The following is a 57,671-nucleotide window of genomic DNA, read 5'->3' as shown; positions in this document are numbered from 1 at the left end:
GGCGTCGACACGGAGAAGCCGTCCGCGGCCCGGATCTACGACTGGTACCTCGGCGGTACCCAGAACTGGGCCGTGGACCGCGAGTTCGGGCGGCGCGTCGAACAGCAGTGGCCGCTCGTGCGCCCCGGCTCCAAGCAGAACCGCGAGTTCATGAACCGCGCCGTGCGCGCGGCGCTCAAGGCCGGGATCCGCCAGTTCGTCGACCTCGGCTCCGGTGTCCCGACGGCCGGCAACGTCCACGAGGTCGTCGAGGCCGAGCTGCCGGACGAGCACGACGCGACGGTCGTCTACGTCGACTACGAGCCGGTCGCCGTCGCCCACGCGACGCTCATCCTCGAGGAGGAGGCGGCGACCGACTGGGCCGGCATCGTCCAGGCCGACATGCGCGACGCCAAGGCCGTGCTGCGCGCGGAAGAGACGAAGCGGCTCATCGACTTCTCGAAGCCGGTCTGCGTGATGATGATGGCGGTGCTGCACTTCGTCGGCCCGGACGACGACCCGCACGGCCTGCTCAAGGCGTACCGCGACGCGCTCGCGCCGGGCAGCTGGCTGGCGATCTCGCAGATGAGCGAGGGTGACGGCGAAGGCGAGTCGCTGGCCGGGCTGAGGTGGTTCGTCGAGCAGTACCGGAAGACGAGCAACCCGGTGTGGCTGCGCACCCGCGAGGAGATCGAGCCGCTGTTCGGCGACTGGCCGATCCTGGAGCCGGGCATCGTGCACCTGCCGGACTGGCGGCCCGACCGGAAGCTGAACGCACTGGAAGCCGAAGCCCGCCCGTACGCGTGGTGCGGTATCGCGGAGAAGCCGCTCGGATGAGCGAAGGAGCGCCGATCGCGCCCGCCGGGGTGGACACGGAGAAGCCGTCCGCCGCGCGCGTCTACGACTGGTACCTCGGCGGCAACCACCACTGGGCGGTCGACCGCGAGTTCGGCCGCCGCGTGGAGAAGGTGTGGCCGCTGATCCGGCCGATCTCGCGGCAGAACCGGGCGTTCATGAACCGCGTCGTCTCGGCCGCGGTGGACGCCGGCGTCCGCCAGTTCGTCGACCTCGGCTCCGGTGTACCGACCGCGGGCAACGTGCACGAGATCGTCCGGGAGCTGCTGCCTTTTGGTGAGCGCGCGTCGGTCGTCTACGTCGACTACGAGCCGGTGGCGGCCGCGCACTCCCGGCTGATCCTGGAGAAGGAAGACGCGACGGACTGGGCGGGCCTGGTCGAGCGCGACATCCGGCGGCCCGCGGAGATCTTCGCGGACGACGTCGTGTCGGACCTGATCGACTGGTCACGGCCGGTGTGCCTGCTGATGATCACGGTGATGCACTTCGTCGGCCCGTCGGACGATCCCGACGGCCTGATGGCGACGTACCGGGCGAAGCTGGCGCCGGGCAGCTGGCTGGCGCTGACGCACGGCACCTGCCGCGACGACGCCCCGCCGGCCCGCGCGGCCGAGGTTCGCGCGTTCATCGACGCCTACCGCGCCACGACGAACCCCGCGTGGCTGCGCACGGCGGAAGAACTGCTCCCCTGGTTCGGCGGCTGGCCGTTGCTCCCGCCGGGGATGACATCGTTGCCGGACTGGCGTCCCGACGAGCGTCCGACGGTGCTGGATCTGGAGACGCGGCCCTTCGCCTGGTGCGCGGTCGCGCGCCGCCCGAGCCTCTGACCTGCGCTTTCCCTGATCGCTGTGGGCGAACGCACCATCGGAAACAAACACACCCATCGGAGAGTTGAGCAAGGCAGACTCAACTACCCGAGGAGTGCACATGTCCGACACCCGCCTCCTGCCCGTGCTCCCGCTCGATGACGACGTCGTGCTGCCGGGCATGGTCGTCCCGCTCGACCTCACCGACACCGAGACGCGGGCCGCGGTGGAGTCCGCCCAGGCCGGCACGCCCAGCCAGGCGTCCTTCCCCGGCATCCGGTCGACCGGCGCCACCAAGGCCGAAGTCCTGATCGTGCCGCGCGTCCACGGCGAGTACGCCGAGTACGGCACCGTCGCGACCGTCGAGCGCATCGGGCGTGTGCCCGGTGGCAAGGCCGCCGTGCTGCTGCGCGGCACCGCCCGCGCGCTCGTCGGCCGGATGGCCGACGGTCCCGGCGCCGCCCGCTGGGTGCACGCCGAGGACGCCCCCGAAACCACCGGCGACCAGACCGCGAAGCTCGCGGCCGAGTACAAGGCCGTCGTCATCTCGATCCTCCAGCAGCGCGGCGGCTGGCAGCTGATCGACGCCGTCCAGCAGGTCGAGGACCCGTCCGCGGTCGCCGACCTGTCCGGCAACGCGCCCTACCTCGACACCGACCGGAAGGTCGAGCTGCTCACCACGCTCGACGTCACCGCGCGCCTGGAGAAGGCGCTCGAGTGGAGCAAGGAGCACCTGGCCGAGCTCGAGGTCACCGACACGATCCGCAAGGACGTCTCCGAAGGCATGGAGAAGCAGCAGAAGGAGTTCCTGCTGCGCCGCCAGCTCGAAGCGATCCGCAAGGAGCTGGGCGAGCTCGACGGCAGCACCGACGACACGGACTACCGCGCCCGCGTCGAAGGCGCCGAACTGCCCGATGCCGTGAAGAAGGCCGCGCTGGCCGAGGTGGACAAGCTGGACCGGACGTCCGAGCAGTCCCCCGAGGGCGGATGGATCCGCACCTGGCTGGACACCGTCCTGGAGCTGCCGTGGAACGAGCGCACCGAGGACGTCTACGACATCGCGGCCGCGCGCGCCGTGCTGGACGCCGACCACGCGGGCCTCGACGACGTCAAGGAACGCATCATCGAGTACCTGGCCGTCCGGAAGCGTCGCGCGGAGTCGGGTCTCGGCCCGGTCGGCGGACGTCGTTCCGGCGCGGTGCTCGCCCTCGCGGGCCCTCCCGGGGTCGGCAAGACGTCGCTGGGTGAGTCCGTCGCGAAGGCCATGGGCCGCAAGTTCGTCCGCGTCGCCCTCGGCGGCATCCGCGACGAGGCGGAGATCCGCGGTCACCGCCGCACCTACGTCGGCGCGCTGCCCGGCCGGATCGTCCGCGCCATCAAGGAAGCCGGCTCGATGAACCCGGTCGTGCTGCTCGACGAGATCGACAAGATCGGCGCCGACTACCGCGGCGACCCGACCGCGGCGCTGCTCGAAGTGCTGGACCCGGAACAGAACCACACGTTCCGCGACCACTACCTCGAGGTCGAGCTGGACCTGTCCGACGTCGTGTTCCTGGCGACGGCCAACGCCCTGGAGACCATCCCCGGCCCGCTGCTGGACCGGATGGAACTGGTGACGCTGGACGGCTACACCGAGCACGAGAAGGTCACCATCGCCCGCGACCACCTGCTCCCCCGCGAGCTGGAGCGCGCCGGCCTGAGCACGGACGACGTCGCGCTGACGGACGCCGCGTTCAGCCGGATCGCCGCCGAGTACACCCGCGAGGCGGGTGTGCGCGCCGCGAACCGCACGATCGCGAAGGTGCTGCGCAAGATCGCGACGAAGGTGGCGCTGGACCAGGTGTCCTTGCCGCTCACGATCGACGACGCCGACCTCGAGACCTACCTGGGCCGGCCGCGTCACCTGCCGGAGTCGTCGCTGCCCGCGTCGACCCAGCGGACCGCGACCCCGGGCGTGGCCACGGGCCTGGCGGTGACGGGGGCCGGCGGTGACGTCCTCTACATCGAGGCGTCGCTGGCGGACCAGGAGTCCGGCGCGTCCGGGCTGCAGCTGACCGGCCAGCTCGGCGACGTGATGAAGGAGTCCGTCCAGATCGCGCTGTCCTACCTGCGCTCGCACGGCGCGGAGCTGGAACTGCCGGTCGGTGACCTGAAGAACCGCGGCATCCACGTCCACGTGCCGGCCGGCGCGGTCCCGAAGGACGGGCCGAGCGCGGGCGTCACGATGACGACGGCGCTGGCGTCGCTGCTCTCGGGCCGCGTGGTGAAGGCGGACGTCGCGATGACGGGCGAGGTGTCCCTGACCGGCCGCGTCCTCCCGATCGGCGGTGTCAAGCAGAAGCTGCTGGCCGCCCACCGGGCGGGGATGAAGACGGTGATCATCCCGCAGCGCAACGAGCCGGACCTGGACGACGTCCCGGCCGAGGTGCTGTCCCAGCTGGACGTCCACGCGGTGGCGAACGTCCGCGAGGTCCTGGACCTCGCCCTGACCCCGGCTTCGACGCCGGTCGCCCAGGCGGCGTAACCCCGAACGCCGCCACCTGAACGGCCGGTTTCCCTGTCCCCCAAGGGAAACCGGCCGTTTCCCTATGTCCGGACCGGGGCGGTCGACTCGCGTTCGACCAGGGAGACGTCGATCGTCACCGGGTGCTTCGGGCGTTCGCTCTTCTCGATCGAGTCCATCAGGATGGACACCGCCGTCGACGCTTTGCGGGCGATGTCCTGCGACACCGTCGTCAGCTTCGGTGTGACGTAGTTGCAGAGGTCGAGGTCGTCGAAGCCGACCACCGAGATGTCCTCCGGGACGCGTGCGCCCGCCTCGGTCAGGCCGTGGACGATGCCGACCGCGAGGATGTCCGCCGTCGCGAACAATGCCGTCATGCCCGGGTGGCGATCCGCGAGAGCCAGGCCCAGGTCGTGGCCTTCGGCGTACGTCGTGTTGACCGTCTCCACCAGGTCCGGCCGGGCGACGCCGGCGTCCGCGAAGGCCTGGCAGAAGCCCTCGAAGCGTTCGTGGACCACGCCTACGCCGCTGAACGCCGGGCCGGCGAACAGGATCCTGCGGTGGCCGAGGTCCAGGAGGTGCCGGGCCGCGAGGCGGGCGCCCGCGAAGTCGTCCGAGCGTGTGCCCGTCGTCAGGCGGTTCGCCGAGTAGCTGTCGATCGCGACGACGTGGACCGCGCCGATCGTCTTCTTCGTCAGGTTGCCGACCTTCTCGTCGAGGAAGCCCAGCAGGATCGCGCCGTCGAGGCTCCACGACCGCAGTGCCTCGGCGACCTCGTCCGGGTGGGCGACGCCGCGCAGCAGCAGGTGGTAGCCGTACTTGCGCAGCTCGCGCTCGATCAGGCCGACGATCGCCATGGTGTGCGGGCTGATCATCAGGCTGTCCTCGTCGGCGGCCGGCACCAGTAGGCCGACCAGCCGCGACGCCTTGGTCGCGAGGCTGCGGGCCGACGCGCTCGGGACGTAGCCGAGCTCGGCCGCGATGCGCTGGACCTTCTCGATGGTCCCGGGTGAGACGCGCGCGCGGTTGCCGTTCATCACGTTCGACACGGTCATCATGCTCACGCCCGCCTGCTCGGCGACCTCCCGCAGCGTGACGCGCACCCTCGGACTCCTCTCGCTCACCCCGGGCCCCAAGGTTACGGGACCGGCCGTTGACAAGCGGTCGGGGACGACATTACCGTCTATCGAGGTATAGCGCTAAACCTAATCGCCGCGGACCTGGGTCCGCACCCTTCGCCGCGCTCCGGAAACCGTTGAGCCAGAACGGGAGTCCCGTGACCACCGACATCTCGACCAGCCCGCTGACCACACCCGCCGAGCAGGCGGCGCCGTGGTGGCGCGGTGCCGTCATCTACCAGATCTACCCCCGCAGTTTCGCCGACGGGAACGGCGACGGCACCGGTGACCTCGCCGGCGTCCGCGCCCGCCTGCCCCACCTCAAACGCCTCGGCGTGGACGCCATCTGGTTCACGCCCTGGTACTCCTCGCCGCTGGCCGACGGCGGGTACGACGTCGCCGACTACCGCGTCATCGATCCGGCGTTCGGCACCCTCGACGAGGCCGAACAGCTGATCGCCGAAGCCGCCGGGCTGGGCATCAAGACCATTGTGGACATCGTCCCCAACCACGTCTCGGACCAGCACGAGTGGTTCAAGGCCGCACTGGCCGCCGGGCCGGGATCACCGGCGCGCCAACGGTTCTGGTTCCGCCCGGGCCGCGGCGAGCACGGCGAGCTGCCGCCGACGGACTGGGAGTCCAGCTTCTCCGGCGGCACCTGGACGCGCACCACGAACCCGGACGGCACGCCCGGCGACTGGTACCTGCACCTGTTCGCGCCCGAGCAGCCGGACCTCAACTGGAACCACCCGGACGTCCGCGCCGAGCACGAGCGCGTGCTGCGGTTCTGGTTCGACCGGGGCGTCGCGGGCATCCGCATCGACTCCGCGACCATGCCGGTCAAGGACCCGGCGCTGCCCAACGAGGTGACGCCGGACGCGCACCCGTTCGTCGACCGCGACGAGATCCACGACATCTACCGCGGCTGGCGGGCCGTCGCCGACTCCTACGCCGAGCCGCGGGTGCTGGTCGGCGAGGTCTGGCTGGCCGACCCACACCGCTTCGCCCGCTACCTGCGCACCGACGAGATGCACACGGCGTTCAACTTCGACTTCATGATGCGCCCGTGGGACGCCGGCGAGCTGCGCACGGCAATCGTGTCCACTTTGGACGCCCACGGCCCGGTCGGCGCGCCGCCGACGTGGGTGCTGTCGAACCACGACGTCACCCGCGCGGCCACTCGCTACGGCCGCGCGGACAGCTCGTTCGGCTTCGTGGGCCGGGCCTTCGGCATCCCCACCGACCTGGCGAAGGCGCAGCGCCGGGCTCGCGCGGCCGCGCTGCTGTCGGCGGCGTTGCCCGGCTCGCTGTACGTCTACCAGGGTGACGAGCTGGGCCTGCCCGAGGTCGAGGACCTACCCCTGGACGTCCTGCAGGACCCGATGCACTTCCGCTCCGGCGGCACCGACCCCGGCCGTGACGGCTGCCGCGTCCCGCTGCCCTGGACGTCCGACGCGGACAGCGCGTTCGGGTTCGGTGCCGGAACCCCGTGGCTGCCCCAGCCGGAGAACTGGGGTGGCTACTCGGTCGAGCGGCAGGACGGCGATCCGCGGTCGATGCTCACGCTCTACCGGGCCATGATCGCGCTCCGCCGGGCCGAACCGGCGTTGCGCGGGGAGGAGTTCGCCTGGGCGGGCGAAGACGGCGACGACGTCCTCGCCTTCCGCCGCGGCGAGGACCTGCTCTGCCTGGTCAACTTCGGGGAAACCCCGATCGACCTGCCGTCCCACCTCGAAGTCCTGCTCGCCAGCGAAGAGCTGACCGGCGCCCAGTTGCCCACCGACACAGCCGTCTGGCTGCGAGTCCAGTAATCCGCCAGGAGTGACGATGAAGTCCTCGAAGATCGCCGCGGTGTGCCTGTGCGCCGCCGCCGCGCTGACCGCCTGTTCCGGTGGCGACGCCACCACCACCGCCGACGGCAAGACCGTCGTCAAGGTGTCCATCGAACCGGGCCTCGACCAGGGCGCGGTCGCCGCGTTCAACACCCGGGTCACGCAGTTCGAAGCCGCGAACCCGAAGATCGACCTGGTCCCGCAGGAGTTCAAGTGGGACGCGACGACGTTCACCGCGCAGCTGGCGGGCGGCACCCTCCCCGACGTCCTGACCATGCCGTTCACCGACGGCCGCGGCCTGATCGAACGCCGTCAGCTCGCCGACATCAGCGGCCTGGTCGACCAGCTGCCGTACGCGAAGAAGTTCAACCCCGAGGTCGCGAAGGCGGGTTCGGCCGACGACGGCAAGATGTGGGCCGTCCCGATCGCCGCCCACGGCCAGGCGCTGCACTACAACCGGACGCTGTTCAAGCAGGCCGGCCTCGACCCGGACAAGCCACCGTCCACTTGGGACGAGATCCGCACCGACGCGAAGCAGATCGCCGAGAAGACCGGCCAGGCCGGGTACGCCCAGCTGACCACGGACAACACCGGCGGCTGGATCCTCGCCACGCTCGACTACGCCTTCGGCGGCCGCACCGAGCAGCTTGCCGGTGACAAGGCGACGGCGACGCTGAACACGCCGCAGATGGCCCGCGCGCTGCAAACCATCCACACCATGCGCTGGGACGACAACAGCATGGGCGCCAACTTCCTCTACGACTGGAACGGCATCAACCAGGACTTCGCCGCCGGCCGGATCGGGATGTACGTCTCCGGCGGCGGCAACTACGGCTCGCTGAAGGCGCAGAACGCGATCAAGGCGGACGACTACGGCGTCACAGCCCTTCCCCTGGACGGCTCGAACGCCGGCGTCCTCGGCGGCGGCACGCTCGCCGGCGTCAACGCCAAGGCGAACGACGCCGTGCAGGCCGCGGCGGTGAAGTGGATCGACTTCTACTACCTGAGCAAGCAGGCCGACCAGGCCGCGGCGGTGGCCGACGCGAAGGCGACCGCGGACTCCGGCGAGGCCGTCGGCTCGCCCGAGCTGCCGGTGTTCGACAAGGCCACCTTCGACCAGCGGATGGGCTGGATCGCGCAGTACGTCAACGTGCCGGTGAAGCAGATGACGCCGTACACGGACAAGATGTTCGGCCAGCCGCTGATCCCGGAGCCGACCCGGTCCACCCAGCAGGTGTACGGCCTGCTCGACCCGGTGGCGCAGAAGGTCCTGACCGACCGCGGCGCGGACATCCCCGCGCTGCTGGCCGACGCGCAGACGCAGGCCCAGGCGTTGCTGGACAAGCCGTGACGCTCACGGCGGCCCGGCCGGCGGCGGTGACCAGCCGCCCGGCCCGGGCCCGCCGCCGGCGCACCCCGATGACGTGGGTGCGCGGCGGCGGCCTCGGCACGGTCCTGTTCCTGCTGCCGATGCTGGCCGTGTTCGGGCTGTTCTCGTGGCGGCCGATCGGCCAGGCCGTCGTGATGAGCTTCCAGCAGACGAACCTCGTCTCGGACCCGGTGTTCGTCGGGCTCGACAACTATCGCGCCGTGCTCAGCGACCCGCAGCTGTGGAACGCCGTCGGCAACACGCTGTGGTTCGCCGTGCTCGCGCTGCTGCTCGGCTACCCGATCCCGCTCATCGCCGCGGTGCTGATGAGCGAGGTCCGCCGGGCGAAGGGCCTCTACAGCGCGCTGGCCTACCTGCCGGTGGTGATCCCGCCGGTGGTGGCCGTGCTGCTGTGGAAGTTCTTCTACGACGCGAGCCCGAACGGCGTGTTCAACACCGTGCTGGGCGCCGTCGGGATCAGCCCGGCGCCGTGGCTGCAGTCGGCGTCGACGGCGATGTTCTCGCTGGTCGCGGAGGCGACGTGGGCGGCGGCCGGCGCCACGATCATCATCTACCTCGCCGCGCTGACCAGTGTCCCGCCCGAGCAGTACGAGGCGGCCGAGATCGACGGCGCGTCGGTCCGGGGCAAGGTCTGGCACGTCACGCTGCCGCACCTGCGCGGGGTCCTGCTGATCACGTTCATCCTGCAGATCGTCGGCACCGCGCAGGTGTTCCTCGAGCCGTTCCTGTTCACCGGCGGCGGCCCGGCGCGGTCGACGACCACGATCCTGCTGCTCGTCTACAACTACGCGTTCGCCGACAGCCTCGGCGGCGACTACGGCGCCGCGACCGCGTTGAGCGTCCTGCTCGCCCTGGTCCTGGGCCTGTTCTCCGCCGTGTACTTCCGCCTCACCCGCTCCTGGAGCAAGTCATGACGCGCGCCCTGCTCTCGCCGTCGGACTGGCGGCGGCCCGCCGTCCGCCGCACCACCCGCACCCTGCACGCTTTGTTGCTCGCGGCCCTGTTCCTGGCCGGCCTGGGCCCGATGCTGTGGCTGGCGAAGGCGGCCGTCACGCCGACGCAGGACACGCTGCGCGACCCGCTGGCCCTGTGGCCGCACGGGATCGACTTCGCCAACCTCTCGACGGCGTGGACGCGCGTGCAGATCGACAAGTACTTCCTCAACACCGTGTGGGTCGCCGCCGGGTCGTGGCTGGTGCAGCTGATCGTCGCGACGACGGCCGGGTTCGCGCTGTCGGTGCTGCGGCCGCGCTACCGGCGCGTGCTCACCGGCGTCGTCCTGACGACGTTGTTCGTGCCGGCCGTCGTGCTGCTGGTTCCGCTGTACCTGTCGATGGTCGACTTCTCGCTGATCAACTCGTTCTGGGCGGTCTGGCTGCCCTCGGGCGCCAGCGCGTTCAACATCCTTCTGGTGCAACGGTTCTTCGACAACCTCCCGCGTGAGGTGTTCGAAGCCGCTCGCGTCGACGGTGCGGGCCCGCTGAGGTTGTTCTGGTCGGTCGTGCTGCCGATGTCACGGCCGATCCTCGGCGTCGTCTCGGTGTTCGCGATCGTGGCCGCCTGGAAGGACTTCCTGTGGCCGATGCTGGTGCTGCCCGACCCGGCGGTCCAGCCGCTCTCGGTCCGGCTGCCGGCGTTGCAGAAGTTCGTCGAGCTGGACGTCTTCCTCGCTGCTCTGGCTATTTCGACGGTCATCCCCGTCGTGCTGTTCCTCGTGTTCCAGCGGATGTTCCTGCGCGGCAACGCCTTGAGCGGAGCCGTCAAGGGCTGACTCTCTTTGTTGGGAGAAAACAGATGCGCAGATCTCCAGTTCTGGCCGTCGCGGTACTCACCTTCACCGCTCTCTTGGGCACGGTCCCGGCTCATGCCGCGACCACCCGTCTCGAAGCCGAATCCGCTGCCCTTTCGGGCGGCGCGGTCGTCGAAACCGACCATCCCGGCTACAGCGGTTCCGGGTTCGTCGGCGGTTTCACCGACGGCCACCACGGCACCGCGCGAACGACGTTCGCCGTCTCCGCCGCGTCGGCCGGTTCGTACACCCTCGCGCTCGGTTACGCGAACGGCACCGGCTCCTCTCGAACCCTCACCCTGACCGTGGATTCCGGCGCGGCACAACAGGTTTCGCTGCCTGCGACGGCGTCCTGGGACAGCTGGGGGTCGGCGAGCGTAGCCGTCTCGCTCGGCGCGGGCGCGCACAGCGTGTCGTACACCTTCGGCTCGGGTGACAGCGGCAACGTCAACCTGGACCGCCTCGACGTCACGCCGTCAGCGACCGGGCAGGCGGGTCCGCTGTTCGAGGCCGAGAACGCGACGCTCTCGGGCGGCGCGGTCGTCTCGACCGAGCACCCCGGCTACAGCGGGAGCGGGTTCGTCGGCGGCTACACCGACGGCAACAAGGGCAACGCCCGGACGTCGTTCGCCGTCAAGGCGACGACCGCCGGGGCGCAGTCCCTCGCTCTCCGGTACGCGAACGGCACCGGTGCCGCCATGACGCTTTCGCTCTATGTCGACAGCGTCCGGCAACGGCAGGTGTCGCTACCGGCGTCGGCGAACTGGGACACCTGGACGTCGGCGACCGAGTCCGTGACGCTGGCCGCGGGTGACCACACGGTGGCGTACGCCTTCGACAGCACCGACTCCGGCAACGTGAACCTCGACAGCCTGACCGTGACGCCGTCGGTGCCTTCGCAACCCGCTGGTCCTGGTGAGGCGGAGGCGGCGTTCCTGTCCGGCGGGGCGACCGTCGGCACGGCCACCACGGGCTTCACCGGGCCGGGTTACGTGACCGGCTTCGGGACCGCGGGCGCGCGTCTGGTGCGCACCTTCGCGATGGCTTCCGCCGGAACCGCCACCGCGACGATCCGGTTCAGTGGCGCGGGCACCCTTGCCGTGGCGGCGAACGGCCGTGATGCCGGGTCCGTCTCCTTGCCGTCTGGCTCCGGCTGGCGGACGGCGACGGTCTCGGTGCCGGTCCGCGCCGGCGTCAACACGCTGCAGCTGGCCGGCACCGGCAGCGACGTGCTGGTCGACAGCGTGGTCGTCGCGAACGAGACGGTGCTGGCCGCGCGTGGCGCGACGACGCCGTACACCGAGTACGAGGCCGAAGCCGGGAGCACCACCGGGACCGTGCTCGCCGCGGACCGGACGTTCCACACGGTCCAGGCCGAGTCGAGCGGCCGCCGCGCGGTGCGGCTCGGCGCGACCGGGCAGTCGGTGAGCGTCACGCTGACCAAGCCCGCGAACGCCGTCACGCTGCGGTTCTCGATCCCGGACAGCGCGGACGGCGCCGGGCAGACCGCGCCGCTGGCGCTCTACGCGAACGGGACGAAGATCCGCGACCTGTCCCTGACGTCGAACTACAGCTGGGTCTACGGCGAGTACCCGTACACGAACGTGCCTTCGCAGGGCAGCCCGCACCGGTACTACGACGAGACGCGCGCGCAGATCGGCGACTGGCCCGCGGGCACGGTCCTGAAGCTGCAGAAGGACGCGTCGAGCACGGCCGCGTACTACGACGTCGACCTGCTGGACGCCGAGCAGGCCCCGGCCGCGGCGACCGCACCCGCGGGTGCGCTGTCCATCACGTCGTACGGCGCGGTGCCGAACAACGGGTCGGACGCGACATCGGCGATCAACGCCGCGATCGCCGCGGGCGCGGCCCAGAACAAGCCGGTGTGGATCCCGGCGGGGACGTTCCGGATCACGTCGAAGATCAACGTCGCGAACGTGCGCGTTTTCGGCGCGGGGCCGTGGTCGTCGGTGATCCAGGGCACCGGTCCGCGCGGTGGCTTCTTCGGCACGGGCAGCAACGTGACGCTGGCCGACTTCGCGATCTTCGGTGACGTCCGGATCCGCGACGACAACGGTTCCGACGGCGCTCTGGATGGAAACTTCGGCACCGGGTCGCTGATCCAGAACCTGTGGATCGAGCACACCAAGGTCGGGCTGTGGGCCGACTCGGGCACGAACGGCCTGTACGTCGTCGGCACGCGGATCCGCGACACGTTCGCGGACGGCGTCAACATCCACGCCAAGGACGCCGGCACGAGCAACGTGCGCGTGGACCAGTCGATGGTCCGCAACACGGGCGACGACGGGCTGGCGATGTTCTCCGAAGGCAACACGGTGGCCGGGAGCGCGTACACGTTCAACACGGTCCAGTCGCCGGCGCTGGCCAACGGCATCGGCGTCTTCGGCGGGTCCGGCAACCGCGTCGAGGACAACGTCGTCGCGGACAACGTCACGGCGGGCTCGGGCATCACGGTCGGCACCCGCTTCAACCCGGTCCCGCTGTCGGGCACGACGTCGATCCGCCGCAACACGCTCGTGCGGACGGGCAGCTTCGAGTACAACTGGAACTCGGCGATCGGCGGCCTCTGGATCTACGCGGACTCGGCACCCATCGCGGCCCCGATCGTCGTCGAGGACCTGACGCTGACCGACAGCAGCTACCAGGGCGTGCTGCTGAGCTTCCAGAAGTCGATCACGCAGCTGAGCTGCGACCGCGTGACGATCGCCGGAGCGGGCACGTACGGCATCGAGACGAACGCGACGGGCAGCGCATCGATCGCCAACACGAAGGTGACGGGCGCCACGTCGGGCGGCTTGCTCAACGACGGCGGCTACACGCTGGTGAGGGGAGCCGGGAACTCGGGCTTCTAACGCAAACGGCCCCGGTGACCTGCGAGGTCACCGGGGCCGTTGGGCGTGGCGGGTGAGGGATTCGAACCCCCGTAGGCGTAAGCCAACTGGTTTACAGCCAGTCCCCTTTGGCCACTCGGGTAACCCGCCCAAGCCGGTCGTACCGGCCGGGGAGAAGCTTACCCAAGCACTCCCGGCGGGGGTCAACCGGGATACCCGGGACTAGGCTGGGTGCCCCTGACTAGCGAGTACGAGGTGTGAGGACACGTGGCGGATCCCTCTTTCGACGTCGTGAGCAAGGTCGACCACCAGGAGGTGGACAACGCGCTGAACCAGGCGAGCAAGGAGCTGGGCACGCGCTTCGACTTCCGCGGCACGGGCACGACGATCAACTGGTCCGGCGAGGAGGCGATCGCGATCGAGTCCGAGACCGAGGAGCGCGCCCTGGCTGCGGTCGAGGTCTTCAAGGAGAAGCTGATCAAGCGCAGCATCTCGTTGAAGGCGTTCGAAGCGGACGAGCCGGCCCTGTCGGGCAAGATCTACAAGCTCAGCGGCAAGATCATCCAGGGCATCGCCTCGGACAAGGCGAAGCAGATCGCCAAGTTCATCCGCGACGAGGGCCCGAAGGGCGTGCAAGCCCAGATCCAGGGCGACCAGCTGCGGGTGTCGGGCAAGAAGAAGGACCAGCTGCAGGACGTGATCGCGTTGCTCAAGGGCAAGGACTTCGAGATCGCGCTGCAGTTCACGAACTACCGCTGACACACCTCGTTGACCTGCGGGTATCCGGTTTCGGGTGCCCGTGGGTACAACGTCGGTACAACCGAGCGCGGAGTCAACGAGCATCCGCGTCTGGTCGACGGCGTCCGGCCAGTAGCCGACGTAGGTGTTGAGCGTGACCGTGGGCGTGGTGTGGCCCATCGCGAGCTGAACGGTCTTGACGTTCGCTCCACCGAAGATCAGCACCGTGGCGAAGTAGTGCCGCAGATCGCGCAGGCCGAAGCCCTCCGGCAGGCCAGCGGCCTTCACGGCCGGACGCCAGATGTACATGTGGGACGTCGACTACGACAAGGACGGCAGGCCCTTGCAGGCCGCTCACGACGTCTACGCGGGCGACAAGCACGAGTTCATCTACGAGTGGAACAAAGGCAACATTCAGCCATGACGAGCGAGTGGCCCGGCAACTGGGCTGACCGGATCAGCGGCGAAGCCTGTGAGATGTGCCAGTCGAAACGCTTGGACGAAGACACCTACGGAATCCGGTTCTTCGAGACGGCCAATGTGGACGCCGTGCTTCAGCGAGCCGACATCCAGCGCGGGTACACGCTCGTCATCTGGCGTGGGCGCCACGTCGTTGAGCCATTCGAGCTGAGCGAGTCGGAGGCGCAGGCGTACTGGAAGGCGACGTTGACCGTGGCGAAGGCGCTGGCCACGTTCTACCGGCCGCTCAAGATGAACTACGAGACGCTGGGGAACACCGTCCCGCATCTCCACACGCACCTACTGCCGCGCTTCGTCGAGGACCCTGCTCCGGGGAGGCCGTTCCCGCTGCTACCTCAGAGTGGCAACGAAGCCCGGATCGACCCTGCACAACTCGCCAGCGACGCCGCAGCGCTTCGGGCTCTCCTCGGTTGAGCCGCTGGCCGTGAGGCGGAGGCTTGGTGAGAACTTTCTCTACAGGATCAAGGCAGCCCCTCCGGGGCCGCTCGGCCCCACTTCTTTGCCCCGGCCAAGCCCTCGCGGGGGCGTGCGGCCTAGCGGCCGGTCCCCCGCGAGTCGGCCGGGGCGAGTGGGCCGAAGGGTTCCGGTAAGCCGCGGATCCAAGAGAAGGTGTCCTCGCCGGACGGGCAGGTCTCCGAGATGGCCGGCAGGGCTCGCACGTTGCGTCCGTGGTTGTCCAGACGGCATCTCGTCAACCTCCCGGAGGGCTATCACGCCGCGTCAAGGGGGCGGTTTCGAAGCTCGGTCACGGTCAGCGGAAGGTGCCCCCTTGACCCGACGTGATCGGGCTGCGCCAGGTCGACGAGATGCCGAGAGGCCACCCACTAATCTTCATTTAGCTCCAACTCGGCACCATCAACCGGACGAGCAGCCATCCATTTAGACACAAATTCTCGACCTTTGCCAGTAATTTTGTAGCTTTCACGAGCCGGAATACCCATAATAGAAATCATGCCACCACCACGATTGACTTTCTCAAGCATTTCATCTCGCAACAGATACCAAAGCTGCAGGTCAAGGCCACCTTGAAGCTCAAGAATATCAGCATCAGGCGACATCGAAAACAGTTCAAGAACCCGCTTCTCAAGATCTCCGTAACGATTGTTGAGAACCGACAGGTTTGCCTTATAGAGATGGATCGACTTGCGATCAATATTCCCAGCCGTCTTACGCGCATGACAATTTGCACACAGAACGATCATGTTCGAGAACTCGTGCTTGCGGACCTTCGCCCAATCCTCGATGTGATCGAATTGCAAAGGTGTCGCCTGCCGGCAAGTCGGGATCGCGCACCGATGCCCAGCCTCTACGAGCAGCTCACGCTTGAGCGCTGCTGGGATTTTCGGCCGATCCTCTGCCATGCGCCGCTCCGTTCATGAGGCATCACGAGGCGCACAGTCTTACATGACGTATGTGGGTACAAATCCGGTACAGACGGCACCAACTAGCGACGACCAACGACCACCATCAACGGGCACAAACCTGCAGCTCAGAGCCCCACACCACGGCATCACCCCAGGTCGGACGCAGTTCACGAACTACCGCTGAGCAGGGGGTTGACCTGCGGGTATCTCGGATCGAGGTGCTCGCGGGTCCGCCTGAAGTACTCGTAAGTGAAGGCTCCGGCGGGCTGATCCCGGAAGCCGCGCACCTAGCCGTGGCCGCGAGGAAAGATGTCCTCGCCGGACGGGCAGGTCTCCGAGATGGCCGGCCTCATATGCAAGTCGCGTTCGTGGGTGGCCGGGCGGCATCTCGTCGACCTCCACAAGGGCTATCACGCCGCGTCAAGGGGGCCGTTTTCGGCACCCGTCGCGTTAGGCGGAAAGGGCCCCCTTGACCCGGCGTGATCGGGCTTCGCCAGGTCGACGAGATGCCGCGAGGCCACCCACTGGTCTTCGATCAGTCTCGGTCGCGGCGGTAGCTGTAGTGGATCAAGCCCTCGTGGTACTTGCCCACCCGGTCGTACAACGCGCGTGCCGGGGCGTCCTCCAGTGTGTTCCAGTACAGGCCCGGGAAACCCTGCTCCTTCGCGTCCCGTGCCACCCAGTCGATCATCGCCGTCGCGATGCCCCGCCGGCGGGCTTCCGGGGCCACGAACAGGTCCGCCAGGTAGCACTTCGCGGCGTACCAGATGCTCGCGTGGAACAGGTAGTGCGCTGCGCCCACCACCTCGCCGTCCAGGCGGGCGGCGATTCCGCGGGTCCGGTCGTCGTCCAGCAGGCGGCGCCAGGTGCGTTCGTAGGCTTCGTCGGCTCGCTCCACCTCGAAGTGCGCGTCCTTGCCGCGGGCCAGGACTTCCCAGCCTGCGCGGTCGGATTCGGTCAGGAAGCTGATCTCCACCAACGAATACCTCCGCTCAGGACGGCATGATCGTCCAGGTCGCCTCGTAGCCGTCCACCCTCAGGTACGCCGGACCTCGAACGTCCCGGTCCACCTCGACGTCGCCGATCTCGTTCACCAGCAGGTCGCCGGTCTCGGTGGACTGCACCCACAGGGCTATGTTGCCGCGGGTCTTCGCTTTGAGGTGGACGCGTGTGATGCCCGCCGGGACGCGTAAGACTGCGTCGCCCTTTCCCGAGGTCAACTTGCTCGCCTCCGGGAGGCTTCGGTAGTCCGCGATCGTCGCCGTCCAAGGGGCGTCCGCCAGGACCGTCACCTTTCTCGTGGGGCGGTCCGGTTCCGTGTTCAGCCAGGTCGTGCCCTTGTACGCGCCGATCGCGTTGACCAGGCCGAACTCGCCGCCGTCGGTGCTGATGATCACGTTGCCCGCGCACTTCGGGCAGTCGAACGTGAAGAAGCCCAGCTGGTCCGCCGGCCACGTCACCGCGAACTGGCCTTCGCCCTTGCCCGTGTGCGTCTCCGGCGGCACGTCACGCGGAGCGGCCGGCGCAGTCGTCGGAGGAGCCGCCGGTACGGCAGCAGCAGAAGAACCAGCGGCCACGATCACGCCGTACCCGGTACCCGACGCGCACCCCGACACCAGCACCACGGCCGCGAGCGCGCACACCACTTTCTTCATCAGATCCCCCTCAGTGATCTTTCGGCCGGCTTTGCCCCGGCGTTACCGTCGCCTTGTGTGATCGATCACCCAATCGGGCGCAGGCAAACCCCGAACGTGCGAACGCCGCGCGACCGTCCACAGCAGACCGCCCGCAGCGTGTTGTAATCGCGCGGTCACTGCGTGGAGAGGGTCAGGATGCGCCGTTTGCTCGTCTTCGTGCTTCCGCTGGTCCTCGTCACCGCCCTGCTGACGCCCGCGAGCGCCGCCGAACGGCAGCAGCTCGTTCCCGGCTACGGCTCCTACGCCCGGCTCGTGCGGCTCGAACACTCCGCTTTCGGACGCGGACGCATCATCGCCGCGCTCACCAGCGAAGACGCCGGGGGCAAGTTCACCCCCGTCATGGAGAGCACGGACGAAGGCGCGTCGTTCCACGAGATCGCCGAGATCCACGACCCCGACGGCCGCTACGGCATGTGCTGCGGCACCCTCTACGAACTCCCGCAGCGCGTCGGCCGGCTCCGCGCGGGCACCCTGCTGTGGGCCGCGTCCTACCGGCAGGACGCCGGAGCGCAGCGCCGCGTCGGGATCAAGATCTGGGCCAGCAAGGACGGCGGCCGCTCCTGGGGGTTCCTGGCCGAAGCCGCCCGCTCGCACAACATCGACGGCATCTGGGAGCCGGAGTTCACCGTCGACGCCGGGGGCACGCTCTGGCTGCACTTCGCCGACGAGACGCAGGCGCCGAAGTACGCGCAGGTGCTCAACCGCGTCGCCTCGACCGACGGCGTGAACTGGGGCACCAAGCAGCTCACCCTGGCCATCCCGCCGGACCGGGTGCGCCCCGGCATGCCGATCATCCGGCGGCTGCCCGACGGCCGGTACTACTTCGCCTACGAGATCTGCAACTTCCGCGACCGCTACTGCGACCCGTACTTCAAGATCTCGCCCGACGGCGCCAACTGGGGCAGCCCGACCGACCCCGGCACCCGCGTCAACACCGCGAACGGCAACTACTTCCAGCACGCGCAGACGATCACGTTGTTCCCCGGCGGGCCGAACGGCGTCCGGATCGTCATGGTCGGGCAGATCTACACCGACGCCAAGGGCAAACCGCAGCCCGGCAACGGCCAGGTCCTGCTCGCGAACGACAACTTCGGCAGCGGCAACTGGTACGAGCTGCCCGCGCCGGTGCACATCACCGGCATCTACAACAACTTCTGCCCCAACTACTCCTCGACGCTGCTGCCGGTGGACGACGGCAAGAACGTCCTGGAGATCGCCACCGAGTACAACCTCGGCTGCAAGGCCTACTTCGGCAAGGGGCCGGCCTTCTAGCGCTTCCCCATCACGGCTCCACCCGCTGCCCCGTAGGGTGGGCCGCGGCGGTGGACCGAGCAGAGGGAGGCAGCGAATGAAGGGCATCGTGCTGGCCGGAGGCAGCGGGACACGCTTGCACCCGATCACCCAGGCGGTGTCGAAGCAGCTGCTCCCCGTCTACGACAAGCCGATGGTCTACTACCCGATCTCGGTGCTGATGCTGGCCGGGATCCGCGAGATCCTCATCATCTCCACCCCCGCTGACCTGCCGATGTTCCGCAAGCTGCTGGGCAACGGCGACCAGTTCGGCCTCGCGTTCACCTACGCCGAGCAGGCCAGTCCCAACGGGCTGGCCGAGGCGTTCGTGATCGGCGCGGACTTCATCGGCGACGACGACGTCGCGCTGGTGCTCGGCGACAACATCTTCTACGGCCAGGGCTTCTCCAGCCGGCTGCAGGCCGCGGTCCGGGACCTCGACGGCTGCGTCCTGTTCGGCTACCCGGTCAAGGATCCCGAGCGCTACGGCGTCGGCGAGGTCGGCGCGGACGGCAAGCTGGTCTCCATCGAGGAGAAGCCGGCCAAGCCCCGCTCGAACAAGGCGATCACCGGGCTGTACTTCTACGACAACCAGGTCGTCGAGATCGCGCGGGCGCTCAAGCCGTCGCCGCGCGGCGAGCTGGAGATCACCGACGTCAACCTCACCTACGTGCGCCAGGACCGCGCGACGCTGATCGAGCTGAGCCGCGGGTTCGCCTGGCTCGACACCGGCACGCACGATTCGCTGCTCGAGGCCGGGCAGTTCGTGCAGGTGCTGGAGCACCGGACCGGCGTGCGCATCGCCTGCCTCGAGGAGATCGCGCTGCGGATGGGCTTCATCGACGCCGACGAGTGCTACGCGCTGGGCTCGAAGCTCGCGAAGTCCGGCTACGGCGACTACGTCAAGGCCGTCGCCGTGGCGGCGGGAGCCGCGGCCTAGAACAGCTGGTCGCGCAGCGTCGGCCCGGCGTACTCCGTCCGGAAGACGCCGCGTTCCTGCAGGTGCGGGACGACTTTCTCGACGAACTCGTCGAGCCCGCCCGGGGTGAGGTGCGGGGCGAGGACGAAGCCGTCGGCGGCGTCGGACTGGACGTACTCGTCGATCGTCGCGGCCACGGTCGCGGGCGAGCCGACGAACTGCTGGCGCGCGGTGGCCTCGATCACCAGCTCGCGGATCGACAGCTTCTTCTCTTCGGCGAGGGCCCGCCACTTCGCGGCCAGCGCGGCCGGGTCCTTCTCGTGGCGGACGCGGCCCCAGGTCAGCGGCGCGGCGTCCGGGTCCGGGTCGATGTCGGGCAGCGGCCCGTCGACGTCGTAGGCCGACAGGTCGCGGCTCCACACCTGCTCGAGGAACTGGATCGCGGTGGCCGGGCGGACCTGCTGGTACCGGATCTCCCGCGCGCGCTCCGCGGCTTCGGCGTCGGTGTCGCCGAGGACGAACGCCGCGGCCGGCATGATCAGCAGCTCGCCGGGCTCGCGGCCGTAGGTGCTCAGACGCCGCTTGACGTCGTGGAAGAACGCCTGGCCGTCTTCGAGCGTGCCGTGCCGGCTGAAGATGACGTCGGCGGCCTTCGCGGCGAACTCGCGGCCTTCGCCGGAGTCGCCGGCCTGGATGACGACCGGCTGCCCCTGCGGCGTGCGCGGCAGCGTGAACTCACCGTGGATGTCGAACTGTGGTCCACTGTGGACGAACTTGCCGGGGTCGCGCGCGAAGACGCCGTTCTCCTTGTCCCCCACCAGGGTTCCGGGCTGCCAGCTGTCCCACAGCTCGCGCACGGTGGCCAGGAACTCCTCGGCGCGCGCGTACCGGTCCTCGCGCTTGAGGAAGCCGCCGCGCCGGAAGTTCCGGCCGGTCCAGGCGTCCGGCGACGTCACGACGTTCCACGCCGCCCGCCCGCCGGAGAGGTGGTCGATGCTCGCGACCTGGCGCGCCACCTCGTAGGGCTCGTTGAACGTCGACGAGAGCGTCCCGGCCAGGCCGAGGTGGGTGGTGACGGCCGACAGCGCGGCCAGCACCGCGGTCGTGTTGGGCCGCCCGACGACGTCGGTGTCGAGGATCTTGCCCGCGTGCTCGCGCAGCCGCAGGCCTTCGGCCAGGAACAGGAAGTCGAGCTTGCCGCGTTCGGCCGTGCGGGCGAGGTGCTCGAACGACGCGAAGTCGATCTGGCTGCCCGCCGCCGGGTCGCTCCACACCGTGGTGTTGTTGACGCCGGGGAAGTACGCGGCGAGCTTGATCTGCTTGGTCATCTCAGGCTCCCGGGGTGACGGCGTACTGGTTGACCGCGCGGCCGAGCCCGAGGTGCTCGCGCAACGTCGAGCCGCGGTAGCCGGGCCGGAACGCGCCGGCCGCGCGCAGGGCCGGGACGACCTCGCCGGTCAGCAGGTCGAGGTCGTCGGGCAGCACCGCCGGCCGCAGGTGGAAGCCGGCGACGCCGGACTCGGCGGCCCAGCGCGGCAGCTCGGCGGCCAGCTGCGCGGGGGTGCCGACGAACGACAGGCCGACGGGCTCGAACGGCGTCAGCGCGTCCAGCTCCCGCCGCCGGTCCCGGGCGGTCTGCGCGGTCTCGGCGAGCACGATCGAGACGGTCGCGAGCACCTTCGCGCCGGGGAACCGCGCGGCCGCGGCGCGCACGGCGTCGAGGTGGTCCGCCCTGGTGATGACCAGGTCGGCGGCGACGGCGTGCGGGGAATCGCCGTAGACGGCGGTCACCGGGTGGCCCTGCGGCGGCCGCGGCGTGATCGACGGGCCCTTCACGCTGAAGAAGTCACCCTCGAAGTCGACGTAGTGCAGCTTCTCCCGGTCGATGAACCGGCCGGTGGCCGCGTCGCGGATGATCGCGCCGTCCTCCCAGCTGTCCCAGAGCCGGGTGACGACGTCGACGACCTCGGCGTTCTCCGCCTCCGCGGCGGCCTCGGCGGGCGCCGCGCGCCGGCCGAAGTGCGCGGCCTCGGCGCCGGTGCGCGACGGCACGGCGAGCACGCCGGCGCGGCCGCGGCTGGCGTAGTCCAGCGTCGCGACCGACGTCGAGACGTGGAACGGCTCGGTGTGCGTGGTGGTGACCGTCGGCACCAGGCCGATCCCGCTGGTCGCCGGCGCGATCGCGGACAGCGTGAGCAGCGCGTCGAGGCGGCCGCGGACGACCTCTTCGCCGCCGGACTGCAGCGCCAGCGAGTCGTCGAGGGTGACGAAGTCGAGCGAAGCCGCCTCGGCGAGCTTCGCGTACTTCAGGTAGTGGCCCGAGGTGAACAGCGCGGCGGGCTCGGCCGCGGACACGCGCCACGCGGCCGGGTGGTACCCGGCCCCGTCGATGGCGACGCCCAGGTGCAGCTCTGCGGAGACCATGCCTGCGCAACTCCGCGCGCCCGACGTGGATTCCCCGTCCCAGCATGTGGAAGACCTACGAAAGTGACGCCTGGGGGTCAGAGGCCGCCGGGGGCGCGGCGGGCCATCTCCTCCAGCCGCGCGATGCGGTCGGCGATCGGCGGGTGCGTCGAGAACAGCTTGCTCATGCCCTCACCCGGGCGGAACGGGTTCGCGATCATCAGGTGCGACTGCGACACCAGCTGCGGCTCCGCGACCAGCGGCCGCGCCCGCGTGCCCGCGTCCAGCTTGCGCAACGCCGAGGCCAGGCCCAGCGGGTCGCCGGTCAGCTCGGCGCCGGACGCGTCGGCCTGGTACTCCCGCGACCGGCTCACGCCCATCCGGATGACGGCGGCCGCGATCGGCCCGACGAAGAGCAGCAGCAGGCCGACCAGGGGGTTCCCGTCGCGGTTGTTGCCGCCGAAGAAGAACGCGATGTTCGCGAGCACGCTGATCAGGCTGGCCAGCGCCCCGGCGACGCAGGAGATCAGGATGTCGCGGTTGTAGACGTGGGACAGCTCGTGGCCGAGCACGGCCCGCAGCTCACGCTCGTCGAGGATGTCGAGGATGCCGGTGGTGCAGCAGACCGCGGCGTGACGCGGGCTGCGGCCGGTGGCGAACGCGTTCGGCGCGGCCGTCGGGCTGAGGTACAGCGCCGGCATCGGCTGCCGGGCGGCCGTCGCGAGCTCGCGCACGATCCGGTACATCGCGGGCTGCTCGGCCTCGGACACCGGCTGCGCGTGCATCGCGCGCAACGCCAGCTTGTCCGAGTTGAAGTAGGCGAAGGCGTTCATCCCGAGGGCGATGACCAGGCCGATGACCAGGGCACCGCGCCCGAAGAGCCCGCTGATCGCGACGATGATCGCCGACAGCAGGCCGAGCAGCAACGCCGTCTTCAACCCGTTCTGGTGCCCGTGCACGCGCGCTCGCCTCCGTCCGCTCTTTCCCGCTCTTCTGGTGGGTTACCCACTGGAAACAACGCGATCGGGGGACCCGAAGTTCCTTCGCGTGATCATCGCGCGGGTTACGCTCGGGAGGCGAATCGATCACGAGCGGAGGCGCCGATGCGAGGCCGCCGGATACGTCGGAGGACCCTGTTCGCCCTGGTCACAGCGGGCGCGGGGGCGGTGTTCCTGCCCGGGGTCGCGCGCGCGGAGAACGTCCGGTCGATCGAGCTGGGCGGCGCCCCGACCGGGATCGCGGTGAATCCGGTCACCGGCCTCGGTTACGTCACGGATCCCCAGGCCGGGACCGTTTCCGTAGTGGACCCGCAGAGCGCGACGATCGGCGCGGTGGTCCGCGTCGGCGGCGCGCCCGGCGACATCGCGGTCGACTCGGTCGCCAACCGGATCTACGTCGCCAACCCGCCGGCCGGCACCGTCGTGGTGCTGGACGGCCGCACCCACGACCTGGTGAGCGTCATCGGCGCGGGCGCCGGCGCGGCCACCCTGGCGGTCGACGAGCAGGCCAACCGCGTCTACGCGGCCAGCGGAGGCACCGGCATGCTCGCCGTGCTCGACGGCGTCAGCTGCTCACTGGCGGCCCTCGTGCCCGGCCCGAAGCCGAGCCTGGGCGGCATCGCCGTCGACCCCGGCCGCAAGCTGGCCTACTGCGCCAGTACCGACACCGACTCGGTGGAGGTGTTCGACATCGACGCCGGGGAGTTCGTCGCGAGCGTGCACGTCGGGGCGAAGCCGACGGCGGTCGCGGTGCACGCCGCGAGCGGCACGGTGTACGTCGCGAACTCCGGCATCCACCACATGTCCATTGTGGACTCCTCGACGCGCACCGAACGCAAGACCGTGTTGCTGCGCAGCGAATCCTCCGCGCTCGCCGTGCACCAGGGCACGAACACGGTCTACACCAACGGCGGCCAGAACGGGATCGGCCGGATCGACGGCGCCACGGGCACGCTGACCGGCGACCTGTCGCTGGGCGTCAACCCCGGCGACGTCGCCGTCGACCAGCGGACGCACACGGTGTTCGTCACGGATCCCTTGCACGGCAGGGTTTCCCTCATCGGGGATTTCTGAGCACGCACCTGGGGTAACTCCAGGTATACGGTCGGGGACTATGAAACTCGGACTGCAGATCCCCGACTTCACCTGGCCGAACGGGGCGTCCGCGCTGGGCGCCGACCTGGCCGCCGTCGTCCGCACCGCCGACCAGGCGGGCTTCGACTCCATCGCCGTGATGGACCACTTCTTCCAGATCGGCGGGGTCGGCCCCGTCGAAAACGACATGCTCGAGGCGTACACCACCCTCGGCTTCATCGCGGCGCACACCGAGCGCGCCAAGCTGCTGACCGTCGTCACCGGTGTCCTCTACCGCCACCCGGGCCTGCTGGCCAAGGCGATCACGACGCTGGACGTGCTCTCCGGCGGCCGCGCGATCCTCGGCGTCGGCGCGGGCTGGAACGAGGAGGAGTCGAAGGGCCTCGGCTTCCCCTTCCCGCCCCTGAAGGAGCGTTTCGAACTGCTGGAGGAGAACCTCCAGTACATCCTGCAGATGTGGGCGGAGGGCGACGCGCCGTTCAAGAGCGCGCACTTCGACGCGTCGCGGCTCCTGAACGTCCCGCAGGTGCTTTCGAGCCCGCGGCCGCCGATCATGATCGGGGGCGGCGGCGAGAAGAAGACGCTGCGTTTCGTCGCGAAGTACGCCGACCAGTGCAACCTCTTCAACAGCCCGGAGCTGGAGCACAAGCTCGACGTCCTCAAGCAGCACTGCGAGACCGAGGGCCGCGACTACGGCTCGATCACCAAGACCGTCTACCACATCCTCGACATCGGCGAGGACGGCGAGAAGACGGGCGAGCTGCTGAAGGAGCTGGAGCGGCTGAACGGGCTCGGCATCGAGGTCGCCCTCGGCATGGTCCCGCACGTGCACAACCCGGCGATCCTTGAGAAGTTCGGCACCGACGTCATCCCGGCCGCCGAGCAGATCGGCTGACCTGCCGGACAAAAGAACAATCAATTCCCCGCGGATCCCCTGATATCGTTTCTTCGATATTTCGGGATCTGCGGGGGCCACCATGACGGAATCACCGGCTCGGCTGAACGTGATCGCCCCGTCCTGTCTCGGCGAGGCCCTTTCGCCGCACGTGTTCCTGCTCGAAAAGCAGGACATCCGGCTGGTGCTGACGGCCGATCTGTCCTGCACCCTGCGGGAACACCGCGGCGCGGTGGCCGCGGTGCCCGCTTTCACCGAAGCCGAGGTATCGGTGATCAGCGCGCTCCGGGCCGCGTTTCCCGGGCAAGCGGTGATCGGCGTCGTCGACGACGCCTCCGGTAATCAGACATACGCCGCGATGCACGCCGGGGCGCACGGCGTGCTCAACATCCAGCTGCCGCCGTCCCGCGCGGTGACCGTGATCCACCGGCAGGCCGCGCGCCTCGCGCTGGCCACCCCGGATCACCCCGGCGCCGCGCCGGCGTTGAGCGTGAGCGACTTCGCGGTGCTCGAGATGGTGATCGAAGCCCGGTCGACGCGGGAGATGGCCCGGCGCTTCTACTGCTCCGAGCGGACGATGTACCGGCGCCTGAAGGACATCTACGGCCACATCGGCGTCGACGGCCGCCGCGGGCTCCTCGAACTGCTCGCCACGCGCCGGCGGGTGTTCAGCTGAACAGCAGGACGCGGTCCCACGACGACGGGCCGCGCCCGTCGTACCCCGCGAACGGCAGCAGCGCGCACGCCACTCCGGCCGCGCCTTCGACGAGCCCGGCCACGTCGACGGGCGCGCCGGATTCGTGGTGCCGGAACAGGAACTCCGCCGTTTCGTCCGCCCCCGCGGCCACGCGCCGGGCGACGCGGCCGGCCGCGGCCAGCAGCTCCGGATCGCCGGTGGCCGTGCCGACGCGGTGCAGGGCGCGCAGCAAACCGGCGTAGCCGTGGCAGACGGTCGGGCCGTCGAGGTGCCATTCGGCCTCGGGACGCCGGGTGACCGCACGCAGGGACTCGACCGCGAGCCGCTGCCAAGCCGGTTCGCCCAGCACGGTCCCGGCCCGGTGCAGGGCGACCGCGACGCCGGGAGCGCCATAGCACCAGGCGCTCTTGGCCGGGACCGGGGTTTCCGCGGCCCAGGCCGGGAAGTACGGCCCGGCGGCGTCTTCGCCGGCGACGTCACGCAGCCAGCCGGCGAGGTGGTGCATCGCGTCCTGCTGGCCGGGCACGAGCCGCTCGTGTTCCGCGGCGAGGGCCAGGAACGCGAGGATCCCGGTGACGCCGTGGGCCATCCCGGCGTCGGCGCCGGGCCGGGTTTCCGTGACCGCCAGCCGGACCAGCGCGTCCAGGGTCGGTCCGACGTCGGCACCCGCGTCGAGCAGGACGCGCCCGAGCCCGGTGAGGCCGTTGACGACGTCGTAGCCGCGCGGGTGGGCGAGCCGGTGCGCCTGCGCGGCCTCGGCGTACGCGGTCAGCCGCGCCCGCAGCCCCCGGTAGCGGCCGGTGCCCGCCGCGCACGTCTGCGCGGCGGCGAGCACCGCGGCCGGGCCCTCGTACAGCCCGGCGGCCGGCGCGGCGTCCAGTGCGGCCACCGCGGCCGCGAGGTGCCGGTGGGCCACCGGCAGCCACCGCTCGTCCGCCCGGCCCAGCTCGCCGAACAGCATCGCGACGCCGGGGTGACCGCGGAACAGCGAGGTCGGCCGTGCGCCGCCCGATCCGACGGGCGTGAGCCGCCGCGCGGTCTCGGCCACGAGCGCCGCGAAGTCCGCGGTCACGAGTGCTTCCGGCGGCCGAGGTGGTCGAGAACCGCGGCGCGCGCGTAGCCGTGCACCTTCCGCTCCCGCTCGACGGGCCCGCCGAACAGCCGGTTGCACGTCATGTGCAGCAGGCTCGCCAGGATCTCCTCGGCGTCGCTCGGCTCGCGGACGACGTCGCCGTAGCGGCGCACCGCCTCGTCGCGCGGGCCGAGCGCGTCGACGACCGCGCGTCCCTCGGCCGTCGCGCGCAGGCCGGGCCAGCCGCCGGCCGGGTCCACGAGGGACCGCCACCGGACGCGGTTCCGGGCGTACTCGCGGCCTGGAGCGATGGCCGGCAGCCGGTCCGCGGCACCGAACGCGTGGGCCAGCGCCGCCAGCGACACCGCGGCCAGCTCGTCCAGCGAAAAGGCCGTTCGCCGTTCCAGATCCAGCAGCCTCAGCGCGAGCTCGCTGTCGGCGTGGAACACCGCCTCGGCCGCCGGCATCGCCGCCGGGCCGCCGTAGCGCTCCAGCTCCGGCTCGTGGCTCGCCACCAGCCAATCGCCGATCAGCCGCTGGTCCGACCACTCGCCGAGCCGCGCCGCGAGGCGGGGGAACACCGACGGCCACAACGTCGCCGGGTCGCCGTGGAACCGCAGCCGCAGAACCGGGTCCGGCTCCGCGTAGCGGACGAAGTACCAGGGCTCGCAGGCTTCGGCGGCCAGCGCCGGGAGCCGGTCGCGCACGACGTCCGGTCGCGGCGAGAAAATCTTGACGTACAGCCACTCCCCGCCCGGCTGGTACCGGCGGCGAGCCAGCGGCGGCCGGGGCGGCGGCGCGGACCGCACCGGCGTCCGGCGGCTGAGCCCGACGACCACCTCGGCGGGCCGGCCGCCCAGCCAGCCACCCGGATCGACGGACTCGGTGGCGACCAGGCCGGCGTCCTTCCGCAGCTCGTCGCGCAGGATCGCCCGGTGCCACGGGTCGGCCAGGTCGAGCGTCAGCCGCTGGTCCCGGCTGCGCACCTCGATCCGCTCCGGCACCCGCCACACCGTCCGCCAGCGCTCGACCGCGCCGGGCCAGGCGTCGTCCGGCACGTCGCGCAGGGCGTCCAGCCGCCACACCGCCGGGCTCAGCACCGTGCGCCGGTAGCGCACGCGCGGCAGGTACGGCCCGGCGAGCGCGCTCCCCCAGTCCCACGGTTCCCACAGCCGCGTCCCGGTCAGCCCGGCGTCGTGCAGGAACCGGACGACGTTCGGCGCCTGGTCCTCGAGCCGCAGCATGTTGTGCACCACCGGCAGCAGCTCGGTGCCGGTCGGGACGTGCACGACGGTCACCCGGCCGCCGGTCACGCCGACGGCGAGATCGGCCGGCTCGAGCGTCCCCCCGGGCAGGCCGACCGCGATCCGCCGGCCGGTGTGGGCGGGCGTGTTGACGACGTTCGCGCCGCGCCCCTCGCGCGGCTGGTAGGCCAGGGTCACGGCCTGCTCGTCCCGCTCCACGACGTCCGGGTCGGGGAGCATCCCGGCGAACCGGCTCGCGGTCGCGCCGGGCTGGTACGACCCGTGGCTCGGCGCGGTGACCAGCCGGAACTCGCCGGCGGCGAGGTCCTCGACCGAGGCCGCGCACAGCTGGAAGCAGTACTCGCCGAAGCGCGTGACCTCGGCCGGGTCGCCGTCGTCGGCCAGGGCGTCGACGGTCTCGTCGTCGAGCACGACCTCGCGCGCGCCGTCCCGGACCACCTCGGCCACCAGCGCCGCCACCCGGCGGTCCCGGGCGGTCCGCTCCGGCGGCGGCTCCGGCGTCGCGGGCCGCGCGGCCGGCCACCGGTAGCCCGCCGGGGCGCCGATCCCGGCGGTCTCGTCGAGGGCCTCCAGCAGCGGGACCAGCCGTCCGGCGCCGTACCGCGCGGTGAACCGGGCCTGCCACTCGCCGAGGACGGCCCGACGCGGCGACATCCGCCACATCGCGGTGACCGCGGCCGCGGCCTCGGCGCGGACGTCCTCCGGCAACCGGACGCGCAGCCCCTGCCGGGTGTCGACGTGCACGGGGTTCTCGTGCGGCCGCACGGCCCGCGCGAGGGCGACGACGCGACGGAGTTCGGCGGTCCCTTCGCCGATCGGCCGCGCGTCGTAGGCGTCACGCGCTTCGGCCACGGCGACGAGCGCGTCGCGCAGCGGTACGACCGCACCGCGGCGCCCGGCCGCGGCCAGCACGTCGATGACGTGGGTGAGCGGGTCACCACCGTCGAGCGGCGGCCGCAGCGACGTCAGCAGCACGCCCTGGCGCACCAGCTCGGCGATCAGCCCGATGGCTCGGGGGTCGGAGACCGGGAACCGGTCCCGCAACGCGGCGACGACGTCCGCGACAGGACGGGCCGGGCGCGTCTCGGCGAGCACGGCCTCGACCGCCGGGGTGCACCGCACCGAGACGGCCGCGCGGCGCCCCGCCGAGGGCGTGTCGAGGTGCAGCCGGTCACCGCGGCGGACCACCGTCGAGTGCGCTTGGACGTCGAGGTAGGGCAGCAGGCCGGGGTCCGGTTCGGCCGCTTCGACGACCTCCCGCAGCCAGCCGAGGTCGACGCGGGTCCGCGTCCGCGCCGGTCCGTCGTCCTCCACCTTCGGCGCGACGTCGAACCGGCCGGCGGACACCCCGGCGAACAGCCCGAACGGCGTCGGCCGGGTCCGCGAGCGGAGGTCGTACTTGAGCACGGCGAGCGCGGCCCGCCGCAGCTGAGCAGGCTTGCGCGCGGCGAGCCGGCCGCTCCGCGCGTCCGCCAGGACCGCGGCGAGGCTCGGGCTGGCGACCTCGATCGCTTCGGCCAGCTCGGCCTCGGCGGCCGCGGCGCGCAGGACGTCCCGGCACGCCTCGGGAGCCGGGCCGCCGGGGGCGGCCGGCAGCCGCGCGGCGCCCGAGCGCAGCGGGGTGCGTACGACGAAACCGTCGTGCACCCGGAAAATCTCGTCACCCATTTCCGGCCTCCGGGAAACCGGCGGCGGAAAACCGGAACCGGTCCGGTTTTCCGCCCGCCGCGGCGATCAGAAGGCCGAGCAGCAGTCGGTGCCGAGGATCCAGACGACGACGTCCGGGTTGAACTCGGCCTGGACGTCGAGGTCGAACTCGTCCGGCACGACCTGCATCTCACCATGTGCGTTCTGCATGATTCCGCTCCTGTCCGTGGGTACGGGGATTTCGACGTTCACCGGGGCCCTGGTGCTCACCCAGTAAATGGGCGAACCCGCGACCGGGGCAATCGCCGGCGGACAGGTTGGCAGTGATGGCAGGGCCGGTCAGCCGTCCTTGGCGACGCGGCGGGTGAGGGCCGCGACGCCGATGCCGACGACGGCCAGCACGATCCCGGCGATCACCCAGCCGACCAGGGCCAGCACCACGCCGGTGGCCGCGAACAGGGCGAACTCCACCAGGAAACGGGCCGGTTCCGGGAGCCGCCGGGAGGCCTTCGGGGCGATGAACAGGCCCCAGACGGCGGCCGCCGCCACCGGCAGCAGGACGGCGTCGACGATCGCCAGCACCACACCGCCGCCGAGCTGGGTACCGGCCAGGGCCAAGCCGCCCAGGAGCGCCAGTTCCGTCAGGAACCGGACCGTCAGCACCACACCCGCGACCCCGCTCAGGCGGGGAGTCGGCTCCGAAGTCATCCGCCCAGCGTAGGGCCCAAGTCCACTGTGGACGTTACGGATCCGGACCGGCACCGTCCGTGATCTGCACCACAGGTCACCTGCTTGGCGTGGTGATGTTGCGGTTCCGAATCGGTCCACCGGCCCGGCACGCGTCGCTGTAACGACCTTCCACCGCCGCTCGACGTGTCTAACGCACATCGCGACCGCGAGTCCAAGGAGCCTGGTAGATGACCACATGTCGACTCTGCGGTTCGACAAACACGGCCAGCGTCGTGGACCTCGGCGCGACTCCCCCGTGTGAGCGATTTCTGACCGCCGAACAGCTCGACGAGCCGGAAGCCACTTTCCCGCTGCACCTCATCGTGTGCACCGAGTGCTGGTTGGCGCAGATCCCGCCGTTGATCGACCCGGACGACACCTTCACGGAGTACGCGTACTTCTCCTCCTTCTCGACGTCGTGGGTGGAGCACGCGAAGCGGTTCGTCGACGGCTCGGTCGAGCGCCTCGGACTGGACGAGAAGTCGTTCGTCGTCGAGGTCGCCAGCAACGACGGTTACCTGCTCAAGCACGTCGTCGGGCACGGGATCCGGTGTCTGGGAGTCGAACCTTCGGTGAACGTCGGGCAGGCCGCGCGCGACGCCGGCGTGCCCACCCTGACCGCGTTCCTCTCCGAGGAAACCGGCCGTCAGGTGCGCGAGGAGCACGGGCCGGCCGACCTGGTCGCCGCCAACAACGTCTACGCGCACATCCCCGACGTCCTCGGCTTCACCAAGGGCCTGCGCGCCCTGGTCGCGGACGACGGCTGGGTCTCCATCGAGGTCCAGCACCTGCTCACGCTGATCGAGAAGAACCAGTACGACACGATCTACCACGAGCACTTCCAGTACTACACGGTCGAATCGGCCCGCCGCGCCCTCGCGACCGGCGGCCTGACCGTCGTCGACGTCGAACTGGTGCCGACGCACGGCGGGTCGATCCGGCTCTGGGCGCGTCCCGACAAGGTCGCGGGCGAGCCCAGCGAGCGGATGACCGACGTGCTGGAGCGGGAGAAGGCCGCCGGGCTGCACGAGCTGTCCGGGTACACCGAGTTCGCCGAGCGCGTCACCCGCGTGCGGCTGGACCTGCTGAAGTTCCTCATCGAGGCGCGCAACGACGGGAAGACCGTCGTCGGCTACGGCGCCCCGGGCAAGGGCAACACCTTGCTCAACCACTGCGGGATCCGGACGGACCTGCTGAGCTACACCGTCGATCGCAACCCGTACAAGCACGGCCGCTTCACGCCGGGCACACGCATTCCGGTGCTGCCCCCGGAGCGGATCGAAGCCGATCGGCCCGACTACGTGCTCGTCCTCCCGTGGAACCTCCGGGAGGAACTGACCGAACAGCTGTCGTTCGTGGGTGCCTGGGGCGGAAAGCTCGTGTTCCCCATCCCCCGCCTGGAAATCGTCGAGGTGTCTTGAAGTGAAGGTCGTACTCTTCTGCGGTGGTTACGGGATGCGGATGCGCAACGGCGCGGCCGACGACGTTCCGAAGCCGATGGCGATGGTCGGTCCGAGACCGCTCATCTGGCACGTCATGCGGTATTACGCGCACTTCGGGCACACGGAGTTCATCCTGTGCCTCGGCTACGGCGCGGCGCACATCAAGAACTTCTTCCTGAACTACCAGGAAACCATTTCCAACGACTTCGTCCTGCGCAACGGCAAGCCGGAACTGCTCTCGACCGACATCGCCGACTGGACGATCACGTTCGTGCAGACCGGGATCGAGTCGCCGATCGGTGAGCGCCTGCGCCGCGTCCGCGACCACCTCGACGGCGAAGAGATGTTCCTCGCGAACTACGCCGACGTCCTGTCCGACGCGCCGCTGCCCGACATGATCGAGCGGTTCGAGAACACCGACGCCGGCGCGTCGATGATGGTCGTGCCGCCGCAGTCGTCGTTCCACTGCGTGGAGATGAACGAAGGCGGCATGGTCGGTGCGATCACCGCCGTCAGCGAAATGCCGCTGTGGGAGAACGGCGGGTACTTCGTGTTGCGCCAGGAGGTCTTCGACCACATCCCGGAGAACGGCGACCTCGTCGCCGACGGCTGCGGCGAGCTGGCCAAACGCGGCCGGCTGCTGGCCTACCCCTACCGCGGGTTCTGGAAGCCGACCGACACGGTCAAGGAGCGCGCGGCGCTCGACGACGCCTACACGCACGGCAAGAAGCCCTGGGCGCTCTGGGAGCGGCCCGTCGCGAGCACCGCGTGATCGGGCTCCGGCCAGGACGGCTCGGCGGCGTCGTCGCCCTCGGCGCGCACTGCGACGACATCGCGATCGGCGCCGGCGGCACCCTGCTGACGATGTGCGCGTCGCGGCCGGGCCTGCGGGTCGACGCGCTGATCCTCTCCGGCGGCGGCACGCCCCGCGAGGACGAGGAGCGCGCGGCGCTGGCGGCGTTCTGCCCCGGTGCGCAGGTCGACGTCACGGTGCTGAAACTCCCGGACGGCCGGTTCCCGGCGCACTGGGAAGAGGCCAAGAACGCGCTGGAGGAGCTGCGGCGGCGGACCGACCCGGACGTCATCCTGGCGCCGCGCACCGACGACGCGCACCAAGACCACCGCGGCCTCGCGAAGCTGGTGCCGACGGCCTTCCGCGACCACCTGGCGCTCGGCTACGAGATCGTCAAGTGGGACGGCGACCTCGGCGCCCCGTCGGTCTACCAGCCGCTCGACGACGACGTCGCCGAGGAGAAGGTCCGGCTGCTGCAGACGCACTACGCGTCCCAGCGGCACCGCGGCTGGTACGACCGCGAGGCTTTCCTCGGCCTGGCCCGGATCCGCGGGATCGAAGCGGCCGCGAAGTACGCCGAAGCGTTTTTCGTCAAGAAACTCACTCTCGACCTGAAGGGCTGAATTCGATGCGGGTGTTGCTGACGGGGCACAAGGGCTACCTGGGCACGGTGATGGCCCCGGTGCTCGCCGCGGCCGGCCACGAGGTCGTCGGCCTCGACTCCGGGCTGTTCGAGCAGTGCCTGCTCGGGCCCGCGCCGGCCGACCCGGGCGGGTACGCCGTCGACCTGCGCGACGTCACGGCCAAGCACGTCTCCGACGTCGACGCGGTGATCCACCTGGCCGCGCTGTCGAACGACCCGCTGGGTTCGCTCGCGCCCGAGCTGACCTACGACATCAACCACCACGCGTCGGTGAAGCTCGCGAAGCTGGCGAAGGACGCCGGTGTCCAGCGCTACCTGTACGCGTCGACCTGCTCGGTGTACGGCGCGGGCGGCGAGAACCTCGTCAACGAGGACGCGCCGCTGAAGCCGGTGACGCCGTACGCCGAGTCGAAGGTGCGCGTCGAGGCCGACGTCCACGAGCTCGCCGACGACGACTTCACCCCGGTCTACATGCGCAACGCGACGGCGTTCGGCTACTCGCCCCGGCTGCGCGGCGACATCGTGCTGAACAACCTCACCGCGCACGCGCACCTGTCCGGCGAGGTGCTGGTGCTCTCCGACGGCACGCCGTGGCGGCCGCTGGTGCACGCCCAGGACATCGCGCGCGCCTTCACCGCCGCGCTGACGGCGCCGAAGGAGGCCGTGCACAACAAGGCCTTCAACATCGGCACCGAGGACAACAACGTCACCGTCGCCGAGATCGCCCAGGAGGTCGTCGAGGCCGTGCCGGGCTCGACGCTGAACATCACCGGCGAGGCCGGCGCCGACCCGCGCTCCTACCGCGTCGACTTCTCGCGCTTCCGCGAGGCCATCCCGGGCTTCGCCTGCGAGTGGTCGGTCAAGGACGGCGCCGTCGAGCTGATCGAGGCCTACCGGAAGTTCGGGCTGACCCGGGAGTCGTTCGAGAAGCTGTTCACCAGGCTCGCCTGGCTGCGCAGCGAAGGCGAAGCCGGCCGCGTCGACGACACCCTGCGGCGGCACTAGTGGCGGGCACGCAGCTGCGGACCGGGGCGGAACTGCACGCTCTGGTCGAGCGGCTGTACCCGATCTGCCGCAGCATCACCGGCGACGGCGTGCGGCAGACCCTGGACGTCATCGGCGAGCACATCGCGCTGGAGCGGCACGAGGTCCCGACCGGCACCCAGGTGCTGGACTGGACGATCCCGCAGGAGTGGAACATCCGCGACGCCTACGTGGCCACACCTTCGGGTGAGCGGGTAATCGACTTCCGGGAGTCGAACCTGCACGTCGTCGGCTACAGCGTCCCGGTGTCGGAGCGGCTGCCGCTGAGCGAGCTGCGGGAGCACCTGCACACGCTGCCGGACCGGCCGTCGTGGGTGCCGTACCGGACCAGCTACTACGCCCCGGCCTGGGGATTCTGCCTCGCGCAGGAGAAGCTCGACGCGCTGCCCGACGGCGAGTACGACGTCGTCATCGACTCGACCCTGGCGGACGGCTCGCTCACCTACGGCGAGCACGTCGTCCCGGGCCGCGTCACCGACGAGGTCATCGTGTCCTGCCACGTGTGCCACCCGTCGCTGGCCAACGACAACCTCGCCGGGATCGCGGTGGCGGTCTCGCTGGCGCAGCAGCTGGCCGAGTCGCAGCCGCACTACACGTACCGGTTCCTGTTCATGCCGGGCACGATCGGCTCGATCACCTGGCTGGCGCGCAACTCTCACCGGATCGAGAAGATCAAGCACGGGCTGGTGCTGGCGTGCGCCGGCGACCCGGGCCCGCTGACGTACAAGAAGTCCCGCCGCGACGACGCCGAGATCGACCGCGTCGTGCAGCACGTCCTTCGGTCGCGCGAGCACAAGGTCGTCGACTTCTCGCCGTACGGCTACGACGAGCGCCAGTTCTGCTCACCGGGCTTCAACCTCGGCGTCGGATCCCTGACGCGGACGCCGTACGCGGGCTACCCCGAGTACCACACCTCCGCCGACAACCCGGGTTTCGTCTCGCCCGCGGCCATGGAGGACACGCTCGGCGCGCTTCGCGACGCCTTCGGCGTCCTGGACCGCAACCGCCGGTACGTCAACCTCAGCCCGTACGGCGAGCCACAGCTCGGCAAGCGCGGGCTGTACGACTCGCTCGGCGGCCGCAGCGACGCCAAGGAAGCCCAGATGGCCATGCTCTGGGTGCTCAACCTCTCCGACGGCGACCACTCGCTCCTCGACATCGCCGAGCGGGCCGGCCTGCCGTTCGACATCGTCGACGTCGCGGCGCGTGCCCTGCACGACGCCGGTCTGGTCAAGGAGTGAGCGACGTGGCCAACCACCGCCGGGCCCCCGGCTCGCTGCTCCGCAACGGCGCCGTGCGCGCCATGGCCGGACGGCTGAGCTGGGGCCTCGGCGACCAGGCGGTCTCGAGCCTGACGAACTTCGCGGTCGGCCTGTACGTGGCCCGCTCGCTCGGGACGTTCGCCTTCGGCATCTTCAGCCTCGCCTGGGTCACCTACGGCGTGGTGCTGAACGTCTCGCGCGGCCTGGCCACCGACCCGCTGATGGTGCGCTTCAGCGCGGTGTCCGAGGACCGCTGGCGCGCGGGCGTCGCGAGCTCGTCCGGCACGGCGATCGGTGTCGGCGGCGTGACGGCCGTGATCAGCCTGGTCGGCGGCCTGATCACGGGCGGCCCGCTGGGCAGCGCGTTCGTCGCGCTGGCCGTGGTGCTGCCCGGCCTGCTGCTGCAGGACGCCTGGCGCTTCGCGTTCTTCGCGCGCGGCGCCGGCAAGAAGGCGTTCATCAACGACTGCGTCTGGGGCGTGGCCCTGCTGCCGGCACTGTTCGTCGCCGCCCAGGTCCACACGGTGGTCGCGTTCGTGCTGGCCTGGGGCCTGTCGGGCGCGGTCGCGGCCCTGTTCGGCTGGTTCCAGACCGGCATCCTCCCCCACCCCCGCGAAGCGCTGGGGTGGTTCCGGCAGCAACGCGACCTGAGCGTCCGCTACCTGGTCGAGAACGTCAGCAACAGCGGCGCGTCCCAGCTGCGCGCGTACGGCCTCGGCGCGATCGCCGGCATCACGGCGGTCGGCGCGGTTCGCGGCGCCGAGCAGCTGCTCGGCCCGTTCCTGGCCCTGCTCATGGGACTGTCCCTGGTGACGGTCGCCGAGGGCGCGCGGGTGCTCAAACGGGCCCCACACCGCCTGAAGCACTTCTGCGTGATCCTCGGCGGCGGTCAGGCCGGCGCCGCCCTGTGCTGGGGCCTTGGGCTGCTGTTCCTGGTCCCCGACTCGGCCGGCCGCTGGGTGATGGGCTCGGTGTGGGACTCGTCGTCACCGCTGATCCTGCCGGTCACCCTCGCCGTGGTCGGCGCGAGCTTCGCGACCGGCGCCGCCGCCGGTCTCCGTGCCCTCGGCGCCGCCCCGCGAAGCCTGCGGTCGCAGCTGATCGCCTCCCTGTTCTACGTCACGTTCGGCATCACGGGAGCCTTCCTGGGTGGTGCGGCCGGATCCGCGTGGGGCGTCGCGACCGCGACGCTCACCGGGTCCGTCGTCTGGTGGCTGCAGCTGCGGCTCGGGCTGCGCGAGTACGTGCCGCCCGCCTCGGACGACGCCGGGTCCGGCGAAGCCACCATCGTCTTCGCGCCGATCAAGGAGACGATCAACGAAACCACCGTGGTCTTCGCGCCGATCAAAGAGCCGATCAAGGAATGAGGACTCCATGACCACCGTCCCGCGGCTGAGCCTCGGCCTCCCGGTGTACAACGGCGAGGAGTACCTCGCCGAGTCACTGGACGCGCTGCTCGGCCAGACCTACGAGGACTACGAGCTGATCATCTCGGACAACGCGTCCACCGACGCGACCGACGAGATCTGCCGCCGTTACGCCGAGAAGGACTCGCGGATCCGCTACGTCCGCCAGCCGAAGAACATCGGCGCGACACCGAACCACAACTTCGTGTTCGACGTCTCCCGCACCGAGCTGTTCAAGTGGGTCTCCCACGACGATCTCTACGCGCGCGACCTCCTCAAGCGCTGCATCGAGGCGCTCGACGAGCGCCCGGACGTCATCCTCGCCCACTGCGACCAGGCCATCATCGACGGCGACGGCCGCATCGTCCAGCCGCTCGAGTACACCCTGAACACCGGCTCCCGGCACGCCCCGGACCGCTTCCGCAGCATCCTGTTCGAGCCCGGCGGCGACGACTTCTACGGCGTCATCCGCGCCGACGTCCTCCGCCGCGTCAAGCCGCTCGACAGCTACCACCACGCCGACCGCACGTACTCGGCCGAGATGGCGCTGCACGGGCCGTTCTACCAGGTGCCCGAGCTGCTCTACTTCCGCCGCGACCACCCGGGCCGCGCGGAGCGGGCCAACCCGACCATCCGGAGCCGGTGCGCCAACCTCGACCCGCGGCGCGCGGACCGGCTCCGGAACCCCACCGTCCGCCTGGTCGGCGAGTACATCGTCGGGTTCGCCGACCTGATCCGCCGCTCCCCGATCTCGGGCGCCGACAAGCGCGAGTGCTTCCGGCACCTCGGCAGCTGGCTGACCGATCGCGCGCGCTCCGGCCACGGCGAGCGCGTCGAGGACCGCGCGCCGACCGCCTCCGACGTCGCCACGGTCAACGAGATCGTGGCCGGCCGGGAAGGCAGGCTCGCGTGAAGCGTGCCCCTCGCGTCGGCGTGTTCGGCCTGCTCGGCTCGGGGAACCTCGGCAACGACGGTTCCCTCGAAGCCGTGCTCGGCTACCTGCGCGCCGAGTACCCGGACGCCGTCCTGGGCGCCCTCGTGGGCGGTCCGGAGATCGTCCGCGAGCGGTACGGGCTCGACACCACGCCCCTGCACTGGAACCAGTCCGAGTACGAGACGGCGTCCGGCCTCCGGTCGATCGTCCTGAAGGGCCTGGGCAAGCTCGTCGACATCGGCCGCACGGCCGCCTGGGTCCGCGAGCAGGACGTCGTCATCGTGCCGGGCATGGGTGTCCTCGAGGCGACGCTTCCGTTGCGTCCCTGGGGTTTTCCGTATTCTCTGTTCCTCCTCTCGGCCACAGGCCGGCTCTTCGGGACGAAGGTCGCGCTGGTCTCGGTCGGCGCCAACGAGATCAGCGCGCGGGCGACGCGGACGCTGGTCCGCTGGGTCGGCCGCCTGGCCACCTACCGCTCCTACCGCGACGACATCTCCCGCGACGCGATGCGCGCCATGGGCGTCGACACCAGCCGTGACCAGGTGTACCCCGACCTCGCGTTCTCCCTCCCCACCCCGGACGACGCCGGCGAGCCGGGCACCGTCGGCGTCGGCGTGATGGCCTACTACGGCGGCAACGACGACCGCGCCGACGCCGACCGGATCTACCGCCACTACGTCGACACGATGAACCGGTTCGTCGCCTGGCTCGTTGACCAGGACAGACCGGTCCGACTGTTCATCGGCGACCAGATCGACCGGCAGGTCGTCGACGAGATCATCGAGAAGACCGCTTCCCCGCTGGTGACGGCGGCCTCGGCGGAGACCCTGGACGAGCTGATGCACGAGATGGCCGCGGTGGACCGCGTGGTGGCGACGCGCTACCACAACGTGCTCTGCGCCCTGAAGGTCGCGAAACCGACCGTGGCGATCGGGTACGCACCGAAGAACGACGTCCTCATGGCGGAGATGGGGCTCGGCGGTTTCACCCAGCGGGCGAAGACCGTCGACTTCGACCGGCTCGTCGAGCAGTTCACCGAACTGGAGAACCGTTCGGCCGAACTCCGCCAGACACTGCTGGAACGGAACGAGATGAACGCCCAACGGCTCAAGGATCAGTTCGCCGCCCTTTCGGCGGCCCTCTTCGGGGGTGGGCGATGAAGGCCATTCCGGTGCCCGAAATCGAGGGCGTGTACCTGTTCGAACCGGCACCCCACGTGGACGTGCGCGGCTTCTTCAGCCGCACCTTCGACCGCGAGGTCGTCGCGTCGGTCGGGATCGACCCGGACGGCTTCGCCCAGGACAGCCTTTCCCGGTCCCGCAAGGGAGTCGTGCGCGGGATGCACCTGCGCGGCGGGGCCGGCGAGTCGAAGCTCGTGCGCTGTTCGCACGGCGCGATCTTCGACGTCGTCGTGGATCTCCGACCGGATTCCCCGACATTCCGAAACATCAAGACTTTCGAACTTTCCGGTGAGACGCAGGTTTCGGTGTACATCCCCGCGGGGTGCGCGCACGGATTCCAGTCACTCACAGATCCCTCTGACGTTTCGTACCGTATCGATCGGGCGCACAATCCGAACGAAGACATTACGATTTCGTACAAAGACCCTGAATTGGACATTTCCTGGCCACTGTCAGTCACACTGGCCAGTGACCGAGACGAACGTGCGCCGTCTCTCGGAGAGGCGTTGAAACCAACGAGGTGACCCCCATGGGAACGAACTTGCCCCGCTCCACGACGGCGAACGAGCGGCTGCACCGGGTCATCCCGGGCGGTGCGCACACTTACGCCAAGGGCTCGGACCAGTATCCCTTCGAGATGGCCCCGGTCATCTCCCACGGCCGCGGCGGCCATGTCTGGGACGTCGACGGCAACGAGTACATCGAGTACGGCTCCGGGCTGAGAGCGGTCAGCCTGGGCCACGCCCACCCCCGCGTCCTCGACGCCGTCCGCGGCGAGCTGGACAAGGGCAGCAACTTCATCCGCCCGTCGATCATCGAGGCCGAGGCCGCCGAGCGGTTCCTCGAAAACGTGCCGACGGCCGAAATGGTGAAGTTCACCAAGAACGGTTCCGACGCCACCACGGCCGCGGTCCGGCTGGCCCGCGCCGCGACCGGGCGCAAGCTCGTCGCGAAGTGCGCCGACCACGCGTTCTTCTCGACCGACGACTGGTTCATCGGCACCACGCCGATGAACGCGGGCATCCCGGACGAGACGACCGAGCAGACGGTGTCCTTCCCGTACGGCGACCTGCAGGCCGCGGAGGAGCTGCTGCAGCGCCACGACGGCCAGATAGCGTGCCTGATCCTGGAGCCGGCCGCGGCGGTCGAACCGCCGCCGGGGTACCTGCAGGGCCTGCGGGAGCTCGCCACGCGCCACGGCGTCGTGCTGATCTTCGACGAGATGATCACCGGTTTCCGCTGGTCCGCCCACGGCGCGCAGGGCCTCTACGGCGTCACCCCGGACCTCTCGACGTTCGGCAAGGCCCTCGGCAACGGCTTCGCCGTCTCCGCCCTCGCCGGCAAGCGGGAGCTGATGGAGATCGGCGGGCTGCGCACCGACCGGGAGCGCGTGTTCCTGCTCTCGACCACCCACGGCGCCGAAACCCACTCCCTCGCCGCCGCGATGGCGGTGATGGACGTCTACCGCGACGAGGACGTCATCGGCCGCATGCACGCCCTCGGCGACCGGCTCGCCGCCGGCGTCCGCGACGTCGCGGCCGGGATCGGCGTCGAAGACCACGTGGTCGTTCGCGGCCGGGCCAGCAACATGGTCTTCGGCACGCTCGACGAAGAAGGCAAGCCGTCGCAGCCGTACCGGACGCTGTTCCTGCGCGAGCTGATCAGCGGCGGGGTGCTCGGCCCGTCCTTCGTGGTCAGTGCCGCGCTCACCGAGGCGGACATCGACAAGACGATCGACGTCGTCGCCCAGGCCTGCACGGTCTACCGCAAGGCGCTCGACGCCAACGACCCCACACCGTGGATGGGCGGCCGCCCGGTGCAGCCGGTCTTCCGCAAGCGCGCCTGACCCGGCCCCCGTGCCACCCGGTGCCCGGTTCCCGCCGGGCGCCGGGCGGTCGCGGGTCCGGAGCACGCCGCCGGATCCCCATCCCCGCTCCGGGGAGCCGGTTTCACTCGTTGGGTCCGATGAGGACACTTGAGGGTGACTGTTTTCCCGCCCGATCGTGCGTAGCGTCCTGCCATGGGCAGATCTCGTGCGTTTCTCGTCAGTGCTTGCTCGCTCTTGATCGCCGTGGCTTGCCCGGCGATCGCGAACGGTGCCGACGGGCCCGGGCCGGTGTGCGATCACCAGCCCGCGGCGTACGAGGAACCGCCGCCCGGGGCGGTCTCCGTCGAACCGGGCGTCGACGGAGACCTCTCGGCCAAGACGGCGGCGCACCCGCCGGGCACCACCTTCTGGCTCCGGCCCGGCACCCACACCCTCGGCACCGACGAGTTCGGCCAGGTCGCGCCCAAGGACGGCGACGTCTACCTCGGCGCTCCCGGCGCGGTCGTCGACGGCCGCGGCGTCAACCGCGCGGCGTTCACCCAGCAGGCCCGCGACGTCGGGATCAAGGGCCTCACCATCCGCGGTTTCGCCGCGCTGCAGGACCAGGGCGTGGTCAACCACGACTCCGGCGACGGCTGGCTCATCGAGAACGCCACCATCGAAGACAACGCCGGCGCCGCCCTGATGGCCGGCGCGGGCCAGGTCGTGCGGCACAGCTGCCTGCGGAACAACGGCCAGTACGGGCTCAACGCCTACCAGGCCGGCGACCACATCACCGGGCTCGTGCTGGAGGGCAACGAGATCACCGGCAACAACACCGGCGACTGGGAGACCAAGGTCCCGGGCTGCGGCTGCAGCGGCGGGGCCAAGTTCTGGGCCGTGAACGGCGCCGACGTCCGCGGCAACTGGGTCCACGGCAACCACGGCGCCGGTCTGTGGGCCGACACGAACAACAACGACTTCCTCGTCGAGGACAACCTGTTCGAGGCCAACGACGCCGAGGCGCTGTTCTACGAGACGAGCTACAACCTCGTGCTGCGCGGCAACACCTTCCGCGGCAACAGCCTGGTGCAGGGCCGCAAGTTCGCCTCGCGCGGCGACAACTTCCCGGCCGCGACGGTGTACCTGTCGGAGTCGGGCGGCGAGTCCCGGGTGCCGGCGCGGACGTCGGCCATCGACATCAGCGGGAACACGTTCGTCGACAACTGGTCCGGGATCACGCTGTGGGAGAACGCCGACCGCTTCTGCACCAGCCCGGCCAACACGTCTTCGGGCTACTGCACAAAGGTGGCTTCCCCGTCTTCGTGCTCGGCGGGCGCCATCACGAAGGCGCCGGCCTACGACGACTGCCGCTGGAAGACCCAGCACGTCGAGATTCACGGGAACACCTTCCGGTTCGATCCTGGACGGGTGGGCTGCACGAGCTTCTGCGGGCGGATGGCGCTGCTGTCGAACTACGGGACGTTCCCGGACTGGTCGCCCTACAAGGGAACCGTGGTCCAGGAGGCGATCACGCTCCAGCAGGACAACCGGTGGCACGACAACTCCTATGCGGGGCCGTGGACCTTCGTCGTGCATGACACCTCCAGGACAGTCGACCCTGCGGGCTGGCGGGCGGGCCCGTATTCGCAGGACGCGTGTTCTTCGTTCGACGGTGGGTCCGCCGGCTGCTGATCACGACTATGGCACCGAGCTCCGACACTTTTCTCCGGCGATCACGACTTCAGTGAAGATTTCCCTTGGAACACAAGGGAAAAGTCGCGAGTGGCGAATTACGGACACCGCGGTTCACCCGTTCAAGCGATGGTGTTCGCACGAGTGTTCGGTACCGTCGGAGACATGGCCACCTCGAGCCCCGTTCCCGAAACCCTCCGCCGTGACGCGATCGACGTCATCGTATTCGACGCGCTGGGCCAGCGGAGAAACGTAACACCGCGACTGTCCACGATGGACAGTCTTCGAAGAGAGCTCAGACCGTGGTGAACCGCGAACTCGGCTCTCCTCGCAGCCGCCCCGAGGGCAGCCGCCGGTTGCAGAGCACCAGCAGGAGATCCTGGGCGGCGCCCGTGAGCGGCGAACCGGTGCCGTACGACCAGTCGAGGTCGTCGGCGCGCAGGGAGACGCCCGCCAGGTCGGCGCCGAAGTACCTCACCTGCTTCGGCTTGAGACCGTCGAGAATCACCTCGAGCCGTTCCCGGGGCACACTCCGGTCGAGGCTCAAGGCGGTCGTGATGTCCAGGCCGTGGATCACGTCGTGGCTCAGGGCGCCTTCCGCTCCCCCGCCCGGCGGCCGCCAGAGGTGTTCGGCGTTGTCGCGCAGCGAGGCGACGAGCGCCTCGGGCGACAGCTCGGCCGCGTCGCGTCGCGCCACCCGGTCGGCCATGTGGTTGAAGCGCCCGGCGGACTTCAGCAGTTCGCGGGCGAACCGGCCGGTCGACATGCGGAACGGCATCGTCAGGTGGGCGACCACCTCCGGCGCGCGCCAGCCCGCGCACAACGTCGGCGTCGCCCATTCGGCCGGCGACAGGCCGTCGAGCACCGCCGCCAGCTCACGGCGTTCCGCGGCGATCAGGTCCTGGATCATCGGGGTCTCCTTCGCGAGTCGGTCACCCCACCGACGAACAAGCCCGACTGAGACCGACAGGTTCGCCCGGAGAACCGCCACTCAACCGGACCGGCGCCTGGGCGCCCCGTCGGCGACCGCGGAGTCGTCAGAGGCGATCGGCGACGCGGTCCACAGCCCACGCCATCGCGGGAACCACCGCCAGCGCGGCGCAGAACCCGCCGATCGCGTCCGTCGGGTAGTGCGCGCCCAGGGACACTTCGGCCCAGCCCATCGCGATCCCGGCGACCACGGCCAGCACCAGCATGAGCAGCACCCCCGCCGTGCGGCCCAGGTGCAGGCGGTCGGCCACCAGCAGGCCGATGACCAGCGCGAGGGCCGTGGCCATGGCCGTGTGACCGCTCGGGTAGGACAGGAACTCGCCGTGGATCGTGCGGCCGACGATCGGCTTCAGCACCGTCGTCACCGCGACGGTGGCCAGGACCCCGACCACGGTCAGCACCGCTATCCGGACCCGGTGGGCCAGGAAACCCAGCAACGCGACCAGGGCGACCAGGATCGTCGACCCGACCGGTTCACCGCCGAAGTCGAAGACCAGCGCCACGTACCGCCAGGGTGGCCGGACGCCGTCGAGAGACGGCAGCACGGCCGCGTCGATCCCGGTCAGGCCGGAGTCGTGGAAGTGGAGGATGCCGAGCGCGACGAGCACCGCCGTCGCCAGCGCACCCGACATCGCCAGCGGGGCGCGCAAGGCGACCGGCAGGGCCTCGGGTGCCGTCCGGACGAGCTCCCTCACCCGTGTGCCTCGATCGCGGCCTGGTACCCGGAGATCAGCCGGTCGAGCCCGACCGCCGGGGTGAAGTCCTTCTCGTACCGGACGCGGGCCGCGTCCCCCATCTCCTGGTTCCGGTCACCAGTCACCTGGCGCAGCCGGTCCGCGAGTGAGGCCGCGTCGTTCGGCTGGTGCAACAGGCCCGTCACGCCGTCCTCGACGAGCTCGGGGAACGCACCGTGGGCCGCGGCGACCGTCGGCACGCCGGCCGCCATCGCCTCGACGACGACCAGGCCGAACGCCTCCAGCCACGTCGACGGCGCCACCACAGCGACGGCGTCGGCGGTCAGGGCGCGGCACTCCGCCTTGTTCTGCAGGCCGACGTACGAGACGTCCGGCCGGCCGGACGCCCAGGTCGCGACCTCGTCCTGCATCGGGCCGGTGCCGGCGATGACCAGCGGCACGCCCAGGGCGCCGCCGAGCTGGTCCCACGCCCGCATCAGCAGGCCGACACCCTTTTCCTCGGTGATACGGCCGAGGAAAAGCACGTGCTTTCCGTCGCCGGTGCGGCGGACACCGGGGTCGGTGACGAAGTTGTGCTTCACCGCCATCCGCTCGCCGGGCATCCCGGCCGACACCAGGAGGTCACGTTGAGCCGCCGAAATGCAGAAGAACCGGGACACGCCCGTCCACCACCGGCGGCGGTTCGCGACCATGCTGGCCGCCATCGGCACCGTCGCGGTGCTCGAGCCGCGGTAGCAGCCGTGCTTCACCGCGGGCAGCGGTGAGCCGCCGACGCACTCGGTACAGATGTGGCCGTCGCGGTGCAGGGTGCCCGGTGGGCAGACCATCGTGTAGTTGTGCAGCGTCGCGACGGCGGGCACGCCCGCGTCCGCGCAGGCGGCGACCACCGACGGCGACAGCAGCGGGAACGTGTTGTGGATGTGCACGACGTCCGGGCGCGACGCCCGCAACCGGGCCGCGAGCTCCTTCCGGACCGCCGGGTTCCACGGGACCATCAGCGGAACGGTCGCCTTGCGGGGCAACGGCATCTGCGAGATGTCGTCGCTGCGGCGCTCGAACAACGACACCTTGTGCCCGCCCTCGGCGAGCAGCGACACCTCGGCGTCGACGACGTTGTTCTCCCCGCTCGGCTGCTCTGACCGGTACCGGTTGTGGACCACGAGCACCTTCACGCGGCTGCACCTCGCACGCTTGCCCCCTTCGCCGGGATGAATGCTTCTTCGTCGGACTGCGGCACCCCGCGGACCAGCAGCGACGCGGCCAGGGCCAGGTGGAGCAGGTACGGCGACGCGTCGCCGAGACCGGCCTCGGTGTAGGAGGCCGAAATGCAGTAGGTGATCAGGAAGATCGCGCACGCGCGAGCCAGGGACGGCGGCCGCAGCACGGCCACCACGACCAACGTGAGGAGGAAGCCCGCGACCAGCGCGATCCCGACGAACCCCTGCTCGTGGTAGATCGCCAGCCAGCTGTTGTCGATGGGGAGGCCGTCGTAGGACTTGTCCGTCAGGCCGACGCCGAAGATGTACTCCGACGTCGTCCGCGGGGCCTCCAGCAACGCGTCCCAGACCTTCGCGCGGCCGGTCAGGCTGGAGAAGTTGTCCGCGCTCTGCCCGCGGAGGAACCACGCCTGCAGCGCGCCGGCCAGCACGAGGCCGCCGACACCGCCGATACCGGCCGTCCACGCGAACACCTTGCGGGCGCGGGCGCTGGTCAGCGCCATCGACAGGAAGGCCACCAGTAGCCCGGCGAGCAGGCCGAGCGTCGCCGTGCGGGTGTGCGTGAGCAGCAGCAGCGCGAGGGCCGGCACCACGATGATCAGGGCACTGCGCCAGGTCGTGCGGCGACCGAACCAGAGCAGGAGCGTCAGGCCGGAGATGACCGCGGCGTACTGGCCGATCTGCGGCGGCGTGAGCGGCCAGATCGCGCCGGACAGCCGGCCGCCGTACTCCTCGGGCATCGCGTTGCCCGGCGAGACGACCAGGCCCACCGCGACCGACGCGAGCACGATCCCGTACGTCCGGATGTGGGACCGGACCAACCCGAACCCGCCGTCCCACCAGCGGGTGAGCAACCAGAGCGTGGAGAGGAAGACCGTGAGCCGGAAGCACCGGAAGAGCGCGCCCGCGCCTTCCTTCAGGTCGGCGCTGGCCAGGATGCTGGACAGCAGCAGCAACGTCAGCAGCAGCAGGTACGCGCTCGGCCGGATCCGCAGGTGCTTGTTCAGGGCCAGCGCGATCACGAAGGCCGTCATCAGCGAGCCCATCGTGACCAGCTGGCTGACCGACCGCGGCAGCGGGATGACCGTCTTCGCGCCGGTCGAGCCGAGCGTGTTGATGATCAGCAGCGCCCACGCCAGTGCCGCCCACTTCGGCGTCGACGACGCGGGCTCGACCGTGGCTTCGCCGCGGATCCCCGCCGTCGTTCGGGTTTGTGTCGCCATGTCAGCCCCCGCCCTGCGCGGTGAAGGTGCTTCCGGAGTCCTGCGAGTACGGCGAGCCCTGCCACTCGCCGATCTCGATGACGCGGTCAGTGGTGTAGGGGATGAACGTCCACGGCCCGGCGTAGCTGTTGTCGTGCCAGCGGTTGTCCTGCTTGTACGTGATGGCTTCCTGGACGACGTCGTTCTTGTAGGGCGACCAGTCCGGGTAGGTGCCGAAGTTCGACAGCAGCGCCATCCGGCCGCACGAGGCCTGGCAGCCGACCACGGCCGGGTCCAGGACGAACTTGTTGTCGTGGATGTCGACGTGCTGGGTCTTCCAGCGGCAGTCGCTCAGCAGCGGCTCGGTGGTGATCGCCGGCGCCGCGCACGTCTTCACGTTCGGCACCAGGCGGGTGCAGTCGCCGGACGAGGTGTTGGCCGGGCTGTTGCAGTACCGGTCGGCGTTCTCCCACAACGTGATCCCGGACCAGTTGTTCTCCAGGAAGTTGCGGGAGATCTCGATCTTCGCGGTCCGCGCCTTGATCCGCGGCTCGCCACCGGACTCGGAGATGTAGATCGCCGGCGTCGGGAAGTTGTCGCCCTTGTCGGCGTACCTTCGGCCGTCGACCCAGTTGTTCTTCCGGATCGTGTTGTCGCGGATGATCGCGTTGTAGCTGATCTCGTAGATGATCGCGGCGCTGTCGTTGTTCTCGATGAGGTTGCCCTCGATGAGGAAGTCGTTGTTGTTGGTGTCGGCCCACAGCCCGGTGCCGTGGTTGTCGTGCACCCAGTTGCCGCGGACGTCGGCGCCGTTGACGTCCCAGAACTTGACGCCGCCGGTGCAGCCGCAGCCGTCGATCTTCGTTTCCCAGTCGCCCGTGTTGTTGCCGGCGATCTCGTTGCCCTCGACGACCAGCGCGGTGATCGGGGTGCTGCCGGAGAAGGCGTTGATCCCGTACTGGCCGTTGCGGCGCAGGCAGTTGCCGCGCACCTGCTGGCGCGCGCCCGCCATCAGCCCGGCGCCGTCGTTGTCCTGGATCGTGGAGTGCTCGATCTGCCAGCCGTCGCCCGAGTCGTGGTTGACGACACCTTCGTCGCGGGGCGCGGCGAAGCCCTGCACGGTCAAGTAGGTGAGCTTGACGTTGTTCCCGTGCCCGGTGAACGCGTACTGGTTGATCTTCCGGCCGTCGAGGATCGCGCCGGGCGCGCCGATGTAGACGTCGCCGTCCTTCGGCGAGACCTGGTCGTACTTGTCGTCGCCGAGGATGTGCTTGCCCGGCTTGAGCCAGAACGTCGTGCCCGGGCCGGCCGCACGCGTCTTCACGGCGAGATCGTTGGGGACCGCCGGGTCGACGATCACCGCACCGGCCGGCGCCGCCGTCGGGCCGGCCGGCTCCTTGTCGCAGACCGCCGCGACCGACCCGCTGGGAGCCGAGGTCGCCTGGGCCGGGCCGCCGGTGTCGGGGCTGCTGGAGCACGCCGCGAGCGTGAGCAGCACGCCGAGCAGCGGAGCGGCACGGCGGAGTCGGGAGCGGCGGGCTGTCACGGGCGGGTCCTAACTGAAGCGGAGCAGGGTGATCGAGTGTCCGGGAGTGCCGGAGCCGACCAGGGTGGTCGAGGGTTCCTTGCGGCCGAAGCCCGCCGAGTACCAGCCGAGCGGCGGGTCGAGCTCACCCCGGTGGGCCGTCCACGTCAGCTCGGCCGGCAGTTCCAGCTCCGCGGTGTGGACGGGGGCCAACGTCCGGCCGTCACCCTCCCAGCGCAGGTGGGCGACGTTCCCGTCCAAGGTGGCCGTGACGGCCGGGCCCAGGTGGAACGCCAGCCGCGCGGCCGGGCCCGTGTCGCCGAGCACCTCGTCGACGATCTTCAGCACGGCTCCGTCGAGCTCGACCGTCCGGCGGTGCACCGCCGGCGCGTAGCCGTCGTGGGCCGCCGACCATCGGGACGGGCCGTGGTCGGGGGTGTGCACGCCGAGCACCTTCGTCACCGCGTGCCGGGTCCAGAGGAACGGCCCGCCGGACACGGACTGGTCCTGACCGCCCAGTTCGAGGGTGTTGTGGCCGAGCGTGGAACGGAAGTACGACCGCCACTGCGGCTCGCCGTGGTAGCAGAAGGTGCCCGGGTCGGCGAGGATGTCGACGCCGTCGTGGCGGACCTCCACCGACAGTGCGTCGGCGTGGGCGTGCGCGGCGATCGACAGGAAGCCGTGCGGCCCGCCGTCGCACCGCGCCCAGACCTTTCCCGAGCGCAGGATCGTCATGCCCGCGTCCCGCAGGTGGGCGGGGCGCCGGCCGGGGCGGACGCCCGTGGCTCGCGGTGTCCGGAGGGCGAGCGCGGTCAGCAGCGGCGTGCGGACGTCGTCACCCGGCACCGGCCACCAGTCGAGGCGGCCGAACAGGACCTCGCCGGTGGCCAGCAGCGACGCCCAGCGGTTGGTCTCGGAGCCGTCGACGATCAGGCCGAAGCCGTCGTCGGCGTCGCCCTGCCGGGGCGGCCGGAACCGGTTGTCCACAATGGACGCCAAGGCGTCGGTCATCCGGAGCAGGACGTCCCAGGTGGAGTCCGGCACCGGGGTGCCCGCCGCGTCGGCCTCGAGCGCTGCCGCGAGGCCCAGCTCCAGCACCAGGCCGTGGTACTCGGACGCGAGCTCGGCGTTGAGCCCGGAGCCGAAGGTGTTGCGGCCCAGCTGGACGTCCAGCGAGCGGGTCGCCTCGGCCCGCCAGCGCGGCGACTCCGGGAACCAGCCGAACGCGCACGCCGCGGCCAGCAGGCCGGCGTCCTCGGCGATGACGTGGTTGTTCGCCGACGAGCCGTGGCTGCGCAGGGTCGCCAGCCAGTTCTGGTGATGCCACAGCTGCAGGTGGAAGTCCGGGTTGTCCTCGAACAACGCCGTGACGCCCGCCCAGCCGTCGAGCAGGCGGCGGACCCAGACCCACGACAGCAGCCGGATGCCCAGCTCGATGCCGCTCACCCAGTGCGGCCCGCGCAACGGCGGGTTGGCCGCCCACCAGGACCGCAGGTGCGCGGCGACGCGCTCGGCGTACGTCTCGGTGCCGGTCAGGGCGTACGCCGCGGCCAGCACGGTGAGGTGCTGGTGGCGCGACGGCTCCCAGATCTGCTTGATGTCGCCGACCTCGTCCTCCGACCGGTACGGCACGTCGAAGGCGTAGACGTCCAGCGGCGCGCGGCGGCCGGTCTTCGGGTCCAGGGCCCAGTCCGGCGACACCATGTCGTCGCGCAGGACGCCGAAGTACTCGGCGCGGCCGGCCATCAGGTGGTCGGCCGTGGCCAGCAGCCGCGTCACGGCCTCGCCGGAGACCTTGCCAAGAACGCCGTCCGGCAGCTGGGCGGTGAACCGTGGGTGTGACGGCCACGCGGGCGGCTCGGGCAGCGCGGACCGCCACTGCCGCTGGACGACGGCGTGCCGGGCACGGCCGACGACCTCCGCCGGCCCCATCCGGGACAGCCTGCGGAGGTACCAGCCGGGACCCATCATGCCGGGGCACCCGCCTTCCGCGGCAGCTCGATCCGGACCGGCGCCGAGTTCGCGACGCTGGTCTGGGCGGCGAGCGTGGCCAACGTCGTCGCGGCCAGCGAAGCGACCGAGATCGGCATCGGGCCACCGGTGCGGACGGCTTCGAGGAAGGCGTCGACCTCAGCGGCCTGGCCCTTGTCGCGGCCCTTCGGGAGCCGCGAGCTCGCCCACTTCTTGCGGGAGAACACCGACGCGCGGACGAAGTCGTCGAACTTCAGGACCTTGCCGTCGGCGGTGACGTCGAGCGTCTCCTTCGGGAAGCCCGACGAACCGCTCTCGGCGTAGGTGATGACCGCGGTGGAACCGTCCCCGTAGCCGAGGGTGATCTGCAGGTCCGTGCCGCCGGTCGCGTAGACCGAGACCGGGTCGGCGTCGAGCAGCCAGCTCACGGTGTCGATGAAGTGCCCGCCTTCACCGGCGAACCGGGAGCCCTCGGTGGCGGTCTGGTTGTACCAGCTGCCGTGGTCGAGGCGGCCGGCGTTGACCAGGTAGCGGACCGTCGCCGGGCCGACGCGCGGGCCGAACTGGCCGCGGGCTTCGTGCAGCAGCGGCGCGAACCGGCGGTTGAAGCCGACCTGCAGCCGGTCGTTGCCGGACTCCTCGATCGCGTCGAGCACCTTCTGCAGCTCGGTTTCCGTCAGCGCCAGGGGCTTCTCGACGAACACCGTCTTGCCCGCGAGCAGCGCCTGGCGGGTCAGCTCGGCGTGCGAACTGTGGCGGGTGACGACGAAGACGGCGTCGATCGAGTCGTCACCGAGCACGTTGTCGATGTCGGTGGACGCCTCGGCGAAGCCGAACTTGCGCCGCGCGTTGGCGCCGGACAGCGCCGACGTCGTCGCGACGTGCTTGAGCTCGACGTCGTCGCGCTCGACGAGGTGCGGCAGCAGCATCGACGACGCGTAGTTGCCGGCCCCGACGAAGCCGAGGCGCACCGGCTGCCCGGCGGGCTTCGGCGCGGCCTTGTGCTCGACCAGCCCGATCCGCGCGGACGTCACGACCGGCTCGGTCTTCGCGACCGCGTCCGGGTAGCGGAACAGCACCGCGACGGCCTTGAGCTCACCGTCGTTGAGGGACTTGTACGTCTCGACGGCCTCGGAGAAGTCCGAGACGTGCGTGATCAGCGGCTCGACGTCGAGGCGGTCGCGGTCGATCAGGTCGATGACGCACTCGAGGTTGCGGCGCTCGGTCCAGCGGACCTGGCCGATCGGGTAGTCCCGGCCTTCGAGCTCGTACGACGGGTCGTAGCGGCCGGGGCCGTACGAGCGGGAGAACCGGACGTCCAGTTCCTTCTCGTAGTAGGCGTTCCACGGCAGGTCGAGCTTGCACTTGCCGATGTCGATCACGCGGCCGCGGTCGCGCGACAGCTTCGCGGCCAGCTCCACCGGGTCGTTCGTGTTGCCGCCCGCGGCGAGGTACGTCTGGTCGACGCCCGCGCCGTGCGTCAGCTCGTCGACGGCGGTGTCCACCACGCCGGAGCCCGGGTGGCTGCACACCAGCGCGCCGAGGCTCTCGGCGAGCTTGCAGCGCTCCGGGTCGGGGTCGACACCGAAGACGCGCACGCCGGACGACACCAGCAGCTGCACCACGAGCTGGCCGATCAGGCCGAGCCCGATGACCAGGGCGACGTCGCCGATCTGCGGCTCGCCGCGGCGCACACCCTGCATTGCGATCGAGCCGACGGTGCCGAACGCCGCGTGCCGCGGGTCGACCCCGGCCGGCACGCGCGAGTAGAGGTTCTTCGGCACCCAGTTCAGCTCGGCGTGCAGCGCGTGCTCGTTGCCCGCGCAGGCCACGAGGTCGCCGACCGCGACGTCCGTGATGCCGTCGCCGACCTGCTCGACGATGCCGCACAACGAGTAACCGAGGGGCGTGTATGAGTCCAGTTTGGACGTCACCTTGCGGTAGGTCGCCGAGAGACCGTTGGTCGCCACGCTCTGGACGACCTTCGCGACCTGGTCCGGCCGAGCCCGCGCTTTGCCCACCAAGGACAGGCTCGCCTCGGACACCTTCATCATCTCGGTGCCGGTCGAGATCAGGGAGTACACCGTGCGGACGAGCACCCCGCCGGCCTTGCACGCGGGCTCGGGCACTTCCAGCAGTGCCAGTTCACCGCTCTTGTAGTTCTGGACGACCTGCTTCACTTCGCTCCCGCTCCCGACATCGCGTTCCGGTACCAGTACTCAAGGGTCAAGATGTGCCAAAGGTGCTTGCTGCGGTCCTGCTGGCCGGCGGCGTCCTCGGCGACCATCCGCTGCAGTGCTTCGCGCTGCAGGAAACCGGATTCGACAAGCACGCCCTCATTGACGACCTCGCGCACCAGCGGCGCCAGGTCGCGGCTCATCCAGGCCCGCAGCGGCGCGCTGAACAGGCCCTTCGGCCGGTGCACGATCTCGCTGGGCAGGATGTTGAGCGCCGCGTTCTTGAGGGCCACCTTGCCGGCGCGGCCGACGATCTTCTTGTTGCCGGGGGTCCGGAACGCCGCGCGGACGACCTCGACGTCGACGAACGGCGTCCGCACCTCGGTGGACGCCGCCATCGTCGAGCGGTCGGTGTAGGTCAGGTTGAGGCCGGGCAGGAACATCCGCGAGTCGGCCAGGCACATCCGGTTGACGAAGTCGTCGAGCGACTGGTCGTTGTACGTGTCGGCGTGCTCGGTGAGGACGTCGTCGACCGTCGGCGCGAGGTCCGGGTTGAGCAACCCGAGCAGCTCGGCCTGGTCGTACATCGTGTAGCTGCGCCGGAACGCCGTCTCCTCGGGCAGGCCCGCGAACGACAGGAACCGCTTCGCGAACCGCACCGAGCGGTAGCCGCGCTTGGCCGAGGCCACCGGCAGCCGGTCCACCAGGGACTCCACCGGACGCCGGACCGCGCCCGGAACCTTGTGGTAGCGCAACGCGATCAGGTTCGCGAGGTGCTTTCGGTAGCCGGCGAACAGCTCGTCGGCGCCCATGCCGGACAGCATCACCTTGACGCCGGCGTCGCGCGCGGCCGAGCAGATCAGGAACGAGTTGATCGCCGCCGGGTCCCCGATCGGCTCGTCGAGGTGGTAGGTCATCTTCGGCAGCAGGTCGAGCACCTGCGGCGCGATCTCGATCTCGTGCAGGTCGACGCCAAACTGCTTGGCCACGATCCGGGCGTACTTCAAGTCGTCCGGCATCGCCTCGAACTTGGCGTCCTCGGCGCGGAACCCGATGGTGTAGGCCGAGATCCCGGGCTGCGACCGCGCGGCCAGCGCCGTCAGGTAACTGGAGTCCAGCCCACCCGAGAGGAACGTCGCGACCGGGACGTCCGAGAGCAGGTGCTTGGCGGTCGACTCGGCGATCACCTCGTGCAGGTCGACCTCGCCCTCGAAGGCCGCACCCTCTTCGGCGACCTCGCGCAGCGACCAGAAGCGGCCGCGGTCGACCCGGCCGTCCGGGCGGCAGCGCAGCCACGTGCCCGGCTGCAGCTTCTCCGCGCCTTCGTAAGCGCAGCGGCTGTCCGGCACCCAGTAGTAGAGCAGCGACGCGACCAGCGCGGCGTTGTCGATCTGCAGCGACCCGCCCAGCTCGCCGGCCAGCGCCTTCAGCTCGGAGGCGAAGGCGACACCGCCGGCCCGGTGCACGAAGAACAGCGGCTTGATGCCCAGCTGGTCGCGGACCAGGAACAGCTCGCCGGTGCCCTCTTCGAACATCGCGAAGGCGAACATCCCGCGCAGCTTCGGCAGGCAGTCGGTGCCCCAGCGCCGCCACGCCTGCAGCAGCACCTCGGTGTCGGACGTGCCGCGGAAGCGCACGCCGGCGGCCGTCAGCTCGGCGCGCAGCTCGGGCGCGTTGTACAGCTCGCCGTTGTAGCTCAGCGCGAGGCCGTCGAGGACCATCGGCTGGGCGCCGGTCTCGGTCAGGTCGACAATCGAGAGCCGCCGGTGTCCCAAGTGGACTTCACCGGCGCCGGTGCCGCCGACGACGTGGTCGTAGCGGCCGGAGCCGTCCGGCCCGCGGTGGGCCAGCGTCTTCGTCAGCCGGTCGGTCAGCGGTCCGCCGTCCGGCCAGAGGTAGGTGCCTGCGATGCCGCACATCTCGAGCGGGTTCCCCTTCGTCGCGGCGCGAGGTCAGGAGACCTCCGCGCTCTTTTCGGACTCGAGCTCGGCGTTCAGTTCGCCTTGGTGTGTCGGCTCGCCGTGGTCGCGCTTGAACGGCGTCGGCCGCTTCGGCTTGACCGGGGCGAACTTCTTCGTCGGCGCGTCCGCGTGCGGAACGCTGACCTTGCCCGGTTCCGGGAGCTTCGGATCCGGCTTCGGCGCCTTGGGCGGCAGGGGCTTGGCGACCTGCGGAACCATCGGCCGGACCGGCGCGAACTTGCGCGTCGGCGGATCCACCAGCGCGACGCGCTCGGCGACCCGGGCGGCCAGCTCGTCGATGCGGTCCTCGCGCTCGACGTCGGCGACCTTCGGTGCCGCGGGCGTCAGCCCGGCGCGGCCGCGCAACGCGGTGTGCAGGCCGTCCCACAGCGTCCCGTCCGACTTGTCGCGCGGGTCCGGGTCGACCAGCACCACGCCGATGATCGGGATTTCCTGGTCGGCCAGCTGCCGCGCGACCGTGTGCAGCCACAGCGTGTTCGCGTGCCCGGCCTTGACGACCAGCACGGTCTCCGCGCCGAGGTGCTCCAGGTCGGTCCACGCGGTGCCCGGCGAGATGGTGCCGACGCCGACGCGGCGTTCGCCCGGCTCGGCGTCGGGGTCGCCGACACCCAGGACGACGACCTCGCTCTGGGTCTCGGCCGCCAGCTTCCGGACGTCCTCGCCCGGCAGGTCGTCGACGACGCTCGCGCGGCCGTCCTCGCCGAGCTGCTCGGCGACGTCGAGGGCGAGCGCGGCCGTGATGCCCGGCGCGCCGAGCTCCAGCAGCGACACCTCGGTGATGTCCTTCTGGATCGCGCGGACCAGCGTCGTGGCGACACGACGGCGTTCGGAGACGGCCCGGGAGCGGCGCCACAGCCGGGACGGCCCGCGGCGCTTCGACGGCAGCTGCGCGATGACGGACGCACCGAGTTGCGTCGAGATCTCGCGGCGCAGCACCGGCCGGTCGCGCGAGACCGCGCCGACGGCGGCGAACGCGATCCCGAGCGCCAGGCCCAGTGCGAACCCGATGCCGGCGTTGGTCGCCGTCGTCTTGAGGAACGCCTTGGGCAGCGCGCGGGGCGCGTCGACGATCTGGGTACCGGCCGCGACCTGCGGGCTGCCGATGCCGGCCTGCTGGGCGCGGGAGTCGAAGTCCGAAACCTGCGACGCGAGCGCGGCGCGGCGACCGTAGAGGCCTTCGAGCGTGCTGGCGTTCGCGTTGCGGCCCTTGCCGGTCTCGTCCGCGATCTGCGCGTCGACCTTCGTCAGCTCGTCCTGCGCGTTCTTGCGCTGGTCGAGGATGGCCTTCGACTGCGCGGCCGCGGCGGCCTGGCTGCGCTCGACGTGGTCGGCGATGAACGTGTCGGCCAGCGCCTGCGCCTGCGCGACGGCCTCGCCGTCACTCTTGGCCTTCACGGTGATCTGCATGACGTTGTTCGTCACGGGCAGGCCCGAGTAGTTCTTCATGAACTCTTCGGACGATTCGGTGCTGTTGAGCTTCTTCAGCGCGCCTTCGGCGATCTGGGTCGTCGACAGCACCGCGACGTCGGTGCGCATCAGCGTGCCGCTGTCGGTCGGCGAGTCGTCCTGGTGGACCACGATCACCTTGGCGACGGCGGTCGGCGGGGCCGGCAGCAGGATCGCGACCAGGGCCCCGGCGATCAGCCCGAGCAACGCCGTGGCCAGCCAGAGCCGCTTGCGACGGCGGATGGTGACGAACAGCCGCTGGAGATCGACGAGCGGAGCAGCCGGAGTTTCGCTTGTAGTCGTCACGCCGAACCTGCCAAGGCTTTTTCGGGGGCTTCCGCCACGGGTTCGGCGACCGGCTCACGCGGCCGGACGGGATGGGTGAGGACCGCGCCGACGATCTCCCGCCCGGCTTCCGAGCAGGCCTCGGCGAGCGAGACGAGCTCCCACGCGGTGCGGCTGGCGGTGCTGAGCACGACCAATACACCGGAGCTCCCACCGGCGTCCGGGACGGTCGGGCGGCCGGGGCTGACCTCTTGGATGCGCAGCGGCAGCGACATCCGGTCGGCCAGCGTGGCCAGCTGCGTCGCGGCCAGCCGGGCCGTCTCGTCGTCGTCGGCGATCAGCAGCAGGATGTCGGCGGGGCCGGTGGCCAGCCGGGCGAGCACCCGGCGGTACCGGATGTCGCGGTTGACGTCGTCGGCCGAGGTCGCCACCGGCGGCAGCACCCACGGCCGGTCGCCGCCGAGCAGGCGCCGCACCTTGCCGTACAGATTGGTCGCCGGGAGGCGGTCGCCCTCCGGCGTCGGGACGTCGACGCCGGCGAGGATCGGCGAGCCGAGCGCGGACGCGATCTCCGGCTCACCCCGCAGCCGCCGGTCGGCGCGTGCGGTGAAGAGGTGGCCGAAGACGCCGACGAAGAAGAACAGCACCGCGCCACCGGCGGCCAGCTGCGTCATCGTCGGGGCGGCCGGGCCGGCCGGGCGCTCGGACGGACCGAGCACCACGGTGTTGCCGACGCCGGTCGCGAGGTCGGCCTGGTTCAGGTCGTTGATCGCCTGTTCCAGCGACGTCCGCAGGCCTTCGAGCTGCGTGCGGACCTGGACGCTTTCCACGGTCAGGTCCCCGCCGACGGTCTTGGCGAGGTCGCTGATCTTCTGCGTGGTCAGCTGGACCTGCTGGCGCAGCGTCTCGCGCTGCTCCTGGGCCAGCTGCACCGAGGCGTCCGCCGAGTTGCTCGCCAGCTGCCCGGAGTACTTGACGAACTGCTGCGCGACCTGGTCGGCGAGCTGCTGGGCGTGCTCGGCGGTGTCCGCCGAGACGGTGATCGTGACGACGTTGCCATTCGCCACCGACGCCGTGACCTGCTTCTTCAGGTCGGCGCCGGTCGGGTGCCACTGCAGCTGCGCGGCGGCGCGGTCGAGCACGACCGAGCTGGTCGCGACCTCGGCCTGGGTGAGCAGCTCGTCCGCTTGGCGCGGTCCTTGCAGCAGGACGCTGGACGAGGTCTGGTACCCGGGCGAGAAGAGGACGGAGGCGCCGGCGCCCACCGCCGCTCCGAGGACGGCGAGGGCGACCAGCAGCCGCCAGCGCCGGCGGAGAACCTGCCCGATCAGGCTCAGGCGCACCGTGTCGTCAGTCACCGGCGGGATCTCCATTCCTGGGGCGAGTACGCCGAACGGCTTCAGTGGATCGGCCGGTTACCCGATCCGTCGTCCGGCCGGGACCATTGGTTACACGTCCGGTGACTTCTTGACCGAACGGCGATCAGGAACCGAGTGCGTGCTCATACGCGGCGAGGAGGGCCTTCGCCGAGTTCTCCCAGGACAGCGGGCCCGCGACCCGG

Annotated in this window: 49 protein-coding genes, 1 tRNA gene and 1 pseudogene (2 of these 51 running past the window's edge); 27 read left to right on the top strand and 24 right to left on the bottom strand. The window is 70.5% G+C overall.

Annotated features, from left to right (window positions below):
• The 3 genes from MUY22_RS15520 to lon all read left to right on the top strand — a co-directional run.
• Positions 1-816 carry the 3' portion of an SAM-dependent methyltransferase gene (locus MUY22_RS15520; protein WP_247060456.1) on the top strand. 36 nt of this gene lie to the left of the window's left edge, so only the last 816 of its 852 coding nucleotides appear in the window; the start codon falls outside the window, past its left edge; its stop codon occupies positions 814-816.
• The gene (locus tag MUY22_RS15515; RefSeq protein WP_247060454.1) at positions 813-1,661 is read left to right on the top strand and encodes an SAM-dependent methyltransferase; all 849 of its coding nucleotides are present in this window, start codon (positions 813-815) and stop codon (positions 1,659-1,661) included. The genes MUY22_RS15520 and MUY22_RS15515 overlap by 4 nt, the downstream gene beginning before the upstream one ends.
• Positions 1,662-1,761: 100 nt before the next feature.
• A complete protein-coding gene (lon, locus tag MUY22_RS15510; protein ID WP_247060452.1) occupies positions 1,762-4,164 on the top strand; it encodes an endopeptidase La in 2,403 nt (800 codons plus the stop codon).
• Positions 4,165-4,226: 62 nt separating this feature from the next.
• On the opposite strand, the gene MUY22_RS15505 is transcribed toward lon, so the two are convergent.
• A complete protein-coding gene (locus tag MUY22_RS15505; RefSeq protein ID WP_247060451.1) occupies positions 4,227-5,246 on the bottom strand; it encodes a LacI family DNA-binding transcriptional regulator in 1,020 nt (339 codons plus the stop codon).
• A 173-nt stretch (positions 5,247-5,419) separates the two neighbouring features.
• On the opposite strand from MUY22_RS15505, the gene MUY22_RS15500 reads away from it, so the two are divergent.
• Genes MUY22_RS15500 through MUY22_RS15480 form a run of 5 tightly spaced genes read left to right on the top strand, consistent with a single transcriptional unit; the run spans position 5,420 to position 13,145 of the window.
• Positions 5,420-7,072, top strand: coding sequence for a glycoside hydrolase family 13 protein (locus MUY22_RS15500; protein WP_247060450.1), 1,653 nt, complete (start codon positions 5,420-5,422; stop codon positions 7,070-7,072).
• Between the two features lie 16 nt (positions 7,073-7,088).
• A complete protein-coding gene (locus MUY22_RS15495; RefSeq protein WP_247060449.1) occupies positions 7,089-8,444 on the top strand; it encodes an ABC transporter substrate-binding protein in 1,356 nt (451 codons plus the stop codon).
• Positions 8,441-9,397: a carbohydrate ABC transporter permease gene (locus MUY22_RS15490; RefSeq protein ID WP_247060448.1), complete on the top strand. Its 957-nt coding sequence runs from the start codon at positions 8,441-8,443 to the stop codon at positions 9,395-9,397. Before MUY22_RS15495 ends, MUY22_RS15490 begins: the two co-directional genes overlap by 4 nt.
• Positions 9,394-10,254 carry a carbohydrate ABC transporter permease gene (locus MUY22_RS15485; RefSeq protein ID WP_247060447.1) on the top strand — a complete coding sequence of 287 codons (861 nt, stop codon included), beginning with the start codon at positions 9,394-9,396 and terminating at the stop codon, positions 10,252-10,254. Before MUY22_RS15490 ends, MUY22_RS15485 begins: the two co-directional genes overlap by 4 nt.
• Positions 10,255-10,277: 23 nt before the next feature.
• On the top strand, positions 10,278-13,145 hold the full coding sequence (locus MUY22_RS15480) for a carbohydrate-binding protein (RefSeq protein WP_247060446.1): 2,868 nt from the start codon (positions 10,278-10,280) through the stop codon (positions 13,143-13,145).
• Positions 13,146-13,191: 46 nt separating this feature from the next.
• Here MUY22_RS15480 and MUY22_RS15475 read toward each other — a convergent pair.
• Positions 13,192-13,274: transfer RNA gene (locus tag MUY22_RS15475), tRNA-Tyr, on the bottom strand.
• 117 nt (positions 13,275-13,391) lie between these two features.
• On the opposite strand from MUY22_RS15475, the gene MUY22_RS15470 reads away from it, so the two are divergent.
• Positions 13,392-13,883, top strand: coding sequence for a YajQ family cyclic di-GMP-binding protein (locus tag MUY22_RS15470; RefSeq protein WP_247060445.1), 492 nt, complete (start codon positions 13,392-13,394; stop codon positions 13,881-13,883).
• Positions 13,884-14,060: 177 nt separating this feature from the next.
• Here MUY22_RS15470 and MUY22_RS15465 read toward each other — a convergent pair.
• Positions 14,061-14,171 (bottom strand): annotated as a pseudogene (locus MUY22_RS15465) (hypothetical protein); the annotation flags it as partial.
• Between MUY22_RS15465 and MUY22_RS49465 the strand changes: the two are divergent.
• Both MUY22_RS49465 and MUY22_RS15460 read left to right on the top strand, forming a co-directional pair.
• Positions 14,164-14,286 (top strand): hypothetical protein, encoded by a 123-nt coding sequence (locus MUY22_RS49465; protein ID WP_256475934.1) that lies wholly within the window; start codon positions 14,164-14,166, stop codon positions 14,284-14,286. The pseudogene MUY22_RS15465 and the gene MUY22_RS49465 sit on opposite strands and share 8 nt — an antisense overlap.
• Positions 14,283-14,756 carry an HIT family protein gene (locus tag MUY22_RS15460; protein ID WP_247060444.1) on the top strand — a complete coding sequence of 158 codons (474 nt, stop codon included), beginning with the start codon at positions 14,283-14,285 and terminating at the stop codon, positions 14,754-14,756. The genes MUY22_RS49465 and MUY22_RS15460 overlap by 4 nt, the downstream gene beginning before the upstream one ends.
• 410 nt (positions 14,757-15,166) lie before the next feature.
• Here MUY22_RS15460 and MUY22_RS15455 read toward each other — a convergent pair whose 3' ends face one another.
• The 3 genes from MUY22_RS15455 to MUY22_RS15445 form a co-directional block, all read right to left on the bottom strand.
• Positions 15,167-15,703, bottom strand: a complete 537-nt coding sequence (locus MUY22_RS15455) for an HNH endonuclease (protein ID WP_247060443.1) — start codon at positions 15,701-15,703, stop codon at positions 15,167-15,169.
• A gap of 538 nt (positions 15,704-16,241) precedes the next feature.
• Positions 16,242-16,682, bottom strand: coding sequence for a GNAT family N-acetyltransferase (locus MUY22_RS15450; RefSeq protein ID WP_247060441.1), 441 nt, complete (start codon positions 16,680-16,682; stop codon positions 16,242-16,244).
• 16 nt (positions 16,683-16,698) lie between these two features.
• A complete protein-coding gene (locus tag MUY22_RS15445) occupies positions 16,699-17,361 on the bottom strand; it encodes a hypothetical protein (protein ID WP_247060439.1) in 663 nt (220 codons plus the stop codon).
• A 177-nt stretch (positions 17,362-17,538) separates the two neighbouring features.
• Here MUY22_RS15445 and MUY22_RS15440 point away from each other — a divergent pair, with 177 nt between their 5' ends.
• Both MUY22_RS15440 and rfbA read left to right on the top strand, forming a co-directional pair.
• Positions 17,539-18,675 carry a sialidase family protein gene (locus MUY22_RS15440; protein WP_247060437.1) on the top strand — a complete coding sequence of 379 codons (1,137 nt, stop codon included), beginning with the start codon at positions 17,539-17,541 and terminating at the stop codon, positions 18,673-18,675.
• A gap of 76 nt (positions 18,676-18,751) precedes the next feature.
• A complete protein-coding gene (gene rfbA, locus MUY22_RS15435; protein WP_247060435.1) occupies positions 18,752-19,633 on the top strand; it encodes a glucose-1-phosphate thymidylyltransferase RfbA in 882 nt (293 codons plus the stop codon).
• Here the strand turns inward: rfbA and MUY22_RS15430 are convergent.
• The 3 genes from MUY22_RS15430 to htpX form a co-directional block, all read right to left on the bottom strand.
• Entirely contained in the window at positions 19,630-20,940 is a 1,311-nt protein-coding gene (locus MUY22_RS15430) for an NtaA/DmoA family FMN-dependent monooxygenase (RefSeq protein ID WP_247060434.1), read from the bottom strand. The two genes, rfbA and MUY22_RS15430, sit on opposite strands and share 4 nt — an antisense overlap.
• Before the next feature lies 1 nt (position 20,941).
• Positions 20,942-22,036: an LLM class flavin-dependent oxidoreductase gene (locus tag MUY22_RS15425; RefSeq protein WP_247060433.1), complete on the bottom strand. Its 1,095-nt coding sequence runs from the start codon at positions 22,034-22,036 to the stop codon at positions 20,942-20,944.
• Between the two features lie 77 nt (positions 22,037-22,113).
• Complete coding sequence (gene htpX, locus MUY22_RS15420) at positions 22,114-22,974, bottom strand: zinc metalloprotease HtpX (RefSeq protein WP_247060432.1); 861 nt, start codon at positions 22,972-22,974, stop codon at positions 22,114-22,116.
• A 144-nt stretch (positions 22,975-23,118) separates the two neighbouring features.
• On the opposite strand from htpX, the gene MUY22_RS15415 reads away from it, so the two are divergent.
• The 3 genes from MUY22_RS15415 (at position 23,119) to MUY22_RS15405 (ending at position 25,679) form a co-directional block, all read left to right on the top strand.
• Entirely contained in the window at positions 23,119-24,087 is a 969-nt protein-coding gene (locus MUY22_RS15415) for a YncE family protein (protein ID WP_247060431.1), read from the top strand.
• A gap of 40 nt (positions 24,088-24,127) precedes the next feature.
• Complete coding sequence (locus MUY22_RS15410) at positions 24,128-25,003, top strand: LLM class F420-dependent oxidoreductase (RefSeq protein ID WP_247060430.1); 876 nt, start codon at positions 24,128-24,130, stop codon at positions 25,001-25,003.
• An 82-nt stretch (positions 25,004-25,085) separates the two neighbouring features.
• On the top strand, positions 25,086-25,679 hold the full coding sequence (locus MUY22_RS15405; RefSeq protein WP_247060429.1) for a hypothetical protein: 594 nt from the start codon (positions 25,086-25,088) through the stop codon (positions 25,677-25,679).
• On the opposite strand, the gene MUY22_RS15400 is transcribed toward MUY22_RS15405, so the two are convergent.
• The 4 genes from MUY22_RS15400 to MUY22_RS15390 form a co-directional block, all read right to left on the bottom strand.
• On the bottom strand, positions 25,672-26,772 hold the full coding sequence (locus MUY22_RS15400; protein WP_247060427.1) for a lanthionine synthetase C family protein: 1,101 nt from the start codon (positions 26,770-26,772) through the stop codon (positions 25,672-25,674). The genes MUY22_RS15405 and MUY22_RS15400 overlap by 8 nt on opposite strands.
• Complete coding sequence (locus tag MUY22_RS15395) at positions 26,769-29,705, bottom strand: lantibiotic dehydratase (protein ID WP_247060425.1); 2,937 nt, start codon at positions 29,703-29,705, stop codon at positions 26,769-26,771. Before MUY22_RS15395 ends, MUY22_RS15400 begins: the two co-directional genes overlap by 4 nt.
• Before the next feature lie 66 nt (positions 29,706-29,771).
• Positions 29,772-29,894 (bottom strand): hypothetical protein, encoded by a 123-nt coding sequence (locus MUY22_RS49460; protein WP_256475932.1) that lies wholly within the window; start codon positions 29,892-29,894, stop codon positions 29,772-29,774.
• Positions 29,895-30,023: 129 nt separating this feature from the next.
• Positions 30,024-30,392 (bottom strand): YrdB family protein, encoded by a 369-nt coding sequence (locus MUY22_RS15390; protein WP_247060423.1) that lies wholly within the window; start codon positions 30,390-30,392, stop codon positions 30,024-30,026.
• 209 nt (positions 30,393-30,601) lie between these two features.
• On the opposite strand from MUY22_RS15390, the gene MUY22_RS15385 reads away from it, so the two are divergent.
• From MUY22_RS15385 to MUY22_RS15335, 11 genes are all read left to right on the top strand, one after another.
• Positions 30,602-31,834, top strand: a complete 1,233-nt coding sequence (locus MUY22_RS15385; protein ID WP_247060421.1) for a class I SAM-dependent methyltransferase — start codon at positions 30,602-30,604, stop codon at positions 31,832-31,834.
• Between the two features lies 1 nt (position 31,835).
• The gene (locus tag MUY22_RS15380; RefSeq protein ID WP_247060419.1) at positions 31,836-32,627 is read left to right on the top strand and encodes a glucose-1-phosphate cytidylyltransferase; all 792 of its coding nucleotides are present in this window, start codon (positions 31,836-31,838) and stop codon (positions 32,625-32,627) included.
• The gene (locus MUY22_RS15375) at positions 32,624-33,271 is read left to right on the top strand and encodes a PIG-L deacetylase family protein (protein WP_247060417.1); all 648 of its coding nucleotides are present in this window, start codon (positions 32,624-32,626) and stop codon (positions 33,269-33,271) included. The genes MUY22_RS15380 and MUY22_RS15375 overlap by 4 nt, the downstream gene beginning before the upstream one ends.
• Positions 33,272-33,276: 5 nt before the next feature.
• Complete coding sequence (locus MUY22_RS15370; protein ID WP_247060415.1) at positions 33,277-34,296, top strand: NAD(P)-dependent oxidoreductase; 1,020 nt, start codon at positions 33,277-33,279, stop codon at positions 34,294-34,296.
• Complete coding sequence (locus MUY22_RS15365; protein ID WP_247060413.1) at positions 34,296-35,576, top strand: DUF4910 domain-containing protein; 1,281 nt, start codon at positions 34,296-34,298, stop codon at positions 35,574-35,576. Before MUY22_RS15370 ends, MUY22_RS15365 begins: the two co-directional genes overlap by 1 nt.
• Before the next feature lie 5 nt (positions 35,577-35,581).
• Positions 35,582-36,964, top strand: a complete 1,383-nt coding sequence (locus MUY22_RS15360) for a hypothetical protein (protein WP_247060410.1) — start codon at positions 35,582-35,584, stop codon at positions 36,962-36,964.
• Positions 36,965-36,971: 7 nt separating this feature from the next.
• The gene (locus MUY22_RS15355) at positions 36,972-37,916 is read left to right on the top strand and encodes a glycosyltransferase family 2 protein (protein WP_247060408.1); all 945 of its coding nucleotides are present in this window, start codon (positions 36,972-36,974) and stop codon (positions 37,914-37,916) included.
• Positions 37,913-39,097, top strand: a complete 1,185-nt coding sequence (locus tag MUY22_RS15350; protein ID WP_247060406.1) for a polysaccharide pyruvyl transferase family protein — start codon at positions 37,913-37,915, stop codon at positions 39,095-39,097. The genes MUY22_RS15355 and MUY22_RS15350 overlap by 4 nt, the downstream gene beginning before the upstream one ends.
• Positions 39,094-39,642, top strand: a complete 549-nt coding sequence (locus MUY22_RS15345) for a dTDP-4-dehydrorhamnose 3,5-epimerase family protein (protein ID WP_247060404.1) — start codon at positions 39,094-39,096, stop codon at positions 39,640-39,642. Before MUY22_RS15350 ends, MUY22_RS15345 begins: the two co-directional genes overlap by 4 nt.
• A gap of 5 nt (positions 39,643-39,647) precedes the next feature.
• A complete protein-coding gene (locus MUY22_RS15340; RefSeq protein ID WP_247060402.1) occupies positions 39,648-40,964 on the top strand; it encodes a glutamate-1-semialdehyde 2,1-aminomutase in 1,317 nt (438 codons plus the stop codon).
• 174 nt (positions 40,965-41,138) lie between these two features.
• Positions 41,139-42,620, top strand: coding sequence for a right-handed parallel beta-helix repeat-containing protein (locus tag MUY22_RS15335; RefSeq protein ID WP_247060400.1), 1,482 nt, complete (start codon positions 41,139-41,141; stop codon positions 42,618-42,620).
• A 295-nt stretch (positions 42,621-42,915) separates the two neighbouring features.
• Here the strand turns inward: MUY22_RS15335 and MUY22_RS15330 are convergent, their stop codons facing one another.
• The 11 genes from MUY22_RS15330 to MUY22_RS15280 form a co-directional block, all read right to left on the bottom strand.
• Positions 42,916-43,530 (bottom strand): maleylpyruvate isomerase family mycothiol-dependent enzyme, encoded by a 615-nt coding sequence (locus MUY22_RS15330; RefSeq protein ID WP_247060397.1) that lies wholly within the window; start codon positions 43,528-43,530, stop codon positions 42,916-42,918.
• Positions 43,531-43,657: 127 nt separating this feature from the next.
• The gene (locus MUY22_RS15325) at positions 43,658-44,305 is read right to left on the bottom strand and encodes a phosphatase PAP2 family protein (RefSeq protein ID WP_247060396.1); all 648 of its coding nucleotides are present in this window, start codon (positions 44,303-44,305) and stop codon (positions 43,658-43,660) included.
• The gene (locus tag MUY22_RS15320; protein WP_247060395.1) at positions 44,302-45,477 is read right to left on the bottom strand and encodes a glycosyltransferase; all 1,176 of its coding nucleotides are present in this window, start codon (positions 45,475-45,477) and stop codon (positions 44,302-44,304) included. Before MUY22_RS15320 ends, MUY22_RS15325 begins: the two co-directional genes overlap by 4 nt.
• A complete protein-coding gene (locus tag MUY22_RS15315) occupies positions 45,474-46,745 on the bottom strand; it encodes an O-antigen ligase domain-containing protein (protein WP_371827619.1) in 1,272 nt (423 codons plus the stop codon). The genes MUY22_RS15320 and MUY22_RS15315 overlap by 4 nt, the downstream gene beginning before the upstream one ends.
• A 1-nt stretch (position 46,746) precedes the next feature.
• Positions 46,747-48,270 (bottom strand): right-handed parallel beta-helix repeat-containing protein, encoded by a 1,524-nt coding sequence (locus MUY22_RS15310; protein WP_247060394.1) that lies wholly within the window; start codon positions 48,268-48,270, stop codon positions 46,747-46,749.
• A gap of 9 nt (positions 48,271-48,279) precedes the next feature.
• Positions 48,280-50,220, bottom strand: coding sequence for an alginate lyase family protein (locus MUY22_RS15305; RefSeq protein ID WP_247060393.1), 1,941 nt, complete (start codon positions 50,218-50,220; stop codon positions 48,280-48,282).
• Positions 50,217-52,400, bottom strand: a complete 2,184-nt coding sequence (locus MUY22_RS15300; protein WP_247060392.1) for a bi-domain-containing oxidoreductase — start codon at positions 52,398-52,400, stop codon at positions 50,217-50,219. The genes MUY22_RS15305 and MUY22_RS15300 overlap by 4 nt, the downstream gene beginning before the upstream one ends.
• Positions 52,397-54,316: an asparagine synthase (glutamine-hydrolyzing) gene (gene asnB, locus MUY22_RS15295; protein WP_247060391.1), complete on the bottom strand. Its 1,920-nt coding sequence runs from the start codon at positions 54,314-54,316 to the stop codon at positions 52,397-52,399. Before asnB ends, MUY22_RS15300 begins: the two co-directional genes overlap by 4 nt.
• Before the next feature lie 33 nt (positions 54,317-54,349).
• Complete coding sequence (locus tag MUY22_RS15290) at positions 54,350-56,131, bottom strand: Wzz/FepE/Etk N-terminal domain-containing protein (RefSeq protein ID WP_247060389.1); 1,782 nt, start codon at positions 56,129-56,131, stop codon at positions 54,350-54,352.
• Complete coding sequence (locus MUY22_RS15285; protein ID WP_371827618.1) at positions 56,128-57,483, bottom strand: exopolysaccharide biosynthesis protein; 1,356 nt, start codon at positions 57,481-57,483, stop codon at positions 56,128-56,130. The genes MUY22_RS15290 and MUY22_RS15285 overlap by 4 nt, the downstream gene beginning before the upstream one ends.
• 109 nt (positions 57,484-57,592) lie before the next feature.
• Positions 57,593-57,671, bottom strand: the final stretch of a protein-coding gene (locus tag MUY22_RS15280) for a glycosyltransferase family 4 protein (RefSeq protein ID WP_247060385.1). Its footprint extends 1,064 nt past the window's final position; 79 of the gene's 1,143 nt are visible here — the last part of the coding sequence; the start codon falls outside the window, past its right edge — the gene reads right to left on this strand; its stop codon occupies positions 57,593-57,595.

This window comes from Amycolatopsis sp. WQ 127309 (assembly GCF_023023025.1).
Lineage (GTDB): Bacteria > Actinomycetota > Actinomycetes > Mycobacteriales > Pseudonocardiaceae > Amycolatopsis.
This window is presented reverse-complemented; position numbering and strand designations above follow the sequence as displayed.

Excerpts from the sequence above, each read along its gene's own strand:
- MUY22_RS15395 (WP_247060425.1), bottom strand. The coding sequence starts at position 29,705 with ATGGGTGACGAGATTTTCCGGGTGCACGACGGTTTCGTCGTACGCACC.
- asnB (WP_247060391.1), bottom strand. The coding sequence starts at position 54,316 with ATGTGCGGCATCGCAGGCACCTACCTCTGGCCGGACGGCGGACCGCTG.
- MUY22_RS15480 (WP_247060446.1), top strand. The coding sequence starts at position 10,278 with ATGCGCAGATCTCCAGTTCTGGCCGTCGCGGTACTCACCTTCACCGCT.
- MUY22_RS15430 (WP_247060434.1), bottom strand. The coding sequence starts at position 20,940 with ATGACCAAGCAGATCAAGCTCGCCGCGTACTTCCCCGGCGTCAACAAC.
- rfbA (WP_247060435.1), top strand. The coding sequence starts at position 18,752 with ATGAAGGGCATCGTGCTGGCCGGAGGCAGCGGGACACGCTTGCACCCG.
- MUY22_RS15425 (WP_247060433.1), bottom strand. The coding sequence starts at position 22,036 with ATGGTCTCCGCAGAGCTGCACCTGGGCGTCGCCATCGACGGGGCCGGG.
- MUY22_RS15305 (WP_247060393.1), bottom strand. The coding sequence starts at position 50,220 with ATGATGGGTCCCGGCTGGTACCTCCGCAGGCTGTCCCGGATGGGGCCG.
- MUY22_RS15340 (WP_247060402.1), top strand. The coding sequence starts at position 39,648 with ATGGGAACGAACTTGCCCCGCTCCACGACGGCGAACGAGCGGCTGCAC.
- MUY22_RS15460 (WP_247060444.1), top strand. The coding sequence starts at position 14,283 with ATGACGAGCGAGTGGCCCGGCAACTGGGCTGACCGGATCAGCGGCGAA.
- MUY22_RS15345 (WP_247060404.1), top strand. The coding sequence starts at position 39,094 with ATGAAGGCCATTCCGGTGCCCGAAATCGAGGGCGTGTACCTGTTCGAA.
- MUY22_RS15405 (WP_247060429.1), top strand. The coding sequence starts at position 25,086 with ATGACGGAATCACCGGCTCGGCTGAACGTGATCGCCCCGTCCTGTCTC.
- MUY22_RS15385 (WP_247060421.1), top strand. The coding sequence starts at position 30,602 with ATGACCACATGTCGACTCTGCGGTTCGACAAACACGGCCAGCGTCGTG.
- MUY22_RS15495 (WP_247060449.1), top strand. The coding sequence starts at position 7,089 with ATGAAGTCCTCGAAGATCGCCGCGGTGTGCCTGTGCGCCGCCGCCGCG.
- MUY22_RS15335 (WP_247060400.1), top strand. The coding sequence starts at position 41,139 with ATGGGCAGATCTCGTGCGTTTCTCGTCAGTGCTTGCTCGCTCTTGATC.
- MUY22_RS15390 (WP_247060423.1), bottom strand. The coding sequence starts at position 30,392 with ATGACTTCGGAGCCGACTCCCCGCCTGAGCGGGGTCGCGGGTGTGGTG.
- MUY22_RS15315 (WP_371827619.1), bottom strand. The coding sequence starts at position 46,745 with ATGGCGACACAAACCCGAACGACGGCGGGGATCCGCGGCGAAGCCACG.
- MUY22_RS15455 (WP_247060443.1), bottom strand. The coding sequence starts at position 15,703 with ATGGCAGAGGATCGGCCGAAAATCCCAGCAGCGCTCAAGCGTGAGCTG.
- MUY22_RS15330 (WP_247060397.1), bottom strand. The coding sequence starts at position 43,530 with ATGATCCAGGACCTGATCGCCGCGGAACGCCGTGAGCTGGCGGCGGTG.
- MUY22_RS15440 (WP_247060437.1), top strand. The coding sequence starts at position 17,539 with ATGCGCCGTTTGCTCGTCTTCGTGCTTCCGCTGGTCCTCGTCACCGCC.
- MUY22_RS15485 (WP_247060447.1), top strand. The coding sequence starts at position 9,394 with ATGACGCGCGCCCTGCTCTCGCCGTCGGACTGGCGGCGGCCCGCCGTC.
- MUY22_RS15515 (WP_247060454.1), top strand. The coding sequence starts at position 813 with ATGAGCGAAGGAGCGCCGATCGCGCCCGCCGGGGTGGACACGGAGAAG.
- MUY22_RS49465 (WP_256475934.1), top strand. The coding sequence starts at position 14,164 with ATGTACATGTGGGACGTCGACTACGACAAGGACGGCAGGCCCTTGCAG.
- MUY22_RS15370 (WP_247060415.1), top strand. The coding sequence starts at position 33,277 with ATGCGGGTGTTGCTGACGGGGCACAAGGGCTACCTGGGCACGGTGATG.
- MUY22_RS15355 (WP_247060408.1), top strand. The coding sequence starts at position 36,972 with ATGACCACCGTCCCGCGGCTGAGCCTCGGCCTCCCGGTGTACAACGGC.
- MUY22_RS15285 (WP_371827618.1), bottom strand. The coding sequence starts at position 57,483 with ATGGAGATCCCGCCGGTGACTGACGACACGGTGCGCCTGAGCCTGATC.
- MUY22_RS49460 (WP_256475932.1), bottom strand. The coding sequence starts at position 29,894 with ATGCAGAACGCACATGGTGAGATGCAGGTCGTGCCGGACGAGTTCGAC.
- MUY22_RS15445 (WP_247060439.1), bottom strand. The coding sequence starts at position 17,361 with ATGAAGAAAGTGGTGTGCGCGCTCGCGGCCGTGGTGCTGGTGTCGGGG.
- MUY22_RS15415 (WP_247060431.1), top strand. The coding sequence starts at position 23,119 with ATGCGAGGCCGCCGGATACGTCGGAGGACCCTGTTCGCCCTGGTCACA.
- lon (WP_247060452.1), top strand. The coding sequence starts at position 1,762 with ATGTCCGACACCCGCCTCCTGCCCGTGCTCCCGCTCGATGACGACGTC.
- MUY22_RS15410 (WP_247060430.1), top strand. The coding sequence starts at position 24,128 with ATGAAACTCGGACTGCAGATCCCCGACTTCACCTGGCCGAACGGGGCG.